The 54,916-nt window shown below is 45.4% G+C and carries 51 protein-coding genes (1 of these 51 only partly in view); 19 read left to right on the top strand and 32 right to left on the bottom strand.

Translation table 11 applies throughout. The annotated features are described in order from the left end of the window. From BM122_RS00975 to BM122_RS00960, 4 genes are all read right to left on the bottom strand, one after another. On the bottom strand, window positions 1-2,243 hold a 2,243-nt coding region (locus tag BM122_RS00975), incomplete at its 3' end, for an IS630 transposase-related protein (protein WP_218151948.1). 12 nt (window positions 2,244-2,255) lie between these two features. Further along, window positions 2,256-2,603: a hypothetical protein gene (locus BM122_RS00970; RefSeq protein ID WP_074902813.1), complete on the bottom strand. Its 348-nt coding sequence runs from the start codon at window positions 2,601-2,603 to the stop codon at window positions 2,256-2,258. Window positions 2,604-3,740: 1,137 nt separating this feature from the next. Beyond that, window positions 3,741-4,940, bottom strand: coding sequence for a di-heme oxidoredictase family protein (locus BM122_RS00965; protein ID WP_143083262.1), 1,200 nt, complete (start codon window positions 4,938-4,940; stop codon window positions 3,741-3,743). Between the two features lie 374 nt (window positions 4,941-5,314). Continuing rightward, entirely contained in the window at window positions 5,315-5,524 is a 210-nt protein-coding gene (locus BM122_RS00960; protein ID WP_074902809.1) for a hypothetical protein, read from the bottom strand. A gap of 614 nt (window positions 5,525-6,138) precedes the next feature. Here BM122_RS00960 and nadC point away from each other — a divergent pair. The 8 genes from nadC (at window position 6,139) to BM122_RS00915 (ending at window position 18,446) form a co-directional block, all read left to right on the top strand. Beyond that, window positions 6,139-6,990 carry a carboxylating nicotinate-nucleotide diphosphorylase gene (nadC, locus tag BM122_RS00955; protein WP_074902807.1) on the top strand — a complete coding sequence of 284 codons (852 nt, stop codon included), beginning with the start codon at window positions 6,139-6,141 and terminating at the stop codon, window positions 6,988-6,990. A 3-nt stretch (window positions 6,991-6,993) separates the two neighbouring features. Continuing rightward, complete coding sequence (locus BM122_RS00950) at window positions 6,994-9,081, top strand: NAD(+) synthase (RefSeq protein WP_074902804.1); 2,088 nt, start codon at window positions 6,994-6,996, stop codon at window positions 9,079-9,081. Window positions 9,082-9,121: 40 nt separating this feature from the next. Next, entirely contained in the window at window positions 9,122-10,309 is a 1,188-nt protein-coding gene (locus BM122_RS00945) for a class I SAM-dependent rRNA methyltransferase (RefSeq protein ID WP_074902803.1), read from the top strand. Window positions 10,310-10,498: 189 nt separating this feature from the next. Next, a complete protein-coding gene (locus tag BM122_RS00940; protein WP_074902802.1) occupies window positions 10,499-11,326 on the top strand; it encodes an ABC transporter permease in 828 nt (275 codons plus the stop codon). Next, the gene (locus tag BM122_RS00935; RefSeq protein WP_074902798.1) at window positions 11,316-12,668 is read left to right on the top strand and encodes an ABC transporter ATP-binding protein; all 1,353 of its coding nucleotides are present in this window, start codon (window positions 11,316-11,318) and stop codon (window positions 12,666-12,668) included. Before BM122_RS00940 ends, BM122_RS00935 begins: the two co-directional genes overlap by 11 nt. Window positions 12,669-12,692: 24 nt before the next feature. Then, window positions 12,693-15,014, top strand: coding sequence for a methyltransferase domain-containing protein (locus BM122_RS21415; protein ID WP_083398263.1), 2,322 nt, complete (start codon window positions 12,693-12,695; stop codon window positions 15,012-15,014). 154 nt (window positions 15,015-15,168) lie between these two features. Beyond that, window positions 15,169-16,392 carry a glycosyltransferase gene (locus BM122_RS00920; protein WP_074902796.1) on the top strand — a complete coding sequence of 408 codons (1,224 nt, stop codon included), beginning with the start codon at window positions 15,169-15,171 and terminating at the stop codon, window positions 16,390-16,392. After that, window positions 16,389-18,446 carry an HAD family hydrolase gene (locus tag BM122_RS00915; protein WP_074902795.1) on the top strand — a complete coding sequence of 686 codons (2,058 nt, stop codon included), beginning with the start codon at window positions 16,389-16,391 and terminating at the stop codon, window positions 18,444-18,446. The genes BM122_RS00920 and BM122_RS00915 overlap by 4 nt, the downstream gene beginning before the upstream one ends. A 21-nt stretch (window positions 18,447-18,467) precedes the next feature. On the opposite strand, the gene BM122_RS23040 is transcribed toward BM122_RS00915, so the two are convergent. From BM122_RS23040 to BM122_RS00900, 4 genes are all read right to left on the bottom strand, one after another. After that, a complete protein-coding gene (locus BM122_RS23040) occupies window positions 18,468-18,605 on the bottom strand; it encodes a hypothetical protein (protein WP_177198009.1) in 138 nt (45 codons plus the stop codon). A 21-nt stretch (window positions 18,606-18,626) separates the two neighbouring features. Continuing rightward, entirely contained in the window at window positions 18,627-19,175 is a 549-nt protein-coding gene (locus tag BM122_RS00910) for a DNA-deoxyinosine glycosylase (protein WP_074902793.1), read from the bottom strand. Next, a complete protein-coding gene (locus BM122_RS00905) occupies window positions 19,159-19,782 on the bottom strand; it encodes a hypothetical protein (protein WP_074902791.1) in 624 nt (207 codons plus the stop codon). The genes BM122_RS00910 and BM122_RS00905 overlap by 17 nt, the downstream gene beginning before the upstream one ends. Window positions 19,783-19,886: 104 nt before the next feature. After that, window positions 19,887-21,635 (bottom strand): hydrogenase maturation protein, encoded by a 1,749-nt coding sequence (locus BM122_RS00900; protein ID WP_074902789.1) that lies wholly within the window; start codon window positions 21,633-21,635, stop codon window positions 19,887-19,889. Between the two features lie 505 nt (window positions 21,636-22,140). Here BM122_RS00900 and BM122_RS00895 point away from each other — a divergent pair. Continuing rightward, window positions 22,141-22,344: a cold-shock protein gene (locus BM122_RS00895; RefSeq protein ID WP_046850114.1), complete on the top strand. Its 204-nt coding sequence runs from the start codon at window positions 22,141-22,143 to the stop codon at window positions 22,342-22,344. Window positions 22,345-22,447: 103 nt separating this feature from the next. Here BM122_RS00895 and BM122_RS23035 read toward each other — a convergent pair whose 3' ends face one another. The 4 genes from BM122_RS23035 to BM122_RS24715 form a co-directional block, all read right to left on the bottom strand. Then, complete coding sequence (locus BM122_RS23035; protein WP_177198008.1) at window positions 22,448-22,615, bottom strand: hypothetical protein; 168 nt, start codon at window positions 22,613-22,615, stop codon at window positions 22,448-22,450. A 255-nt stretch (window positions 22,616-22,870) separates the two neighbouring features. Then, window positions 22,871-23,086: a hypothetical protein gene (locus tag BM122_RS00890; RefSeq protein ID WP_074902787.1), complete on the bottom strand. Its 216-nt coding sequence runs from the start codon at window positions 23,084-23,086 to the stop codon at window positions 22,871-22,873. A gap of 22 nt (window positions 23,087-23,108) precedes the next feature. After that, window positions 23,109-23,480: a calcium-binding protein gene (locus BM122_RS00885; protein WP_074902785.1), complete on the bottom strand. Its 372-nt coding sequence runs from the start codon at window positions 23,478-23,480 to the stop codon at window positions 23,109-23,111. A gap of 48 nt (window positions 23,481-23,528) precedes the next feature. Continuing rightward, window positions 23,529-23,696, bottom strand: coding sequence for a hypothetical protein (locus BM122_RS24715; RefSeq protein ID WP_256211818.1), 168 nt, complete (start codon window positions 23,694-23,696; stop codon window positions 23,529-23,531). Window positions 23,697-23,726: 30 nt separating this feature from the next. Here BM122_RS24715 and BM122_RS24710 point away from each other — a divergent pair, with 30 nt between their 5' ends. Continuing rightward, entirely contained in the window at window positions 23,727-23,891 is a 165-nt protein-coding gene (locus tag BM122_RS24710) for a hypothetical protein (RefSeq protein WP_256211817.1), read from the top strand. 179 nt (window positions 23,892-24,070) lie between these two features. Here the strand turns inward: BM122_RS24710 and BM122_RS23900 are convergent, their stop codons facing one another. Together BM122_RS23900 and BM122_RS23895 are read right to left on the bottom strand one after the other, a co-directional pair. Next, entirely contained in the window at window positions 24,071-24,427 is a 357-nt protein-coding gene (locus tag BM122_RS23900; protein WP_218151947.1) for a hypothetical protein, read from the bottom strand. 41 nt (window positions 24,428-24,468) lie between these two features. Then, complete coding sequence (locus BM122_RS23895) at window positions 24,469-24,765, bottom strand: phospholipase D-like domain-containing protein (RefSeq protein ID WP_218151946.1); 297 nt, start codon at window positions 24,763-24,765, stop codon at window positions 24,469-24,471. A gap of 391 nt (window positions 24,766-25,156) precedes the next feature. Here BM122_RS23895 and BM122_RS00870 point away from each other — a divergent pair, with 391 nt between their 5' ends. Next, window positions 25,157-25,360, top strand: coding sequence for a cold-shock protein (locus BM122_RS00870; protein ID WP_046850109.1), 204 nt, complete (start codon window positions 25,157-25,159; stop codon window positions 25,358-25,360). Window positions 25,361-25,444: 84 nt separating this feature from the next. Here BM122_RS00870 and hypE read toward each other — a convergent pair whose 3' ends face one another. From hypE to BM122_RS00855, 3 genes are all read right to left on the bottom strand, one after another. Then, window positions 25,445-26,434: a hydrogenase expression/formation protein HypE gene (gene hypE / locus BM122_RS00865; RefSeq protein WP_371264872.1), complete on the bottom strand. Its 990-nt coding sequence runs from the start codon at window positions 26,432-26,434 to the stop codon at window positions 25,445-25,447. 77 nt (window positions 26,435-26,511) lie between these two features. Then, window positions 26,512-27,639: a hydrogenase formation protein HypD gene (gene hypD, locus BM122_RS00860; RefSeq protein WP_074902780.1), complete on the bottom strand. Its 1,128-nt coding sequence runs from the start codon at window positions 27,637-27,639 to the stop codon at window positions 26,512-26,514. A gap of 5 nt (window positions 27,640-27,644) precedes the next feature. Continuing rightward, entirely contained in the window at window positions 27,645-27,884 is a 240-nt protein-coding gene (locus BM122_RS00855; RefSeq protein ID WP_074902778.1) for a HypC/HybG/HupF family hydrogenase formation chaperone, read from the bottom strand. A gap of 237 nt (window positions 27,885-28,121) precedes the next feature. Between BM122_RS00855 and BM122_RS00850 the strand changes: the two genes are divergently transcribed. Beyond that, window positions 28,122-28,589: a L,D-transpeptidase gene (locus tag BM122_RS00850; RefSeq protein ID WP_256211816.1), complete on the top strand. Its 468-nt coding sequence runs from the start codon at window positions 28,122-28,124 to the stop codon at window positions 28,587-28,589. 222 nt (window positions 28,590-28,811) lie between these two features. Here the strand turns inward: BM122_RS00850 and BM122_RS00845 are convergent, their stop codons facing one another. After that, window positions 28,812-29,054 (bottom strand): hypothetical protein, encoded by a 243-nt coding sequence (locus BM122_RS00845; RefSeq protein ID WP_074902777.1) that lies wholly within the window; start codon window positions 29,052-29,054, stop codon window positions 28,812-28,814. Window positions 29,055-29,309: 255 nt separating this feature from the next. Here BM122_RS00845 and BM122_RS00840 point away from each other — a divergent pair, with 255 nt between their 5' ends. After that, the gene (locus BM122_RS00840; RefSeq protein WP_074902775.1) at window positions 29,310-30,965 is read left to right on the top strand and encodes an AAA family ATPase; all 1,656 of its coding nucleotides are present in this window, start codon (window positions 29,310-29,312) and stop codon (window positions 30,963-30,965) included. Between the two features lie 202 nt (window positions 30,966-31,167). Here BM122_RS00840 and BM122_RS00835 read toward each other — a convergent pair whose 3' ends face one another. The 8 genes from BM122_RS00835 to miaB all read right to left on the bottom strand — a co-directional run bounded on the left by BM122_RS00835 (window position 31,168) and on the right by miaB (window position 43,323). Next, on the bottom strand, window positions 31,168-32,739 hold the full coding sequence (locus tag BM122_RS00835; protein ID WP_074902773.1) for a lipase family protein: 1,572 nt from the start codon (window positions 32,737-32,739) through the stop codon (window positions 31,168-31,170). A 230-nt stretch (window positions 32,740-32,969) separates the two neighbouring features. Further along, entirely contained in the window at window positions 32,970-36,428 is a 3,459-nt protein-coding gene (gene mfd, locus BM122_RS00830; protein WP_074902771.1) for a transcription-repair coupling factor, read from the bottom strand. Between the two features lie 11 nt (window positions 36,429-36,439). After that, window positions 36,440-37,708 (bottom strand): MgtC/SapB family protein, encoded by a 1,269-nt coding sequence (locus BM122_RS00825; protein WP_074902769.1) that lies wholly within the window; start codon window positions 37,706-37,708, stop codon window positions 36,440-36,442. Beyond that, window positions 37,705-39,444, bottom strand: a complete 1,740-nt coding sequence (gene recJ / locus BM122_RS00820; protein ID WP_074902767.1) for a single-stranded-DNA-specific exonuclease RecJ — start codon at window positions 39,442-39,444, stop codon at window positions 37,705-37,707. The genes BM122_RS00825 and recJ overlap by 4 nt, the downstream gene beginning before the upstream one ends. A gap of 110 nt (window positions 39,445-39,554) precedes the next feature. Continuing rightward, window positions 39,555-40,388, bottom strand: a complete 834-nt coding sequence (locus BM122_RS00815; protein WP_074902765.1) for an HlyC/CorC family transporter — start codon at window positions 40,386-40,388, stop codon at window positions 39,555-39,557. Window positions 40,389-40,456: 68 nt separating this feature from the next. Beyond that, a complete protein-coding gene (gene ybeY, locus BM122_RS00810) occupies window positions 40,457-40,939 on the bottom strand; it encodes an rRNA maturation RNase YbeY (RefSeq protein ID WP_074902763.1) in 483 nt (160 codons plus the stop codon). Further along, the gene (locus BM122_RS00805; protein WP_074902761.1) at window positions 40,923-41,903 is read right to left on the bottom strand and encodes a PhoH family protein; all 981 of its coding nucleotides are present in this window, start codon (window positions 41,901-41,903) and stop codon (window positions 40,923-40,925) included. The genes ybeY and BM122_RS00805 overlap by 17 nt, the downstream gene beginning before the upstream one ends. 91 nt (window positions 41,904-41,994) lie before the next feature. Next, window positions 41,995-43,323 carry a tRNA (N6-isopentenyl adenosine(37)-C2)-methylthiotransferase MiaB gene (gene miaB, locus BM122_RS00800; protein WP_074902759.1) on the bottom strand — a complete coding sequence of 443 codons (1,329 nt, stop codon included), beginning with the start codon at window positions 43,321-43,323 and terminating at the stop codon, window positions 41,995-41,997. Window positions 43,324-43,615: 292 nt separating this feature from the next. Here miaB and BM122_RS00795 point away from each other — a divergent pair, with 292 nt between their 5' ends. Continuing rightward, window positions 43,616-44,779 carry a hypothetical protein gene (locus BM122_RS00795; RefSeq protein WP_074902758.1) on the top strand — a complete coding sequence of 388 codons (1,164 nt, stop codon included), beginning with the start codon at window positions 43,616-43,618 and terminating at the stop codon, window positions 44,777-44,779. 541 nt (window positions 44,780-45,320) lie between these two features. On the opposite strand, the gene BM122_RS23890 is transcribed toward BM122_RS00795, so the two are convergent. Further along, a complete protein-coding gene (locus BM122_RS23890; RefSeq protein ID WP_218151945.1) occupies window positions 45,321-45,707 on the bottom strand; it encodes an HNH endonuclease in 387 nt (128 codons plus the stop codon). Window positions 45,708-46,066: 359 nt separating this feature from the next. On the opposite strand from BM122_RS23890, the gene BM122_RS23885 reads away from it, so the two are divergent. After that, a complete protein-coding gene (locus BM122_RS23885) occupies window positions 46,067-46,279 on the top strand; it encodes a hypothetical protein (protein WP_218151944.1) in 213 nt (70 codons plus the stop codon). A 192-nt stretch (window positions 46,280-46,471) separates the two neighbouring features. Further along, the gene (locus BM122_RS23880) at window positions 46,472-46,957 is read left to right on the top strand and encodes a transposase (RefSeq protein ID WP_218151943.1); all 486 of its coding nucleotides are present in this window, start codon (window positions 46,472-46,474) and stop codon (window positions 46,955-46,957) included. Window positions 46,958-46,971: 14 nt separating this feature from the next. Here BM122_RS23880 and BM122_RS00780 read toward each other — a convergent pair whose 3' ends face one another. From BM122_RS00780 to BM122_RS00770, 4 genes are all read right to left on the bottom strand, one after another. Next, on the bottom strand, window positions 46,972-48,213 hold the full coding sequence (locus BM122_RS00780; protein WP_218151942.1) for an acetyl-CoA hydrolase/transferase C-terminal domain-containing protein: 1,242 nt from the start codon (window positions 48,211-48,213) through the stop codon (window positions 46,972-46,974). Then, window positions 48,210-48,740 carry a hypothetical protein gene (locus BM122_RS23875; protein WP_218151941.1) on the bottom strand — a complete coding sequence of 177 codons (531 nt, stop codon included), beginning with the start codon at window positions 48,738-48,740 and terminating at the stop codon, window positions 48,210-48,212. Before BM122_RS23875 ends, BM122_RS00780 begins: the two co-directional genes overlap by 4 nt. A 729-nt stretch (window positions 48,741-49,469) precedes the next feature. Further along, window positions 49,470-50,600, bottom strand: coding sequence for a carboxylate-amine ligase (locus BM122_RS00775; protein ID WP_074902756.1), 1,131 nt, complete (start codon window positions 50,598-50,600; stop codon window positions 49,470-49,472). A gap of 7 nt (window positions 50,601-50,607) precedes the next feature. After that, on the bottom strand, window positions 50,608-51,780 hold the full coding sequence (locus BM122_RS00770) for a M20 metallopeptidase family protein (protein ID WP_074902754.1): 1,173 nt from the start codon (window positions 51,778-51,780) through the stop codon (window positions 50,608-50,610). A 687-nt stretch (window positions 51,781-52,467) separates the two neighbouring features. Between BM122_RS00770 and BM122_RS24705 the strand changes: the two genes are divergently transcribed. The 3 genes from BM122_RS24705 to BM122_RS24695 all read left to right on the top strand — a co-directional run bounded on the left by BM122_RS24705 (window position 52,468) and on the right by BM122_RS24695 (window position 54,007). After that, window positions 52,468-53,193 (top strand): alginate export family protein, encoded by a 726-nt coding sequence (locus BM122_RS24705; protein WP_256211815.1) that lies wholly within the window; start codon window positions 52,468-52,470, stop codon window positions 53,191-53,193. Beyond that, complete coding sequence (locus BM122_RS24700) at window positions 53,148-53,633, top strand: alginate export family protein (RefSeq protein ID WP_256211814.1); 486 nt, start codon at window positions 53,148-53,150, stop codon at window positions 53,631-53,633. Before BM122_RS24705 ends, BM122_RS24700 begins: the two co-directional genes overlap by 46 nt. A gap of 68 nt (window positions 53,634-53,701) precedes the next feature. Beyond that, window positions 53,702-54,007, top strand: coding sequence for a hypothetical protein (locus BM122_RS24695; RefSeq protein WP_256211813.1), 306 nt, complete (start codon window positions 53,702-53,704; stop codon window positions 54,005-54,007). Window positions 54,008-54,544: 537 nt separating this feature from the next. Here the strand turns inward: BM122_RS24695 and tnpA are convergent. Continuing rightward, window positions 54,545-54,916: the 3' portion of an IS200/IS605 family transposase gene (gene tnpA / locus BM122_RS00760; protein WP_074902752.1), read on the bottom strand. The gene runs 60 nt beyond the window's last position; 372 of the gene's 432 nt are visible here — the last part of the coding sequence; its start codon lies off the right edge, out of view — the gene reads right to left on this strand; the stop codon is at window positions 54,545-54,547.

Raw genomic sequence — 54,916 nt, 5'->3', positions numbered from 1 at the left:
AGATCAATCTTGCGTTGGCGAAACCCTTGAGGTTTACGATGGATGTTCTTAACCCAACGCGTCACGCTCGCCACGCCAACATCAAACCGGGCCGCCACCTCGGCTATCGTAAGTCCTTTTTTCTCTCTAACAGACAGGACTTTACGGCGGAAATCCAGTGAATAGGCCATCTTTAAATTATAATCAAAATTATCTGGTTGTGCTATAGTGGAAGTTTCAGCCCAGGCAATTAACAAGTCATCCAGTAGTGCTTTCTGGTCAGCATAGCTAGTCTGGCTGACGTAATTTTTGACTAAACTGGTTAAATCCGGAGACAAGCTAGCTGCTTCTCGCAAATCACGCACCAAACCAGATCCTTTCGCATTTGGCAGACTGAATGCTTCTTCTGTAAGTGAAATGCTATTAACAAACTCACGGTAAAATGGATTATTGGCAAGGTCCAGGTTACCTGTCTGCCCCTCACCATCCACAGTCAAATGTGCTGCTGAGGCCGTTTGCACATTGCCGTTGCCAAGATTGACATTTTTGCTGGTGGCTTTTAAATCAATACTAACCACACCCAGTTGTGATAATAAAAACAACTCATCGACTGTGGAAATACCATTCTGGTTCAGGTCTCGCCAAACGCGCACCTGCGCGAATTGCGCATCATCCTGGTTAATTAATTCATCTGCATTGGAATCCAGATCCGATAATGCATCAAAACCATCGATAGCCAGTTTTCCGTCAGATTTTACGGTATCGACTCCAAACAGTTCTGCCCCTGTATCAATGGTTCCATTGTCATTACGATCCAGTACCAGAAAACCATCATCTCTGCCCACCCACCCTGTACCGGTTTTAATACCATCACCATCGTGATCAAAGACAATCGAGCCATTTATACCGATGGTTTCGATACCATCATTGTCCAGATCAAGCACCAACGGGTCTGTCCGAGGCGGCACCCAGTTTTTGAATTGGAGGAAGAAATTATTAACGGTGTTTAATATACCCGCAAGATCACCTAGATCTTGCATGATAAATGTACTGAGCCGATTGATTGCCCACGAAAAATCTTCTGCAAGATTCTGAAAAAAGAGCGCCATATCGATACTTGTAATATCTCTATACAAATCTTCGAAAAGCTTCTCCCCAGCCAGCCCACCAAAGTATCCGCCAGCCAATCCAGCTACTCCCGTGATCACCATGCCGGCTCCGACACCAACATTGATACCAGGTGCTAGCAGAAGACCAGCTACAAGCGCAGCAGAGGACGTTCCAGCAGCGATCCCCCCCACTAAACTACCGGCATGCGCTGCTAAAATAGCGCCCGCCTCGTTATGATTTCCACTATTATAGGCATGCTGCGCCTGTGAGATAGCCAAAGCTGTGCCTAGAACATCTCCAACCAAACCTGCCTTGTTGAGTAAATCACCATATTTGACATACCGAGCCATATCGGTATTTGTCAAATGCATATCCTCTAATAATGCCAAACGGGTAACATCAATACCTGCAGGAATTTCCTTGGCTGGCAAGCCAAGCACTCTTCCCAAATAAGTATTCGTATCAACATATAGCTTACCTGAACTATCACGCCCCACATTCATATCCGCAAAATCTACATTGGATGTAGCGCGAATCAGATCAACTAGCTCTGTCTTTGCAGCATTCTCACCATTTAATAACTTCTCCACCTGATACCGGTCTTGCCAATCCTGGAGATCAATACCATTAACTTTCTGCCCGGGCTGGATAGTTTTGCTCAACAGGGCCGGAATTTCCGTTGCCACAGCAACACTGCCGTCGGGTGCATGTGGCATAATCAGACGAAAATCACCTGTATGGCTGTTCACAAGCCGTGCTGAGGCCTCATCCCAAAAACTGGTATTGTTGATGCGAACACCACTCTCATTGAGCCCCAGATATAAAGCATTAAAACTTACTCCTTCGCGAACAGCAGCTTTTCCTAGTGCTGCTATAAACTCATCATTTTTTAAAAATTCACCCAACTGTGTATCCACGATTGTCTTCACAGTGGAGCCATTTGATAGAGATTCTGCAAAGTCTAAAGCTTTAAATTCTCTATAACCAGTAACTGGATCTGTAATTTCTCCTACACCCCCGCTATATAGCAATATTGTTGAATCTCCTGCACTGACATCTACGGTATTTGCCAGCGCTTGGAGTTCGTTAACTGACATTGGATTATTAGCAGCATTTCGGGAAATAATTTCATTAATTGCAGATTGCGCATCCATCTTCCGAAGCTCCTATAAATTAGCGGCAAAAGTAACTGTCAAGCTTTCGACATATTCGCGAGAAGACGCAAAACCATAAGTATCCAAAGCTTCTTCAATCAGCGCATGCAATCGAGATTTGTCTTGTTTTAGATGAAGTGGGGCAATAATTCGTACAACACGCCACTCTATTTGATAGGCATGTTGTAGCTGCTTTATTCTTTGAAAAGCATCAAAATTGACATTCTCTCCGTCAATATTAAGATTAAATTCTATCGGCTCTTGTGGTCTTCCACCCCCAACTTTTTTCAGAACAAGATTCCTTTCCCGATCTATGGTCTGCCATGTACCATCTTCTCTTCTTTCATTCACAAATGCCATTTCACGATCTCCACTGCTATAAACCATCATCACAAATGAGTATTAGGACTAGGAACAAAGCTGCATATCCTTTGCGTTAACAATTTTTCTTGCTTCACTTTTAATTGGCCCTTCTATTGCTGGGCACTAAATAATTTCTACAGATGCGCTTGTATCACAGTCATTTTATTCATGAAAAAATCGGATTACAGCGTATAAAAGCTAAGAAACCAATTCAAATCGACAAACTCACCAGCAGCAAAAAACGCAATGTAATCTTTCTTTATTTCAATTTATCGAAATTATTAACGCCATAAACAATATTTACTTTAGATAATATTTATGACAATGTACTATTTAATTCAATTCAATAAAAATTAAGTTAAACAACAAAAATCTTAAAACGACTATCCTGCGGCAAACCGCAAGGTATCGCGCGTCCTTTCTTTCAGGACGATCGTTTTTATATTGATTTTTAATGCTCCACGAGGCGTGGAATTGAGTCCCAAGAATTAAAATAAAATAGAAGTAGCGCTGGTTATTTAGCCAAACTCACTATTTTGAATGACCAAAGAACCGCCTTTTTTGCTTAAAATAGCAATAAGAATCCGCAGACTAGAGGCAATTCTATTTTTTCGAGTGAAGATTGACCAGGTGAAAAAATTTGGTAGTATCCAGCCGGAAACTGTACAAAAATGTTAAAGTTAGCTTAGCTACTAACTGAAGAATTTGAGAATAAGCGGTCTGGCCGCAGTGGTGGTTCTGCCGAAAATTTTGATTAGCCACATAATCAATCTAATCTAACGGTCATTGTCAGTTTGCTACCACCCCACATAATGCAACATATTTAGTAATGCTTGCTCGCTATCTAATATTAGAGGTGCCAGAGGTGGCGCTTGGCAGAGAGAACTAAATATGGGCATTCAATTAACCAATATTCCGCATCGCAGCATTCGACCACGAGGTTTTTCTGCGGCCAAATTTCATGTTGTTTCACACTAACTTTTAACTTCACCCTGACTTCAATTTTCCAATATCAATTTCCACCGACGCTAGGAGGGCTAGTAAAAACTGTAATTCCTAGCCCTCCCAATGATGACGATAACTTATAGTAAACCGATCAGCATTCGAGAATCACTACTTTAACCTGATGCACTATCAGATCGACTTAAGATATTCAACCAAATCTGCCTTCTCTTCCTCCGTCAAACTCAGCCCAAAGTGCTTGTCATAATGATTGACCACAGCAAGCAGGTCTGCTGCACTCCCATCATGAAAATAAGGCGGATGCTTTTGCAGCCCTCGCAATGGCGTGGTTCGGTATTTCTTCGTGGTTGATTTATTAGCGTAGGTCGGGTCTGCACCCACTTCGGCCGGGTCATGCAGGAATGGTTCTTGCTGATTTGGACTACGTACCACGTCAGTAAAGTGCGGTGGCTGATGACAGGTATCGCAGCTGGCTTTGTTGCGGAACAAATGCTTGCCTCGCTGAGCGGCAGCTCGGTCAAAGCTCCCTTCTTCAGCCTTTGGCGTCTTCAGGCTCAATTGATACTCGTACAGGGCAGGCAGTTTTGGTGTAACCAGATCCGGGGTCTGCTCAATCGTGAGGCCAGTGCGTGGATCGGTGAAGGTTCCTTTACCCCCCATCTGCCCTATACCTACATAGCTGTTCCAATAGGAAATAGGCCCATCCGCGGTGTACGTCTCAAAGCCAACGCCCTTCAATCCGTAAATCGAGGGAATGACGACCGGCTTCGATGGGCTATTGAGCGGAATGATGTTGGCACCATCAAAATAATGGCGGACCGGATCGTATTTACCTGGCCCCCACGCCATGAACTCTGCTTTAGTCGCATCGTCCAGTACCGGCGACAATGCCACGATCGCACCGACATTCAAGTCGATGTTGGCCCACCCATCGAGCCGCTTGCCAATGCCCGGTGCGAGCGAATTGTCGACGGACGAATGGCACAGTGCACAGGTCACACCAATGGTAGCGAGACGACCCAGTTCATCGACGCTGCCTTTTACCCCGACGACTGCATTCAAACGTAACAGCTCAACCGTCACCTCTGGCTTTTTGAGATCAACTTGACCAGCCTGAAGCGCAGCGACAAGCTCTTTCGGTAAGGCATCGACATCAACCTTGAGACCGACCGCTAACGCAGTAGCAGGATCGACTGTCGCAATGGCCTCGTGCATCCGTAACACGTCCGTCCATAATTGCTCATTGCCAAAGGTATCAAAACGAAAAATCGCTTGCCCTTCACGCTGCCTTTGTTCTGCACTGTCAGAGTCGCTCATTTTTTCTCTATCCGCCCAACTAGCCGGAGAAAACCCAAAAATAACGCAGGTCATGAATAAGATAAAAGTAGTTGAAACTGGAGTGATTTTCATTATTTTTTTTCCTCTTCTGCAAGTTAATCAATAATCCTATCTATGCCATGGATGAAGTTCCTCTTTCTCGAGCTTTGTAATGCGCCGAAACAGCGAGACAGAAAAAAACGGTCTATTTTTATGTACACGAGTTACGGTGAAAATAGACTCATTTTTTATCAGAGTAGAATTCATAACGAATAGGCATACTGTCACTTCAGCAATAAACCATCCAAAGGTTGTTTTTGGCTAAAGTCTAGGGAACCATTTCTCGCTCTGCTCGTTTTGCCAGGACGGATCCAGAATTCAAGCAGATGATTGCTGTAGCAAATACGGCTTAAGCTGATTAATGCTCATTAATTTTCTTCTTCTACCGCATACCAATCATTTAATTTATGTTTTGGTTGCAATCCCCTCACTTGTGCTTTGTGATAAGCCGAACCAGCAGAACGGGAAAAAGAATCTTCGTCCCTATATTTGGTTCTAGCGCTACCGTTTCTAGCGCTACTGCCTATCACTGCTTTATTTTTCCTGACATCCTGGTTAAATGGTTTAGCTGGTCTCATGCTGTCTCCTCCGTTTAAGCAAAAATAATTCCAAATAATTAACAAGATGACCGTAGTGATTTATCACTACACTAGGAGTGATATTTGATAGAAAAATAGAAGAGAATTAAATACGTGCAAACACGTAAGGGATAACCCTTATATTCCACGTTATAAAGGCTATATGGGAAAATAAACTTTAAATAAATCAGTAAGTTTCAACAAAAAACCTATGATCAACCCAATCTATTTAAAGTTATTCGAGATGTGCCGAAATATTCTTTTTTTTCATTTCCGCAAATTAAAACGAGAGAAATTGCATTAAAAAGTTACTAAGTGATTGGCTCCATCGTTGTTTGTTTTCTTTCTTTGCTGAAATGAAAACATCTGAGTTCTTATTCCATTTCTAAATCAAAACTGCTTTGTCGGCTTCACCTTGCCGTATGATTGATACTGTCTACGGCTCGCCTTTGCGTCATGTTTGATTTGGAAATGGAATTAGCCATTTCATCTGATTATGGGTGAAATAAATGATGAATTCGAACCGGCTGAATCAAGACCGAATCAAGAGGCAGCCAATTGCTATACAATGAGATAATGACGAGTAGAGTGATATAGTGAAGATAGAGTATTCCATGATCGGGCATGAAGAAATCAAGAAGCATGTGAGTTTGGCACTAGCAGAAGATATTGGCGCAGGTGATCTGACTGCATTATTGGTCCCTGCAGATAAAGCTCTGACGGCTAGCGTGATCAGTAGGGAGCAAGCAGTATTGTGCGGTGCGGCCTGGTTCGAAGAATGTTTCCGGCAGCTATCTCACGCTATCAAAATAAACTGGTTGGCCCAGGAAGGCGAGAAAGTTCAAGTAGATCAAAAACTGTGTGAAATAACAGGAAACGCCAGAGCCCTGTTAACGGCAGAACGCACAGCATTGAATTTCCTGCAAATGCTTTCTGCAGTTGCCACCCAGACGCGGCGCTATGTTGATGTCATTTCAGGCACAGGTGCAGTGATTGTCGATACGCGCAAAACTTTGCCCGGATTAAGATTTGCACAAAAATATGCAGTGAAATGCGGCGGCGGGAGTAATCACCGTTTCGGATTATACGATGGCATTCTCATCAAGGAAAATCACATTCTGGCTACGGGAGGAATTCAGCTGGCTTTACGAAAAGCCAGGGAAATCACGCCCCCTGGCGTATTTATTCAAATTGAGGTTGAAACGCTGGATGAGTTGCAACAAGCACTCCATGCAGGGGCCCCCATGATCCTGCTGGACAATTTCGATCCTGAAAGATTGCGCCAAGCGGTTGCATTGAATCAACAACTCACAGGTAAACGCGCTATTCTTGAAGCCTCGGGCAATATCACTCTGGCAAATGTGCGCACGGTAGCGGAAACAGGAGTAGACAGAATTTCTATCGGCAGTCTGACTAAAGATATCAAGGCATTGGATTTATCGATGCGCTTTCTGCCGACTGTTTAGCCTATGCCAACACATTCAGAATTTTTTAATTTATATCGTCACGGCTTTGTCCGCGTCGCTGTCGGGATACCTGATCTGCGCGTGGCTGATCCAGCATTTAATGCTGCTGCCACCATCACGCTCATGAGACAGGCGGTTGAGCAACATGCCATCCTTGCTCTCTTTCCGGAGTTAGGGCTGACGGCTTACTCATGTGAAGACTTATTCCATCAACAGACCTTGCTTGCAGGCGCGATGGAGGCACTCAGCAGAGTGTTAGAAGCTTCCGAGCAACTTGAACTGATCACAGTGGTCGGCTTACCGCTGCAAGTGAACCATCTACTTTTCAACTGCGCTGCGATAGTGTATCGTGGTCGCATTCTGGGTGTCGTCCCCAAGACTTTCCTTCCCAATTATCGGGAATTCTATGAGATGCGGCAATTTGCGCCGGCTACCGCCGCTTGCTGCGACACTATTTCGCTATGCGGCCAAAGCGCCATCCCCTTTGGCGAAAAACTGGTGTTTCTGGCCAAGAACCAACCTCACTTCCGTTTCTTTACCGAAATTTGCGAGGATCTATGGGTGCCTGTCCCACCTTCATCTCATGCCGCGTTGTCCGGCGCTACCCTGCTGCTCAATCTTTCGGCCTCTAACGTCACGATTGGCAAACAGGAATATCGTCATAACCTGGTAGCCAATCAATCAGCGCACTGCCTTGCAGCATACCTTTATACCGCAGCCGGTACGGGTGAATCGACTACGGATCTTGCCTGGGACGGTCATGCCATGGTTTATGAAAATGGGATTCTCCTGGCTGAATCCAGCCGATTTCATGACGGTTCACAATTAATTTTTGCGGACGTGGATCTGGATCACTTGGTTCAGGAGCGCATGCGGCAAAACAGCTTTGGTCAGAGCGCGCAGTATTATCGAGAAGAAATTCAACAATTCCGTAAAATTTCCTTTGAGATCACCTTACCCACTAACGCCCGGCTACTTTGCCAGCGCCAGTATGATCGCTTTCCTTATGTTCCTGCCGATCCTGCCACACGCGATAGCCATTGTTTTGAAGCTTACCATATTCAAGTGCAGGGTTTAGTCAAACGGCTGAAACACACAGGTATCCACAAGATCGTGATTGGCGTCTCAGGAGGGCTGGATTCCACTCATGCGCTCATTGTGGCAGCCCGCGCGATGGATGTACTGCACTTTCCACGCACGAACATTCTCGCCTATACCATGCCCGGCTTTGCTACCAGCGAACATACCTTGACCAATGCCACAGCCCTCATGCAAGTGCTTGGCTGCGCTGCGCATCAAATCGATATCCGGCCAAGTTGCGAGCAAATGCTGCGGGATCTCGACCATCCATTCATTCATGGTGAACCGGTCTATGATGTCACCTTTGAGAATGTACAGGCAGGTGAACGTACCAATCACCTTTTTCGTCTGGCAAATTATCACCATGGCTTGGTGCTTGGTACGGGAGATTTGAGTGAATTGGCTTTGGGTTGGTGTACTTATGGCGTCGGCGACCACATGTCACACTATGCCATTAATGCGAGTGTACCCAAGACACTGATTCAATTTCTGATTCGCTGGATTGCTGATACTGATCAACTTGGTCATAAAGTCAGTCTCGTCCTGCATGCCATCCTGGACACAGAAATCAGCCCTGAACTCGTTCCAGGAAAAACAGAGAGTAATCAGCCTGCTCAACGCACGGAAGCCATCATTGGTCCTTATGAATTGCAGGATTTCAACTTGTATTACATCACCCGCTTTGGTTACCTGCCGAGCAAAATTGCTTTCCTGGCCTATTGTAGCTGGCGTGACCGTACACAAGGCCGCTGGCCTGGCATACCTGAATACAGGCGGAACCAGTATGATATTGGTGAAATCAAACAATGGCTACATGTTTTTGCCTACCGCTTTTTCCAGATCAGCCAATTCAAGCGCAGTTGCATCCCCAATGCACCCAAGGTGGGTTCAGGTGGTTCACTTTCACCGCGTGGAGATTATCGAGCACCCAGCGATAGTGAAGCAACCCTATGGCTTGATAACATTGCACAGATTCCCGATGCTGCGCCAGAAAACAATTTATCCAAGTAAGCAACCATTTGATTGCCGAGAACTCACTAGCTAAAGCTTTATGAAGAAAATCATCCTCAAGGCAGGGAAAGAAAAATCCCTGTTGCGTCGGCACCCATGGATCTATTCGGGTGCAATTAGTCGTGTAGAAGGTCATCCGAGCGATGGTGACACTGTCCAGATATATACGAGCCAGAATGTTTTCCTTGCCCATGCAGCCTATAATTCCAAAGCACCGATTGCTGCTCGCGTTTGGTCGTGGCAACAAGATGAGCGTATTGATGAAGCCTTCTTTTACCGAAAATTAACTCACGCATTGCGATTTCGCAAAGATCTGGGCTTGTCTCAGTTTAGTACGGGCTGCCGCTTGGTGCACGGTGAATCCGACGGCTTGCCTGGCTTAGTAATCGATCAATACGATCGCATACTGGTTTTCCAGATTGGCAGTGTAGGGGCAGAACGCTGGCGGGAAGTGATCCTGGATATTTTAAAGGATTTATGTCACCCCATTTGTATTTACGAACGCTCCGATACCGATGTACGTGAATTAGAAGGCTTGATTAAACATACTGGTGTGCTGTGGGGTGAATTGCCCCATGATCTGATTATTGAAGAAAATGGTCTACATTTTGCTGTGGATGTCATGGCTGGACAGAAAACAGGGTTCTATCTGGATCAGCGCGATAATCGTGCCAAAATCGGCACCTTGGCAAAAGAAAAAGATGTGCTCAACTGCTTCTGCTACAGCGGCGGTTTTTCTGTCTACGCCAAGCGAGGGGGCGCCAAGTCAGTCCTGTCAGTGGATTCATCAGAGGAGGCATTGAAACTCGCACAACGCAATTTTGCCTTGAACGGACTGGCAACGGATTCCCAAGAATGGCAATGTGCTGATGTATTTCAAATGCTGCGTAAATTGCGTGATCAGAATCGAAAATTTGATCTGATCATTCTTGATCCGCCTAAATTTGCGCCAACGGCTTCGTTTGCGGCTAAAGCAGCGCGTGGATACAAGGATATCAATCTACTCGCTTTCAAATTACTCAGACCTGGCGGCATATTGGCAACCTATTCCTGCTCAAGTGGAATCAGTAGTGATCTGTTTCAGAAAATCATCGCTGGGGCTGCTTTGGACGCCGGTATCAGTGCACATATTATTGAACAGCAGATGGCAGCGCCAGATCATCCCATCTTGCTTAGTTTTCCGGAAGGTGCCTACCTCAAGGGACTTATCTTGAAAGTATCAGATTAAATCTGAGCATGGCTGTCATTACTCGCAAATGAGCGTGCCTGCAATTATTGTCAGGATTATGTAATATAGTATTAAGATATTTCATTCCAATCTTCTATGCCATCAAACTATCCAATCGAATCACCTTTCAGAAGCTTTTTGATACCTTGCAAGCTCACCAAATATATTCATAAGCTGGAGTTTTAAAAATTGAATCCGCACGCAGCCCGATCGATTTCTCCCTTTGTATTACTTAACACGCTCAAGACCAACCGGAGTCTAATTTATAATCTGATCAAACGTGAAGTAATTGGTCGTTATCGCGGATCTATCATGGGGTTATTGTGGTCATTCTTCAATCCCGTACTCATGCTGACTGTTTATACATTTGTATTCAGTGTGGTTTTCAAGGCACGCTGGATGGGTGGTACTGAATCCAAAACAGAATTTGCCTTGGTGCTTTTTGCGGGGCTTATGCTTTTTAATTTATTTGCAGAGTGCTTAAATCGAGCACCCAGTCTGGTTCTGGGGAATGTCAATTATGTTAAAAAAGTCGTCTTTCCGCTCGAAATACTCTCTTTTGTAGCCATGGGTTCTGCTGCTTTTCACCTATTGATTAGCTTATTTGTCTGGTTGGTGTTTTACTTGATTTTTTTCGGTATTCCCCAAGCCACTATTGTACTGCTACCTGTCCTGTTGATCCCTTTCTTTTTGATGACTCTGGGATTGAGTTGGTTTTTGGCTTCGCTAGGCGTCTATCTGCGTGATGTCAGTCAAATTATTGGGGTAATGATGACTGCACTCATGTTTTTATCGCCCATTTTTTACCCTATCGCTGCTTTGCCTGAAGAATATCACTTATTTATGCAAATCAGCCCGTTAACATTCACCGTTGAACAAGCCCGGGACGTGATGATTTGGGGTAAAGGATTGGATTGGGGTGCCTGGGCGATGTACATGTTACTTGCCGCAATCATTGCTTGGTTTGGATTTGCCTGGTTCCAGAAAACACGCAAAGGATTCGCAGATGTCCTCTGAGATTGCCATCAAGGTTGAGAACTTAAGCAAGTGCTATCACATCTATGCAACCCCGCGTGATCGATTGAAGCAGTTTATCTTTCCTCGACTTCGCCGCTTTGTTGGCGAAGCAGGACAACAGTACTTCAAGGAGTTCTGGGCATTGAAAGATGTTTCATTCGAAATCAAAAAAGGTGAGAGCATGGGCATTTTGGGCCGAAATGGTTCAGGGAAATCCACCTTATTGCAGATTATTGCAGGGACATTAACGCCTACTGCCGGGACAGTGGAAACTTTTGGGAGAATAAGTGCCCTGCTTGAACTCGGCTCTGGATTTAATCCGGAATTCAGTGGAAAAGATAATATCTATTTGAGCATTGCCCTGCAGGGATTTGGTTCAGATCAGATTGATAAGAAATACGAAGATATTGCTGCTTTTGCTGATATCGGTGAATTTATTGAGCAACCAGTAAAAATCTACTCTAGCGGGATGTATGCGCGTCTAGCGTTTTCTGCAGCTATTCACGTCGAACCGGATGTGTTGATTGTGGACGAAATATTAGCGGTGGGTGATGTGCCCTTCCAACAGAAGTGCATCAAGAAACTTTATCAAATGATGGATGATGGCGTTTCCATTTTGCTGGTTTCCCATGATGCCTATCAGATTCGCTCAATTTGTCGAAAAGCCCTGTTGTTGCAGGAAGGAAGGCTGCGTATGTTTGAGTCTTCCGAAAAGGTCATGGACGAATATATCGCCTATTGCTCCGCGGCTGGTTCAAAAGCCAGGGCTGAAAAGGCTGAGTCATCAGATCCCGCTCCTCATCCTTCGAATATTGGCGGGAACGCTGCTTCCTCTGGTTTCGCTATCGTTATTAAAAACCCTACGTTGATTGCCGGTAATGTTCGGCATGCCACCGAGATTAACAGCTGTGACCCCGTCTGTATCGAGTTCGATTATGAAATACACGGCACCTATTCCGACACCATTTCGTTCGTGGTAAATTTGTATCGTGAAGACAACACTTATGTTTTTGGCACGACAACCAGAATGCAAGGCCTAGCCGAGTTTTCACCCGAAAGCGAGGCCCACGTCAGCGTATATTTTCCTTCGTTACCACTTGTTTCGGGCAAATATAAATGGCGGGTGGCTGTAAACGATGGTCGAGGTATGAGCATCCTGGCTGAAGCTGTTCCCGTCTGCCATTTTTCAGTGAATGATGACTTTAGAGCAGTGGGCATTGTCGATATCCCCCACACTTGGAGCCGAGAGGTGATTAGTTATGCGAATGTGTCGAGAACACAACGAGCTGGGAGCACGATCACCAAGACTTCGGAACGCCTCCCAGGGCAGTCAATATTGTAGCGCAACAAACTAAACATTAGCCGAATGGAACGCGCCACAATAGATTTATTTGAACGCTCAACCTTAAGAGACGAGCATTTCCATCGATATGCGCTTGCTTCTATGCTGGCTGAAGGTAAGGTGGTTGATTGTGCTTGTGGCATTGGCTATGGAAGTACCCTGCTAGGCAAAGGAAAAGCTGTTATTTCCTATCTTGGCATGGATCCTTCAGAGGAAGCCGTCCAGTATGCAACGGAAAATTATGCCAGGCCAGGTTTCACCTTTACTGTAGGTACGCTTGAGGATAATTCATGTGAAGCAGCCAGCATCGATACTTTTATTACACTTGAAACGCTTGAGCACACGCACGATCCTGAGATTTGCATTCGGAATGTTAGCCACGCCCTCAAAGCAGAGGGTCTACTGATTGGAAGCGTTCCGAGTGCTGACTATGAGGAGCTGTGCGAACGAGTATACGGGCCTAATCCCTTTCATCTGCATCGTTTTACTCACAAAGGGCTCGAGGATTTGCTCGGCCGATATTTTGATTCGGCTCGAATGTTTTCCGCTGAATTTACTGTGGGCACTCTTTTTCGTCCTCTCGATCTAAAGACATCTGACTCTTCTGCGGGGCAGATCATCTTACGTGACAACCATCTGAATAAGATCGCAGGGTCGCTGTTCTTTATTGCCGGCGGAAAGGCTCGGGTTGGGTCGGCCTTGAATAAGCTGGGTCTTATGCAAAAATTCCTCCAGAGCATACCTAAGATTGTGCTCGACCAGGAAGAAGTAGAACCCGTCAGAATATCCTTTCAGCGCGCGGAAAATATGATTCGCCAACGTGACGAAGCGATTGCCGCCCAAGCAAAGTTACTCGAGGAGCGCTGGGCTGTGATGCAATCGATGGAGGAGCAGATTTATCAACGTGACGAAGCGATTGCCGCCCAAGCGCAGATGCTCGAAGCGCGCTGGGCTGTGATGCAGTCGATGGAAGAGCAGATTCGCCGGCGTGATGAAACTGTGGCCCTGCAGGTACGAGGCATCAAAGGGTTCAAAAACGTGCTCAATGCCGTTTCTAAAAAAATAGGCCCTGAAGTTTTTTTAAAGATTCTACAAAATAAACAGCCTCCCTCCACGCCATTCCTCGACATGGCTTTCAGTCTTTACCTTTTTATAGCCAGGCTTTATCACGCGGCACTCAAAGCGAGCGCACAAGATTTATTTTTCTTCTCCCGCGAAGGGCAACCGCTTAAAGAGATGTTTGATCTCTATCAATCCTATAAAGACAATGCAGTCACTATCCGCACTCATTATCTTCAAGTGTCCAGGCGTTCTACTTTCCTGATCTCACTTGGGCCATTATCGCAAGAAAGATTTAATGTTCTTTTCAGGCAGTATCGCCGTATCGCGCTCGTTGATTTTTTGAAAAGTTTGGCACTCGAAGAACATACCCTTTCCCTGGCGAAAGCACTCGGGGTAGATGCCCGCGTTTTTGAGACTGTCAAAGAAGATCTGCCAAGTGACCCGCTCTTTCAAAATCTTCTCAAGCTAAAGATATTCCAGCAAATTTATGAAGAAGAACGCATCGCCAGAAGTACTGCTTTCGAACGCTACCTTGCTAGCCTGGCAGGCGGTTCAATACCTGAAGTGCTGCACGTGGTTGATGTCGGCTGGAAAGGCTCTATTCAGGACAATCTATTTAATTGGCTCAGCCATTTGTATGGCGAGAAAGTCAGAATTGAGGGCTATTATTTGGGGCTGGTGGCAAGCGGCGATCTTACTACCCGGAATGCCAAAACCGGCTTGCTTTTTTCCAATGTTAGTCAATTAACACCAGGCTTTTCTGTCTTTAACGAAAACCGCTCACTTTTTGAGATCATCCTTCATGCTGATCACGGCTCAGCCCAACGCTATGTATTAGATGCCAATGGGAATGCACAAATCGTGCAAGATGAATTTAAAGAAAAAAAAATGATTGAGGAAAAGGTATGGCCAGTTTCCCAACCTATTTTTGATTACTTTGGGCAGATTGCTGCGGCCTTGGCAAATACACCGCCAGCCGATAACGATTTGCTTAATCTGACGCTGAAACGGCATTCGCACATGGTTTTCCATCCATCTCAAGAGGAGATCGATTGGATATTTTCTGTTTATCATGTTGAAAACTTCGGTGTTTTCGAGGAATCCCGGTTCGATAACGCCAACCGTCGCGCTTCTCGATTAAGTCAGGTGATGTTTACTTGGCATTTGTTACATCGCCGTCGACCATCAGAACTGGGATCTTGGCCATGGCTCACTATCAAAACACGGGCGCTGCCAGGGTTAGACATGCTATATAGCTTGTTCCGGCGTTGGCAAAGACGCTGAAGGCGACCTTTGAATGGCGTAGCAATTTTTAATAGCAGGGTGCGATGAGGGTTTGATTGCTAAAATTTGATCAATATCTTCTCGAATTCTCTGTCTAAACATTGGTCTGTTGGTAAATATAATGAGTCTAATTTTTAGAATTTAACAAGAAGAGATGAAATTGTGTTTTCTTGTGGGTTCGATGGCTATCAGTGGTGGCACTTATGTCATCGTTCAGCACGCAGCTTATTTACGTGATCATGGATTCGATGTGACCCTTGCGGTACAAGAACCATTTTCCGCCTTAACGCTTGCCTGGCATGATGAGGCGCCGGCTTTGCGCTGTATTCCCATTGAAGAAGCCAAGAAAGAGTATTTCGATCTGATCATTGCGACCTGGTGGAAGACGGTTTTTGAGCTAGGTCATTTCCAGGCTAAACAATATGCTTATTTTGTTCAGTCGATCGAATCCAATTTTTATCCTGAGGAAGAAGTGCCCTTGCGAGCTTTAGTGGAAACGACATACCGCTTCCCCATCCTGTACGTGACCGAAGCGACCTGGATTCAGCAATACCTGGCGGAAAAGTTTGGTCATGCGGCCGTACTCGTCCGTAACGGTATTCGGAAGGATATCTATACGCCATCAGGAGCGGCAATTGCACCGCGCAACCTGACTCGACCGCCTCGCGTACTGGTAGAGGGACATTTCGGCGTTTCATTCAAAAACACCGCGCTAAGTATTCGCCTAGCGCGAGAATCAGGTGCAAGAGATATTTGGGTGCTAACGGGCTCCCCAGTCAGTTGGCTTCCTGGGGTAAGCAGGGTCTTTTCGCAAGTGCCCATGATAAAGACCCCCCAGATCTATCGTTCCTGCGATATTTTAGTCAAGCTGAGTACAGTGGAAGGGATGTTCGGCCCTCCTCTGGAGATATTTCATTGCGGCGGAACGGCCGTCGTGTTTGATGTTACAGGTCACGACGAGTACATCGTCGATGGCGTAAATGCGTGCGTAGTTTCTCGTGGCGATGCTGATGGAGTCGTCAGCATACTGCGTCGTTTGTTGTCAGATCGCGATACCTTGTCGCAACTGCAACAGGGGGCATTGTTAACGGCTGCTGTCTGGCCTTCTTGGGAAGAATCCTCAGCACAATTTCACCAATGGGTGGAAGACTGCCTGCAAGGATCGGCGCCAGATCGTTCGGTTCTGGTAGCTATGACCGAGAAAGCCTTTGCTGACTATTCGCACGATGAGCAATTACGGTTTGCCCAAAACCCTGCTATTATCCGTCGACACAAATTGAGTGCGCTTGCATCGCGATTTCCGCCCTCAGTGACCCGAAAGGTGAAACAGTTAGAAGCAATCGGTGAGGTGGTGTTGGGAAGGAGAACAGCATATTGAGGTATAAGCTCCGCACCATCGATGTCTGGGATACCTTGTTGAGACGAGATTGTCATCCAGAATGCATCAAGCTGGCTACGGCGCAGCATCTTCTTCTGGGGTGGCCGGATCATCTCAGGCCGGATTTCCAGGATCATTGGACGCTCTATCGAGCGCGCATCGACACTGAGCGCTTTCTCGCAGAGGCTGCCCGCTCTGAAGGGCAGGATGATGAATATGAGATTGGTACAGTCTTGCATCAGTGGTTATTGGCGATTTTTTTCAGACCTTTTGATACGGCGTTACCATTCAGGCTAGCGGAATTCGAATTGCAAGTCGAAATGGCTAGATCATTCAAGGACCCAGATATTGAGGATTTCCTGCAAGCTTATCCAGCAGAGCGTAATTATTTTCTCTCAGACTTTTATATGAATTCAAGCATGCTCGGACGCCTTTTGGAAGAAAAAGGGTTGGACGCTTTAGTTTGTGAAGGCATTGCCTCTTGCGAGATTGGTTTGAATAAGCGTTCAGGACGCCTTTTCCAGCATGTACACTCTCTTCATGGCATTTTTCCCAAGGAGCATGTCCATGTGGGAGACAATCGCTGGTCAGATATCGAAGCTGCTGAAAAGGCTGGCGTGACGGCTGTCCATTACCTGCCTGCCACCTCTCATGCTGAGCGGCTGGCTCGAGAGCAATTGTTCTCTTCTCGCGAAGCACTATTCGAATACATCAGAGGCTTGTGCGCCGACGAAGCGCTACAAATTAGCCAAGGTATGTCAGCTAAACAAGCTGCCGCTTTTCGACTTGGGGCTGATGCTGCTCCGCTTTTTATCGGTTTTGCTTTATGGATTGCTGAGCAAGCAATGGTAAAAATGCTTGATCAGATCCACTTTCTGACGCGGGAAGGTGAGTTTTTCCATCAGGTATATACTGCCCTGTTCCCTCAGCAAATATTTTTTGGGCATACCTTGCCGCCGTCAAAAATATTGGCAGTCAGCCGATTGTCAACTTTCGTCTCATCATTACGGGAAGTAACCATTGGGGAAATGTCCCGTATCTGGGACTTATTTAAGGAACAAAATATTGCAGGAATGTTTGTCACACTCGGCATCAATATTGCTGATTTCAAAGAAATCCTTGATCAGCTTGAACTAAAACCCGAGGATGTGATTGAAATTCCCCAACAAAACTCTGCTTTAAATAAACTCTTTGATGCACCAGAGTTTGTAAATGCGTTGCAAAACTCCATTGCTCGTCAGCAATCACTTTTGCGTGATTACTTGTTACAAAATGGATGGCAGTCCGATGCTAAAATTGGTGTTGTTGATATTGGCTGGCGTGGGACCATACAAGACAATCTTGCACTTGTTATGTCAGAGACAAATTTGCATGGCATGTATTTAGGTCTGCGGCGATTTGTCAATCCCCAACCTGCCAATGTTTCCAAGTCTGCTTATGGCCCCAACGAAAATATCAGCAGCGATGCTAATGATCTCTTTGAGGTTTTTGCCGCACTAGAAATGCTCTGTATGTCTGCCGGAGGAAGTGTGGTAGGTTACCGCCGAACCACTGATCAAATAATCCCCTGCCGCCAAGTCTCGGGGGATGAAAATGCTGCCTATGACCAGTTCACACATTACTTTCAACAAGGGATACTTCTGGCGGCTAATCATTGGCGGTTATACATAGAACGATACGTAGTAAGCGCGAGTGAGCTTCACGACACTGCGCTTAGAGTGTGGGCCACCCTGCGAAGCGCTCCCAGTGTGGACTTGGCGGAATTGTTCATGCAAACCCCGCAACATGATGTATTTGGGTTTGGTGACTTTTTTAACAGGAATCAAGCTCCGTCCTTAACCGCTATTTTACTGGCTCCGCTCGTCAAGGAAAGGCGACGCCAGTTGATTGAATTTATTCGACGCGTTCAATGGTCAGCAGCCATTCAGCATATCAATGGGCTTAGTCGCTTCCACCGATGGACGCTGGTTTTCACGTTTCGCTTCGCTAATCAAGTGAGGCGTCTGCGCATGAAAGTTCAGTGTTTCCGTAAGAGAGATGATGCAAAGATGTGAAGTAGTTATTCCATTTCCAAATCAAACATGACGCGAAGGCGGGCCGCGGACAGTATCAATAATACGGCAAGGTGAAGCCGACAAAGTCAGTTTTGATTTGGAAATGGAATAACCTGCGATGATGACGCTGCTCTTCAGGAATTCATGTTGAAATCTCATGCCAGTAGTCAGGCTCATCCATCATTGAGTGCGCTCCGTACTCCACCCGCAATGGTTAGCTTCCATGCCAATAGGCTTGAGAATCGCTTGCCAAGCCTTAAGTTTACCTTCAAAAGTTATTGAAGCATTAGCCGGACTGGTTGAAGGTAACCGGCTATAGCAGAGCGCATTACTCTTAATTCTTGGCATGACCAACTGCTTGAAACAGATTTCTGCTTTGGTACCATTAAAGAACAGTTGGGTGATATTGCGATGGCTATGGAAAAAATTTTCAAAATCATTGGCTATTTGCGTTTCAATTTCAATTCTTGCGTCCAGGCTACCGTTCCTTTTACAGGAATGGAGCACATCCCATAATGCAATACGCGCCGATTTCAACGCCTGAACTTTGCCAGCATAAGGTATCGCGGGATCAAAAGAGAGCAGTTCAGCCATGATGCGCCAGAAAACATTCTGTTTATGCGCATAATATTGCTCCGCAGCTAACGATGCAATTCCCGGCATGCTGCCAAGAATGAGGATTTTGGCATGCTCATCCGCGATGGGTGCAAAGCTATAAATCCTTGTCATCAACGATCTGTTCATGCTTGAAATACGTAACCCCCAAGATCGTGCTCGCGCCTGATGCATTGACCTGAGCACCTGCATGAGCCGAAATATTCAAAAAGCCACCCTCACAAAAACGGATTTCCTGTTCATGTAAGGGCTGACAGGAACGCGCTTTGTTAATGGTATTCGGCACATTCAAACAGGCCAGTTCATAAATTGCTTTTGCCCAAGCAGCTTCATTATCAGGAATAGGCCTATTTTTTTCTACCGAACTTTTGTTTCTGCCGCCACTCTCTTCGCGCAAATAAGTAATACTGCGATGCTTAGGGGTATCTTCCAGTTCTATTCGGTAAAGCGAATTCCGACCGCCAGGAAGAGGTGTTTCCTTGATGAAAGTCTTGATAAAAATCGAATTTCTTCGCTGAAAATAACCTGCTGCTTCCAGGATGACTGGAACATCTTCTGGCAGAGTACTCAATGAAATACCTTCGATTTCAAGATCAAGAAAATGCTGCAAGGGAAAGGAATCGCTGGATTCAGCACCTGCCGTTGCGAGTACAGTGGATGGTGGGAGCAGCAATAGGGTCATTAAAGAGAGAATGCTGGAACATTGACGAAAAAGAAGCATTTATTAATCCTCCAGTCAATTTTAGGAAAACCAGTGGCTGCTATCAGCCTATCACTTGGATTTTTAAGCTGCAAACATTGCTGAATTTGACTACATTGCCCATTCTAAATTCCCTCACCCGATTCCATTTTAAATCTCTGTCGATGTCGAGCAAGATAGAGTGGGGTCCAGGCGTGTGGGATACGGAAAACAAAATGATAGCGCGCAACATGGTAGCTGGGATCAAAACCGTAGAAATTAAGTTGCATCTGGTGCAATTCTTCCGCCCGATAGCTGTCCAGGGGTTTTTCACGTTCGTCCCGTTCTCGTTGCTGCTGTTTGCTTGCAAGGAGATGAGCATAATCAGTGCTTGCTGCTAGCTGTTGCGCAATCTGTTCGATTTTTTTACGGAAATCAGCATGATTTAACTCAAAATAGCCATCGATCAGACCCATTTGCTGTGCGTCCGCAGCATCGATTGGCAAACGGTTGTCAGTCAGCTCTTTGGCCTTCTTTTTACCGACCCGTTTAGGCAACAGATACGTCCAATATTCTGAACCATACAAATTACCCATACTCTTGTAGTGCGGATTCAGTATCACGCTTTTACGTGCATAAATCCTGTCGGCTGCAAGCGATAAAAATACCCCCCCTGCCCCCGCGTTACCCTGTAAAGCTGCAAGGGTAAGCTGGCGGGTATTGGTGAGGATGGCGCGCACTAGATCATTCATTGCATTGATATTGCGCCAGGATTCATCGGCGGGGCTCGCCGCATGCTCAATCAGATTAAGATGAATACCATTTGACCAGAAATCCGGCCCACCCATCAGCACGATTACGCGCACCTTGCTTTGACTAGCCATCAGATATGCTTCACGTAGCTGCTCGCATTGGCTGCTGCTCATCGCTCCGTTATAAAATACAAAATGAAGATAACCCACCTGATTGCTTTGTTCGAACCAGATATCGCGATAAGCTGCATAGCTACCCTCATTGCTGGTGGGCAACGGCTCAGGCGGTATTACGGGCACATCGATCATATGCTCGCTCAATACTACTGTGGCCGGTAATTTGAGAGTGGGTTCGGTGTCACTTTTGCGCTTCAGATGACCAATCCATACCGCTCCATCAATTGTCGCACGACAAATGGCACCCTGCCGTTGTGCTATCACTGCACCTGGCTTATCTCCATGGAGCGTCGCTTCTGCCCAGGCATCAAATAAATAGAAATGAGCACCATAAAGCGGATCGAGTACGCCTGGGAAACCATCTGCCGCAAATATTTTTTTCAGGACAGTATGCGTGTCATCCTGCTGCCATTCAATGGCACGATCAATCTGACGTATCGGCATATGTTGCTTCCCATGGTTATTGCCAAGCTGCTGACATGCCTTAGCGAGCGGTACTGGCTGATAAGTACCTGACAGAAAACGATCCACGGCAGTTAGCACAGCTTTAATAGCCGCCTCGGTTACTTCGTGCCGGTACAGACTGCTTTTGCTGGCAAAGCGCATCGAAAAGGTCTCATACGCCCAGATATCGCCTGCATCCATTTCGCTATTTGCCTGCAGTACCGTCACGCCCCACTCGCGATAGCCATGCATGATCGCCCAATCCAGCGCAGACGGACCGCGATCACCGACAATACCCGGATGCACCACAAAACAAGGTACGCTGCGCCATACTGTTTCAGGAATCGCCCGCTTGAGAAAGGGTGCAATCACGAGATCAGGGCGGTAAAGCTCGACCGCTTGCTCCGTGATTGAATCGCTGATATCGAATTCAAGCGAGATATCATGCCCGCAACGCGTCAACTCAATAAATAGGCGCTGCGCGAGGCTGTTGAAACTGTGGGTGAGAAAGAGAATGTTCATACAATTCGTTAACCCAGATGTTATTTTTTAGCTAAATATAAATATATTGCTTCATTCATTTTGGGAGCTTAATTCAAGTTATGCTCTGCCAAAGTGCGAATGGATCGCTGAATAGAGTGTAATGAAGGAATAATTCCATTTCTAAATCAAAAATGACACAAAGACGAGCCGCAGACAATCTCAATCAATAATACGACAAGGTCAAGCCGACAAAATAAGTTTTGATTAAGAAATGGAATAGCAAGAGCGCATCGAATGAGCCCCCTTATTTACCTTTGGTAATCAAACTTTCACAGCCATTTTTTGCAAGAACCTACATTCGCTATGCGTATGGAAACATGAAGGTATCTGGAACTTTACAATAAAATATATCTCATACTTTCGTCTATTGAATTCAAGTGATCAAAAAAGTGGTGCCTCTGGTTGACTCTTTTACCCTCGCATTCAATAGTCATAAATAAATCACCCTATGCATAAATTCATTAGATTAGAAAGGAGAAACAATATGGCAACTGGTATTGTAAAATGGTTCAATGACTCTAAAGGCTTTGGTTTTATCACGCCCGATAATGGTGGAGAAGATTTATTTGCACACTTCTCTGCGATCAATAGTAAAGGTTTCAAAACATTACGTGAAGCTCAACGCGTAACTTTTGAAGTAACCATGGGGCCTAAAGGTAAACAGGCAACCAATATTGTGCCTCAATAAGTATGAGCGCAACCAAATAAAAAACCCCGGTTTAGCCTAACCGAGGTTTTTTATCGCGGAAGTTTTTATCAAACTTTATTTTTTATTCTCGAGTGCGCATGCACTAAAGGCCACATACTTTTTTCGCCAATAAAATGGCATCGGCTCGATTTCTTTGTTGCGCAAGCTCACCTTGTGCAAAGCCTGTGATACGGACTGGATTTACCACACTCACGCACCATGCCTCTGCCACAAGGTTGGTTGATAGGCTTACACCGATCAGTAATAGCAAGATATGTAACTTTACTTTTATGCTGCAAGTCGAATTGCCATCCTATTCCTCAGACTTTAATTAATTTTTCTTGCCACCCAACGGCCTGCGCTATTAGCAGTCGGTAAGAAATTAGCAGTCGGTAAGAAATTAGCAGTCGGTAAGAAAAAAGTTTGGAAACGGAAATAGCCAAAGCTCTAGAACAAGCCCTAAAAACGCGCATAGTCCCTGCCATCCCGTGCACTCTGTATTAAGCGCACTTACAGGCTCCAAGATTTACCCATTTTTCCTGAACCAATCCTTCAATGCTTTCTCTAGCTCTTGCAATGCATCGTCAATTGAATCAATATTTGAATCACTTTCCCAGACCATGCCACCTGGATCAAGCGCGCGTACCACCGAATTGCTATATTCATCTCTTCCAATTTCTATCCAGCCTTGTTCTTCGGTCCAGCGGGTAATTGTTGGGTAGGAACCTGCAAACGTAGTCATTTGAAATTACTTTTATTTTGTCTCAACCGAGTTGATAACCGCGTTTTACCCAATAATGCCAATCGGCAATGGCTTCCTCAGTCCGCCCATCAATATCAACTGGCTCTAACTGTGCGAGTGGAACACCAGAACTTCGGCTTTGCCATTCCACGATAACGAACATTTCATGCATACAATCATCTTCAGGAGCCATTTTAATTACCGAAACCTTTTCACCTTTTTTGAGGGGAGAAATAAGCCTTGCTTCGATACAACAGGCTGAAAATGGGAAGGTAATTTTACCTTCCAAGTAGTAATACCACCCTAGCGCCTGCTCTTCTGGTCCATAGGCATCTACGATGACTTCATCCTCTATTCGGCATTCACGCTCTTCATCTCGTTCAATTTCTTTCATTTTAAAAATCTCTACTTTGGTTCAGAAGGGTGCGCTCACCGCCCAAACTCAGCCGCTGACTTGGAACGACGAAGGGGTCGAAGGGACATCGGCTGAAGCGCTTGGTTGGGCGGCGCCGATTCGATAGGATTCAAGATACCACTTCAATGCTGCTGACAGACGTGGAAACGAGTACAAGCCTGCTGTTCTCCACGACTCTGTGTTTATTATATTCATGTTCTGCTGCACCCACGCCAGAAGCTCGTCATGCGGAGCAAGATACCAAACACCACGATCTTGAAAGCAGATATACAAATCTTTGTTCATGTATTTTTTAGCCAGCGTACACCTACCCTTGAGCTGGACTTTCAAGAACTGTTCACCGTCGATGTGTTGCGCGATGAAATCTGCACCCTGCCAATCATCCGTTAGTCGAATGGTTGTGAACCCGTAGTCAGCAAGCACCCCCGACACCTTCTGAAAGTTGTATGACTCTTGCTGCCTCGCATTTAGCTCAGCGTAATGGACAGTTTGAAGCTTCATGACGCCGAACGTTCAAATACCTGGCCCGCGCGTCTTTTCGTGCAGATCGGTGGAATGATGGGTTGCCTTCATGGACGAAAGGCCTCGGGCCAGAGAAAGTACGGTCCATGTTTTGGACTCATCCGAAATTCACCACCTGCATCTTTTCCTTTCGTGGTGATGTAATTCTTCCCATCTCGGGCTTCGAGATAACCTGATTTGACTAGTTGCTCGATAAGTTCATTTGTTTTAACCCCGAGCTTCTGTGCCAGCTTAGAAGAAGTTAATTTGTCGCCGGACGGCTCTTCATTCTCTGAGATGATTTCCGCCTCCTTTTCGACCGTTTCGACAGAGATACGGATTTCGTCGCTGATGCGAATGATGCGCTGAGCTTCCTCATAAGCTTCTTTATATAGATCAGGATCTTCACTACGCCGGATGAGCACACCCATTTCGTTGTTGTTTATTTGGCTGAACTCGTAGAGGTTTAGGCTGGTAATAATGCACAGTTCCTCATTGAGGTAGCACTTGGCGTGGAGGTTCTTACAAAAACTTGTGCGGAGATAGGAAAGTGCAGTAAGCCAACTAATTTCACCGGCTGAAGCTCGCTCTTGCCGTAGACAATACGAACATCAATCTTCAAGCGATTCTTGTCTTCGAGAAGCTCTTTGATTCGATCATTTAGCCGAAGAAAAGGACTGATAAGAATCAGACGATCCCTGGCGCTCTTAATGAGTTCTTCGAGGAAATAATTCGTGGCGCTTGTGTTTAAGAATTTTGCCATCACAGTTACGAGGTTGATAAACGCTAAAGAGGGGGAGAACTAAATTTAGATCTCCTAAATAATACAATGTATTACGCCAAAAATGACATCTACACAACAAACTGCATGCTATCTCCTTATTTTTATAGAATTGTGTTGATTTAGCCTTCATCATCATAACAAACTTTGTCAGATCCATAAATATGATGAATGAATTACTGTTTTCCTGATCCTTTTGCTAGCTTTTGCTCTTGAATAAATACTTGAACTTTCTCTAAAAAAGCGTATCCTACTAACGTCTTTTGGATTCAAGTTGTTAAATGTGGTACTAATAGTTGACCCTTTTTCCTTGATATTCGATGGCTCTATACGGATGACCGTAATCATAAATTTATTATTAAGGAAATAGAACATGGCAACAGGTACTGTAAAATGGTTTAACGATGCTAAAGGGTTTGGTTTTATTACTCCAGACAACGGTGGAGAAGATTTATTTGCACACTTTTCTGCAATCAATGCTAATGGCTTTAAGTCATTACGCGAGGCACAGCGCGTGACCTTCGATGTTACGACCGGCCCCAAAGGTAAACAAGCATCAAATATTGTGCCTCAATAAGTTCGAGCACAAGTAAACCAGATACCCCGGATTAACCGGGGTATTTTTTTACCTGATGAAATCAAGTAATAATCACGAGCGTTTTTAACAAATACGCGGCAACTGTTCTCCACTCAACCAGTCAACCACCCGTTGGCCGCCAAAACTTGTTTCCATCTGCACAAAATGATGGGAATCTTCGATCACTTCGCCAATAATTGCTGCCTTACTACCCAGAGGATGCGCTTGCATCGCTTGCAGTAATGTCTCTGCCGCTGCAGCAGGACAGATGGCAACTAATTTACCTTCGTTGGCAATATAAAGCGGATCAAATCCTAAAAACTCACAGGCAGCTCTGACTTGCTCATGAATGGGAAGTTTATTTTCATACACCATCATGCCCACACCTGATTGGCGTGCAATCTCATTCAAGGTAGTCGCGAGCCCACCGCGTGTTGGATCGCGCAGCACATGAATCGTGGGAACAGCTTCTATCATACAGGCCACTAACTCATGCAAGGCAGCGGTATCAGACTGGATAGTAGTATGAAAAGTAAGATTTTCACGCAGTGATAGAATAGCGATACCATGATCACCGAGCGTGCCAGACACCAGAATCTTGTCGCCGGGCTGCGCGCGCTCGGCTGAAATTTGAAGATGCTCTGGCACGATCCCGACCCCGGTGGTCGTGATGAATATCCCGTCCCCTTTGCCTTGTTCGACTACTTTGGTATCGCCGGTAATAATAGATACCCCCGCATGTTGCGCCGCTTTTGCCATCGATTCAACAATACGCTTGAGATCAGCTAGCGGGAAGCCTTCTTCCAGAATAAAGCTGGCAGATAAATAGAGCGGCCTGGCGCCAGACATCGCTACATCATTGAGTGTGCCATGCACTGACAAGCTGCCGATATCACCACCCGGAAAAAACAGAGGTGACACCACGTGACTATCAGTCGACATCACCATGCGCCCTGCTGGCACTGAAAAACAAGCCTGATCATTCATCTGACGCAGAATGTTGTTATCAAAAGCGGTGAGGAATAAGGTATCGATTAACTGCATCATCATGCGTCCGCCCCCGCCGTGTGCCATCTCCACCCGACCGTTTTTGAAATCGATCGGGCGAATATAAGCCGCTTTGCTCACTTTAACAGGGTTTCCAATTGACATCATGCAATCTGGCGAAAACGGCCATAATTGTAATATGCCGCACATGCCCCTTCCGACGAAACCATGCAGGAGCCAATCGGGTTGTCAGGCGTACAAACAGTACCAAATATTTTGCAATCCTTGGGTTGCTTGATGCCGCGCAGAATGGCGCCACATTCGCATGCTTTATTATCAGCGATGGAGAGTGTGGGTATTTGAAAGCGTTTTTCTGCATCAAAATCACTAAAAGCTGACTTGATGCGAAGTGCGCTGTAAGGTACCCAACCAAGACCGCGCCATTCAAACACCCGTCGCAGCTCAAATACTTCTGCGACCAGATGCTGCGCCTTGAGATTGCCTTGATACGTTACTGCACGGGTAAACTCATTTTCCACCTCCGCCCGCCCTTCGTTGATCTGCCGGATAAGCATGAGAATCGCCTGCATAACATCCAGCGGTTCAAAGCCCGCAATGACTACAGGTTTCTGAAACTCTTCTGCGAAATACTCATAAGGTCGGCTGCCTATGACAGTGGAGACATGAGCCGGTCCGATAAAACCATCCAGCGGCACCCAGCCGAGCTGGCGCACTTCAGGAGACTGAAGGATGTGAGAAATGGCGGAAGGCGTCAGCACATGATTGCAAAATACACTGAAATTGGTCAAACCCAATGCTTGCGCTTGCTTGATCGCAATTGCGCTAGGTGGCGTGGTGGTCTCAAAACCGATGGCAAGAAACACGACCTGCCGCTGGGGATTTTGCTGTGCAATCTTGATCGCATCAGTACTAGAATAGATCATACGCACATCAGCACCTTGTGCCTTGACTTTCAGCAAACTCATACCGCGATGAGTCGGAACGCGCAGCATATCGCCATAACTGCATAAGATCACCTTCGCTTGCTGCGCCAATTGAATGGCATTTTCAATCCGTCCAACGGGCAAAACACAGACCGGACAGCCAGGTCCATGGATCATGTGAACGTTGCTCGGCAGCAGATCGGGTATGCCATAGCGTGAAATGGCATGCGTATGACCACCGCAAAATTCCATCAAATGGTAATGCCGCCGGGGATTTACTTCACGCATAATTCGGGCGGCAATTTTTTTTGCCAGCGCACCGTCACGGTATTCATCTATGTATTTCATATTGCTTACTCAGCAGAAAAGGGATCATTTTGTGCTTGCATTTCAGCAAACAGCGCCAAAGTATGTTCTGCTTCACTCGGGTCTATTTTCTGTAATGCGAAACCTACATGCACGATGACATAGTCGCCAGATTTGACATCTTCAACCAATGCTAACGAAACTTCTCGGCGCACTCCACTTAAATTGACTATTGCGCAACCTTCCGCGACAATTTCTTCTACGCAAGCAGGAATAGCGAGGCACATAATAAACTTAAATGAACTTAAATAATCAGATAATAATACATTTGAACAGGACAACTACTCCGGTTATTGCTAGATCACCTCCCAAAGAACCATAATAGCGTGATTCAGCAGCATTCACCAGACCAGAAAAATTTCTTTACCATTTTTTATATTTTTAAAATGTATAGCCGATTACTTGTATTAATTTTTTGCCTGTTCATTTCCAACCCATCCAGCGCACACAATCATGTCTGGATAATGGTAGATACCAAAACTTCTACCTTATCAGTCATGAAGGGAATGACACTAGAAGCTGTTTTTAACGATATCGCCATCGGACGCTTTGGTGCCAGCAAAGCCAGAATGATGGGTGATAACAGAACACCCCTTGGTAGCTTCAAGATCGATCGGATAAAAGAACCAAGCCGCTACTACCGTTTCTTCGGTCTGGATTTCCCGAATCGAGAAGCCGCTGATCTCGCTCTAGCGGAAAACCGGATTACTAAAGAAACGTGGCAATCGATTATCCATGCCATTGAGGCAGGAAGAACGCCTCCTCAGAATACGCCGCTGGGTGGTCATTTGGGTATTCACGGGCTCGGGCGAGGAGATCAACAGGTCCATGGGCTATACAACTGGACTAATGGTTGTATTGCACTAACCAATGCGCAGATTGATCAACTCAGCAAGTGGCTCAAACCCGGGGTGACTGTCGAAATTTGGTAACCATCTAGCAGTCTTGATTAAAAAAATGTATCGCTGAGTATTGAACTGTTTTTAGGGCGCATCTAAAAATTCAGAAGTCTAGACAAGCCAAGGCGAGAACAAAAAATGTTGACGCAGCATATAACTGATAGGTAAGGAAACATTTTTTGTGAACAACGAAGCATTGTGACGAAACGGGGTAAGCAGGCAATCCGCGAAGCGGATGCTCGCAAATATGAATTTTTAGAGGTGCCCTTTATACATTCTGTGCCCCATAGTTTCACTCCCTTTTAATTTTAAGCGTTCGATCGTAACATGGGACTTCCAGGCTTTTTTATTCCCTCTAGAAATTAAGTTTTCATCAGCCCCAGAAAGGTCACTTAAAGAAGCCAGCTCCTTCTTATTAACGTTCAGTTTGATCCGAGGAATGATAGTAATTTTGCAATGATGAATTTGCCGCCATTTTCCGCATAAAGCGGGTGCCACCTCCGCTGCTCTGTCAGGCCAACAATTGTTAGCCTAGAATTTATCGTCCCTATATCCTCTGACAACGCAAAATTCATTTATCCACATTTCTATAATAGATACTCATTCGTGTCTGGAGAATAAACTGGATAAGTCTCACTTTAATATTGCCTAGTATCAAACCTGATTTTCTTCAGTTTCACCTTCCCATATTATTTATACTGTCTGAATTCACCTTCGCGTCTATTTGATAGAAAAGATAGGAGGAGTATTGTCATGATCTTGCTCAAGCCAGCCCCTTTTTTCTTTTTCGTTCTACTTTCATCGGGTATTTGTGCACAACCAGTACCAGCAACTAAGCCTGCGGCACTGGCCACAACCCAATCTACTGAGTCACCCCCGTCAGATGAATCACTGTATGAACTGCTAGCTACCATCAAGGAAACTGAAAATGAGCGCACTGCTCTCAGCGAACAATTAAAAAACACTTCCAATCCAGCGAACGAACAACAAATCAAAGAACAATTGGAATCGCTCGATCAACGTTTATTCGATTTGAAGAACTCTTTTGAGGAGACGGTAACCGGAGGGCGAGGTCTTGCAACATTAGCCGAGAAACCGGAAGAAAAAACCCCATTCAACTGGAGGAAGGAATTAGAGGAGATTGTACGGCCATTAATGAATGATCTAAAGCAATTGACTGAACGACCGCGCAAGATGGAGCAGCTAAAAAGTGAACAAATACTGCAAGAAGATCACTTGCAGCTCGCTGACACAGCAATTGCCGAACTGGAGAAAACGCTTGCACAAAGCAAGCATTCATCAGTCAGGCACGCGCTTAAAGAACTGCTTAATCAATGGCAGGAGCAACGTAAAAATGCCGAAAGCCGTTTGCAACGAATTAATGCCCAACTGCAACGTTTAACTGCTCCTAGTGAGGGACTGGGTGAGGAATTGGTTACCAAATTGCAAAAGTTTGCTAGCGGACGTGGGCTCAATTTAGTATTGGCACTGGGCGGCTTTGTGTTGATCTATCTAGTGCTAATAGGCCTCGGGCGATTAATCAGCCGGCTGCCAAGTCGAAAGCATGAACCCGGAACACGACGACTGGCTCGGGCCATTGCCTTATTGCTCCGAACGCTGACCGTGACCCTGGCTTTATTTACCGCTATGCTTATTTTGTACGTTCGTGGCGACTGGCTGTTATTTGGACTCATGGTTTTGCTGATGATCACATTAACTTGGGGATTACAAAAGTCGTTGCCACGTTATATCCGAGAAATTCGCCTTCTGCTCAATATGGGTGGCGTCCGAGAAGGTGAACGCATCTTATACAATGGGCTACCTTGGAGAATTGCTTCACTTAACATCTTTTCAACACTGTATAATCCTTTGCTTCACGGTGGGTTACTGCGTCTACCTATCGATCGCTTGGTAGATTTGCAGTCGCGCCCGTACTCCCCGGAAGAACCCTGGTTTCCCAGCCAAGTAGGCGATATCGTCATTCTAGAGGGCGACATTTATGGCAAAGTATTGCTTCAAACCCCAGAAATAGTGCAAATGCAAATAATTGGGGCAACTACCACATTCACCGTAGCTGACTATCTTGGCAAAAAACCTCGTAACCTGTCGCGGGATGGTTTTGCTATACCGATCAACTTCAAGCTAAATTATCAGCATCACGAGATTATTCTGACCGACATTGTACCTACATTGCGCGCCTATCTGGAAGAGCAGTTGGCGCAACAACCCTTTCATCCTCATCTAACGGGCTTGCTGGTAGAATTCAATGAAGCGACAAATTCCTCATTAAATCTGCTGATCATTGGCATGTTTACGGGTGCCGGTGCTGAAGACTATTGGTCGATCCATCGTTTCTTGTACCGTACCATACTCAGTGCCTGCAATCATTACAACTGGGCGATTGCTTAACCATTTGCCATCTACGCAGCCATTACTACCTTTGGGCAATCATCCAACCTAGCACGTGTTGCTAACTATTAGTCATTCCATTTCCAAATAAACATGACGCGAAGGCGAGCCGCAGACAGTCTAAATAATACAGCAAGATGAAGCCGACAAAGTCAGGTTTGATTTGGAAATGGAATCAATCCAGGCTGGTACCCACGCTACGCTAGACAACAAAACCCAGCGGATCAAAAACGATTCCACTTTCCCTCAACTCGGCCAGCGTGATATTCGCTTGATTGAGCGGATGCTCTGCCGCGAATACACCCAATTCTCCAATGGATGTACCTGAATTCAGCAGATCAATGTATGGCTGCGCCTGTTCCGCTGTTGGCGCTGTTCCTATGAGGTTGCTCCAGAGTAACGAGGTCACTTGCGCAGGCGTATTGGCACTGGTTGCGGCGATAGCGAAAGCAGCAAGATCTTCATAACCATTATTTTTTTCTAGTTCAGAAAGGCCAATGGCCACATAATGAGCATTAGAAACACTTCCCGCGCCAAAAACAGCTCCAATCAATTTCGCAACCATCCCGGCCGAACCATCCATATCGAGCGCAAAAGCCATATCAGTAAAAATGATGCGCTCGATACCCCGAAGCGTATCGGTTCCTTCATTATTCGATCCTGCCGATTGATCAATTACGATCAACTCACCAGTTGGCGAAACTTGGTGAGTAAAATGAGAGCGGGCACTGCTGTAGAGGACATAATCGATTCCTCCCCCACCATCAATCATATCATTACCCAAACCTCCTTTAAAAATCTGTATATGTTGCTCTCCCGACATTTCGCCTATCATGCTGTCCGTGCCGCCACCGCCCAGCAGGACCTCAATGTTTTGACCTTCTTTTGCATTGACATTGTCGTTGCCATGAGTACCAGGAAAAATATTCATATCTCGGAACAAAGTGTTTGCATCCAATTGGGAAGTGATAAATTCAATGCTTTTCCGATAGTTGATTTCTGAGTCATCCAGTGGAATGAACAGTGCATGTTCTGATAATCCATCTATCCCGGAATCATCCACCCGTACATTAATAACCGAGCCACTGACTTCATATCCCCTCGCCTCTCCTGCTATCACTGCTTCATCGTCATTATGACGAATATTGACAAAGCGTTCTTCCGGTAATGCTTGAAAACGATTAGTACCGGGCGATCCAAAAGTTATCCCGATATATCTGGCATCAGCAGCACCATAGTCTTGCATGAAGAATTGTGCAGCGGCGCCTCCTAAGCTATGGCCAGTCACGAGCACCTGTTCAATACCTTGGCTATTAATATAATTGACGATCGATTGAAGGAAACTGATTTCATTATCGTTGTGCTCGTCGTTTAAAAGATCATAGTAACCCTTTATGTTGAAAACATTATTATTCCAATCTTTTCTGCCGTTTGTTGTAAAAAGATCATTAGAGCCCTCGAATGAAATGCCTAACATGCGTTTGCCGCCCAGCATAGTTAAACCAACCGTTGCCGAAGCATTGTCATTGTCATACCGCAACAAGCTCCCGCCTATCGTGCTGAATCGAGGGTCGTTTTCTGCAAAACCCAAAGCTGTGGCATCTAAAGGTACCCAGCTTTGAATACGTCCATTCACAGCATTGATGACCGGTTGGTCGTCGAGGTGGTTATCAGAATAAGCTCGTGCAGAAAGATTAAGTGCAGCAAGCATAATGTTGTCGAAATTTGTTTTAAGTTCGGGAATGGAACTGGCACTCCCTGCTGTTACTGCCATCTTTTATCCTCTTTATATCGAATCTCACTAGCGGTTACCTGGAGCCTATAACGCATCTATAAAAAAACATTGAACTCAATCATAGGTCATTCTAAAAAATGCTTTTAGGATCATATCGCCTGGAAATTTAAGAATTGCGAGTATATACCTACACTGGCTTGCGACTAACTTATATGGTAGTTAAGCTCATTCCTCCAAAACGAAGTTATCTAAGATAAGTTGGATATTGACTATCCCAGCATCTCCATCAGCTTCCTGATGCGCTTGACTCGTTCTGATACATCCGGAACTTTTACCTGGACTTTCAGGCGATCTGGACCAGCCAGACTGTATTCCCGGCCACTTTGAATGAGCGTGATAATTTTGCCTGCTTCCACAGGGGGATTGGGCGCAAAATGAATGAGAATACTGTCGGCGCTAGCATCAACCCGCATAATGCCAAGCGGTTTGGCAGCAATACGCAGACGGTGACAGTCAAGTAGCGCTCGGGCTGGGGCAGGCAACAAACCGAAGCGGTCAATCAGTTCCCGGTACATATCATCCAGTTGCCCATCATTGATGCAATTTGCCATGCGTTTATACAGCACCAGGCGTTCATGGATATCATTGCAGTAATCTTCTGGCAGTAAGGTAGGTACATGCAGGTTAATTTCTGTGGCAATGCCAAGCGGGTGCTGCATATCTGGCTCACAGCCTGCTTTGAGTGATTTAATCGCATTCTCCAGCATGGTGCTGTAGAGATTAAAACCGACTTCCTGCATTTCACCACTTTGTGATTCACTCAGCACAGCGCCGGCTCCGCGGATTTCCAGATCATGCATTGCCAAATAAAAGCCTGATCCGAGCTCTTCCATCGATTGAATCGCCTCCAATCTTTTTTTAGCCTGCGCACTGAGTGCTTCATCACCTGGCGTCAGCAGATAGGCATAGGCTTGATGGTGAGAACGCCCTACCCTGCCGCGCAACTGATGTAATTGCGCCAGACCAAATTTATCTGCACGATGGATGAGGATGGTGTTGGCAGTGGGAATATCGATACCCGTCTCAATAATAGTCGTGCAAAGCAGCAGATTGAAGCGTTGCTGGTAGAAATCGCGCATGACATGCTCCAGCTCGCTTTCACGCATCTGTCCGTGGGCGATGTGAATACGCGCTTCCGGCAGAAGTTGCGCGAGCTTGTCATACATGTGCTGAATAGTGCTCACTTCGTTATAGAGAAAATAAATTTGCCCACCGCGTTTCAGTTCCCGCAAACAAGCCTCGCGGATAATACCTTCTGAAAAAGGGTGAACGAAGGTTTTGATGGCGAGTCGTCTTTGCGGGGCAGTAGCAATAATAGAAAAATCGCGCAACCCTTCCAGTGACATGGCGAGCGTACGGGGAATGGGTGTAGCCGTCAGGGTCAACACGTCTACTTCGGCACGCATTCTTTTTAGCTGCTCTTTTTGACGAACGCCAAAGCGGTGTTCTTCATCAATGATCACCAAGCCGAGATTCTTGAATTTAATCTTCTCCTGGATCAGCTTGTGTGTGCCGATGATGATGTCTATTTGCCCGTTGGCGAGCCCTTCCAAAGCTTGCACTTGTTCTTTGGCTGAACGAAAGCGTGATAGTTCAGCGATTTTCACGGGCCATTGCTCAGCAATTAAGCCAAAGCGATCCGAGAAATTCTGAAAATGCTGCTCCGCTAATAAGGTGGTAGGAACCAGCACGGCCACCTGTTGACCATCTGCCACAGCAATAAAAGCCGCGCGCAAGGCGACTTCTGTTTTACCAAAGCCGACATCGCCGCAAATCAGTCGGTCCATCGGTTTGCCCGAGGTCAGATCGTTGATAACCGCTTCAATAGCGGCCGCTTGATCAGCGGTTTCTTCGAAGCCGAACCCTTCTGCAAACGCTTCATAATCATGCTGTTTAAATTTGAAAACATGACCTTGACGCGCTGCGCGCTGCGCATACAGATTTAGCAGTTCAGCTGCGGTATCGCGCACATGCTGCATGGCCTTGCGCTTGGCTTTTTCCCATTGTCCACTGCCAAGTTTATGCAGAGGGGCAGATTCAGGCGAAACCCCACTGTAGCGTCCAATCAAATGCAGTTGAGAAACAGGCACGTAGAGCTTGTCGCCGCCGGCATATTCCAGTGCGAGGAACTCACTGGTTTGGCCGGCTTCCCCCTCGCCTAGATCCATATTGACCAACCCGAGATAACGGCCAATGCCATGCTGCTCATGCACCACCGGATCGCCGGGCTTAATTTCCGATAAATCGCGCAGCATAACGTCAGTCGAGGTAGCCTTGCGCGCCTCGCGCTCACGTCGCCCATGCACATGAGTTGCGTAAAGCTCACTCTCGGTAATCAACGCATAGTGATCGGCATTCAGGATATAGCCGGTATGGAGTGGTGCAACGCTCAGCATGAAAGGCTCGTTGCTCGACTGAAATTCTGCATAATCTTTACAGAGTGTCGGGAACAGACCATATGCATGCAGATATTCAGCCATTAATTCGCGCCGCCCCATACTCTCAGCCAGCAGCAAGACGCGCCCACCTGATAGCGTATATTCGTCAACAAATCCAGTCAATTTCTCAAGTGGATTAGCTGCATGACGATCTACCCGCACGGCTGGCAAAGGTTGCGTAAATGATTCGGCAGCCAAGTCTTTATCAGCCTGAATTTGAATACGCGTATAAGGTTTCAGTTTGCCAAAAAAACCATCAGTGGTCAGAAACAGTTCAGTCGGCGGCAAGAGGGGGCGATCAGTATCCCCCCGCAATAATTGGTAACGCGACTGAGTATCACGCCAAAAATTTTCGACCACTGGGTAAATATCCTGATGCAGGCATAACAAGCTGTTCTGAGGTAAATAATCAAACAAGGTAGCAGTTTGCTCAAAAAAAAGTGGTAGGTAATACTCAATTCCTGCAGGCGTGCTACCTTTGCTGACTTCTTTATACATCCGGCTGCGAGAAGGGTCGCCTTCAAATTTTTCGCGAAAATTGATACGAAAGCGCGTGCGCCCCGCTTCATCCAATGGAAACTCACGCGCAGGCAACAATCTGATCTCTTTGACCGGATAAATGCTGCGTTGGGTATCGACATCGAATGTCCTGATGGTCTCGATTTCATTATCGAGCAAGTCCATACGGTAAGGCAGCGGATTGCCCATCGGGAATAAATCGATCAACCCCCCACGTATGCTATATTCGCCCGGTGACAATACCTGTGTCACATGCGTATAGCCAGCCAAAGTCATCTGACTGCGGAATGCGGCTAAATCAAGAACACTGCCCTGCTTGATAAAGAAAGTATGTGCTGCTAAAAATTCCTTAGGGAGCATGCGATACAAGGCAGTTGTTACAGGCACGACCAATACATCGCAGGTACCGTTCATAACCTGGTAAAGAGTCGCCAATCGCTCAGATATCAGATCAAAGTGTGGCGAAAAAGTATCGTAAGGCAGTGTTTCCCAATCTGGCAGCAGCTGCGCATTTAATTCAGGCGCAAAAAAAGGTAACTCTTCGAGCAATCTCTGTGCATCCAATGCATTGGCGCTAATGATGGTCAGTGGCTTGGCCCATTGCTGCCCCGAACGTGCCAGTTCGGCAAGAGCAAAGGTATCGCTCGAACCGTCAAATCCGAAATAACGCGTCAGCATCCCTGGCACGGGTAAATTAAGTTTAAATGACATGGTCTACAACTTCATTTTCCAAACAATATCAGCGCGACTCCCAAACCGATCGCAGTCATGATCATGCCTAAAGCGCTGCGCTTGGCTAGCAGCGCACTGCCGATAGCTAGTATCAATCCTAGCTTGAAGATAATATTTGAAATGACGGCCAGCGTAATGGCAGTGACTGCTTCTGTCACCTGCAGCTTACCTAGATCGAGCAAGCGCAAGCTGCTGAGCGTGATGGCATCAACATCCGTCAAACCGGAAATAATCGCCACCATATAAAGCCCGCTAGTACCCGCAATGTCCGATAACCAGGCACTTAACAGCAACACGATCGCATAGAAAGCCCCAAAGCTGATCGCAATCGTAAGCTCAACAGGGTTTTTAGTTTCGGGTATAGCGAGTTCTTCTTGCTGGGTTAAATCACGCCACCAAAAAGTAGTGGCGATCAGACCCAAAAAAAGGCCCATACCCAGGATCGGTAATATGTTTGGTAATATCACCGGCGCAACGACTGCGCTGATGACGGTGAGTCTTACCAAAACCATCAAATTAGCGACTAGAATCACCACCACCGCTAATTTGGTCAGCATCGGATTATCTTCGCTACGACGCGTAAATACCATAGTAGTGGCGGTACTGGATACGACCCCACCCAGTATTCCTAACAGGACAGCGCCATAGCGCTGACCAATAAAGCGCAATGCGATATAGCCGGAGAGGCTGATACCGGATATCAATACAATCATCAGCCAGATCTGATAAGGATTGAGCGCATCATAGGGGCCGTAATCCTGATTAGGCAAGACCGGTAAAACAATAAAAGTGAGCACGGCAAATTGCAGCATCGAAATCAGGTCGCGCCGGTCAAGCTTCTGTGTGATGCCATGCAACTCTGTTTTAAAATAGAGCAACATAGTCGTAACAATGGCGAGCATTCCCGCCAGTGTGGATTCGCCGTACCAGACAGTGGCGCCCAAACCATAGCAGACAAGGATAGCCGCAACGGTAGTCGTGCCCGGATCAGGCAATTCATCTTGCTGACGAATATAAGCAGCAATCATCATGATTCCCACCAGCAACAGTCCGCCAAATAGCAACCAGGGTGAATTTGTTTTTTGCGACAGCATGGCGCTAAGCGTACCAAATAGTGAGACCAGGGCAAATGTTCTTAATCCCGCTCTCGCTGCGGGGCTACGCTCACGTTCGAGGCCGATTAAAAGACCAATGGCAAGACTGGTAGCAAAGGGAGCCAAATACTCAAGCTCTACTCCCGGTAGGAAGGTATTATTCATAGCGTCATCGAATCAATCGGAAACCAGTGTTCAAGCAGCAATTGCAGGGTCGTATTACCCTTGTATTCATTAGCTTGTACACGAAAGACTGCATTAATCATGGGCGGCAACAACCCCACCTGAAAAAATAATATGGCATCATAGCTGCGGTGCGAATCAAATTTCTTCAATTTTAATTTTAAATGTTTCTCACCTACCACACGCTGGCTTTCCACGTAGAAATAGGCATTAAAGCTCGGCTCAGGAAAGCCTTGTCCCCAGACACAGCCAGCCAACCAGTACGCCAGATCCAAATTTAATTCAGCCTCATCCAGTTCCCCATCGGTCTCTATGATATGCACTAAATCTGCAGGCGTCAGCAGTGCTTGCGCAGTTTGCTCAAACGCATCCCGGAAACGCTCAAAATTTTGCTCATGCACAGTCAAGCCGGCTGCTGCAGCATGCCCACCAAATTTCAAAATTAATCCTGGATACCTTTTAGAAACAAGATCCAATGCATCACGCAAATGAAAGCCTGGAATGGAACGTCCCGAGCCTTTGATTTCACCTTCATTGCCCGGCGCAAAAGTAATCACCGGACGATGAAATTTTTCCTTGATACGCGAGGCGAGTAAACCAATCACACCTTGATGCCAGCTTGGATCATACAAACATAAGCTATAACCAGATCCGGTTGCGCATTCCTGAGTTTCAATGACAGTTGCCAGCTTGCTCAACGCATCATTTTGCATATCTGCTTCGATTTCACGCCGCTGGCGGTTCAACTCATCCAGTTGCGCAGCAAGCTGACTTGCTCTGGATTCATCCTCTGTGATCAGGCACTCAATCCCCAGGGTCATATCATCGAGCCGGCCGGCTGCATTCAATCTTGGCCCAATGATGAAACCCAGATCATAGTTGGAGACTTGTCGGAAATCACGTTTTACAACCTGCAGCAAGGCATTAATGCCGGCACATGCCCGTCCCTTGCGAATACGCTGCAAACCTTGCTGAACCAGAATGCGGTTATTGCTATCGAGTCTGACGACATCCGCAACTGTCCCCAACGCAACCAGATCAAGCAAACTCGCCAGATTGGGCTCTTTACCAGCAGCGAACGCATTGCGCTTGCGCAGCTCCGCGCGTAACGCAAGCATCACGTAGAAAATGACGCCTACGCCAGCCAGATGCTTGCTGGGAAAATTGCAGCCAGGCTGATTGGGATTGACGATAACTGCCGCTGCGGGTAATTGATCTCCCGGTAGATGATGATCAGTAATGAGCACTTGTATCCCCAGCTGATTAGCCGCCCGCACCCCTTCCACACTCGCAATCCCATTATCGACGGTTATGAGAATATCCGGCTGTCCAGCAGAAGAGGTAGCCGCAAGGTGCACGATTTCCGGCGTCAAGCCATAGCCATATTCAAAACGATTAGGAACGAGATAATCGACGATGGCACCAAATTTTCTGAGGGCGCGCATGGCCACCGCACAGGCAGTCGCGCCATCCGAGTCATAGTCCGCCACAATCAATAAACGTTTCCGCTCGGCAATGGCATCAGCAAGTAGTACCGCTATATGAGAAACATGGGTTAACTGCTCAAATGAAAGTAGCTGGGATAAATCTGTCTCAAGCTGCTGAGGTTGTTGAATGCCACGCGCGGCATAAATGCGTGCCAATACGGCAGGCAAACCATATTGATTAAGCGTGTCAAAAGCGTGTTGAGAAAAACTGCGGGTAGTGATGTTGGGCATTTGCCAGTTATTTTAACATCTGGCATTCTGAAACGTTAGCCCGGATAAGTATTTTGCGCTAAACGAATGAGTGGGTAGTACGCGATATTAAAAATACAGATGGAGAAATTTTAAGCGCTTGGCTCCACTTTTTCTACTTTTAGGAGATGCAAGCGGCGGCTGTCGGCTCGTAGCACGGTAAATCTGAAATTATCGATCACAATGAATTCGCCATTCTTGGGTAGCCGGCCAAATTTGCTGGTAACGAGCCCGCCAATCGTATCAAAATCCTCGTCACTGAAGGCGGCTGCTAGTACCTCATTAAAACTGGCGACTTCCGTGATCGCTTTAACGCGATAATAACCGCTGGCATCCGCTACAATGTTCGCTTCTTCTTCATCAAAGTCATACTCATCTTCAATTTCCCCCACAATCTGCTCCAGTACGTCCTCGATGGTGACCAAACCAGCTACACCGCCATATTCATCTACCACGATGGCGATATGATTGCGACTACGGCGGAAGTCCTTGAGTAAGATATTAAGGCGCTTGGACTCAGGAATAAACACGGCTGGACGGAGCATATCACGCACATCAAACGCTTCTTCTCCTGCATAATAGCGTAGCAAATCTTTTGCCAACAAAATACCAATCACATGATCTTTATTGCCATCGGTGACAGGAAAACGCGAATGTCCCTTTTCAATAACATATGGAATGAATTCATCTGGTTTTTCGCTGATATCAATGGTATCCATTTGTGAGCGCGGCACCATGATATCACGCACCTGCATTTCGGATACATGCAATACCCCTTCAATCATGGCCAGTGCATCGGCATCGAGCAGATTACGTTCATACGCAGAGTGCAATAAAGCCACCAGCTGCTCACGATCTTCCGGTTGGCGAAAAAGGAGTGAACCGAGATGTTCAAACCAACTGACTTTATGGGAGGAATTATTCATGATTAATTTCATCATTGATTGAATAGTGCTATAAAAAAACTGGATTGTGAACGAAAGCTATCGCAACCTTATTGTTCATAATAAGGATCGGCATAGCCTAGCCGGGTGACAATTTCTGTTTCAAGTTGCTCCATGATCGTCGCATCTGCTTCATGCTCGTGATCATAACCTTGCAAGTGCAATACACCATGTACTGTCAAATGAGCATAATGTGCAACCAAATTTTTTTTTTGTTGTTGTGCTTCATTGATGATAACCGGGGCACAAAGCACGATATCGCCTGACAAGGATTGCGGCTCATCGTAGATAAATGTCAAGACATTGGTGGCTTTGTCTTTACCACGAAAATGGCGATTGAGCTCTCTGCCTTCTTCTTCGTCCACAATCCGCAAGACGATCTCCGCACTTTGCATCAATGCCGCATTCACCCATTTACGGAACTGCAACCGTCTGGGTGTTCCGGGAAATTCAGCAGCATATTGCAGCACTAATTTAAACTTTTTATGATTTGTGGCAGAGGAAGGTTCGGGAACCTTACTGACGTTTTTCATGCTTCTCGTAAGCGTCGACAATACGCTGCACCAGCGGATGGCGTACGACGTCTTCAGTTTTGAAATGGGTAAAGGCTATCCCCCGTATTTTTCCCAAGGCATGCTCTGCATCGATCAAACCACTCTTCTGATTCTTGGGTAGATCAATTTGGGTAATATCGCCTGTGATGACGGCTTTGGAACCAAAACCTATTCGTGTCAGGAACATTTTCATCTGTTCTGGCGTTGTGTTCTGGGCTTCATCCAGAATAATGAACGATTGATTTAAGGTACGTCCACGCATGAATGCTAGCGGAGCAATTTCAATGGTATTGCGTTCAAACTGCTTGCCGGTTTTATCAAAGCCCATGAGATCATATAGCGCATCATAAAGTGGGCGTAAATAGGGATCGACTTTTTGCACCATATCCCCTGGCAAAAACCCCAAACGCTCCCCCGCTTCGACTGCGGGCCGCACCAGGATAATGCGTGAAACCGTTTCACGTTCCAATGCGTCGACCGCACTAGCCACCGCCAGATAGGTTTTACCGGTACCTGCCGGGCCAATGCCAAAGGTAATATCATGATCCTGGATTTGCTGCAGGTATTGCACCTGCCGTGGCGTGCGACCATGTAAATTGCTACGTCGCGTGATCAGTTTCGGTACCGCTAACTCAGCATCCGCCAATTCATCCACAGCCGGCTGCGAAGAATGGGATGCGTTAGTTATCTCGATCAAACCGAGTTGCACTTGCTCTACGCTAAGATGATGGTGTGACTGGTTGTATAAATTCTTCAGGGTTTGGGCAGCAAGCTGCGTCTGATTTGCTTGGCCGCGCAGACTAAAATGTTCACCGCGCCGTGCGATTACGACATCCAGCGCATTTTCAATTTGTTTAAGGTTTTCATCTAGCGCGCCACAGAGATTGGCTAGACGCCGGTTATCAACCGGAGAAAAAGTAATCTCGACAGGTTTTGGTTTCAAGACTTTTGTTAAATAAATGCGACGTATTGATTCTCGCAGGGGTTACGATAGATTGCAAGTGATAATAAAGCGTTTATTGGTCGCTCGATCGCTACTCATGGATAATTTCTCCACGTAATGAATGAGACAAGGCAGCTGTAATCCTGATATTGATAAAATGACCCACCAGATCAGGTGCCCCTGAAAAGTTAACTACCCGATTATTATCAGTCCTACCACAAAATTCATCAGGGTTCTTTTTGGAAGGCCCCTCTACCAATATACGTTGACTTGTTCCTACCATTCCCTGACTAATAGCTTGTGCTTGCTGAGCAATTTTTTCCTGAAGACGATACAGCCGCGCCAGTTTGGTTTCATGGGAAGTATCATCGGGCAAGTCAGCAGCAGGGGTGCCTGGTCGTGGGCTATAAATGAAACTGAATGATTCATCAAAATTCACGTCTTCAACCAGCTTCATGGTCGCTTCAAAATCGGCATCGGTCTCACCCGGAAATCCAATAATAAAATCCGAACTGATCGAAATATCAGGACGTACTGCACGTATTTTGCGGATAATCGATTTATATTCGAGCGCGCTGTAGCCACGTTTCATCGCTGCCAGAACTCTGTCTGCACCCGATTGAACAGGCAAGTGCAAATGGCTGACTACTTTCGGCAATTTCGCATAGACCTCAATCAGACGAGTAGTAAATTCCCGAGGATGCGAGGTCGTATAGCGAATACGTTCAATGCCAGGAATCTCATGGATATACTCAAGCAATAGGGCAAAATCAGCGATTTCACCCTCATCCATTTCGCCACGATAGGCATTGACATTCTGTCCAAGCAAGGTGATTTCCTTGATACCCTGCACTGCCAGTCCGACAACCTCAACCAGCACATCATTGAGCGGACGCGATACCTCTTCACCACGCGTATACGGCACCACACAAAAACTACAGTACTTGCTGCAGCCTTCCATGATGGAAACAAAAGCCGTCACTCCTTCTGTGCGAGCTGGCGGCAAATGATCGAATTTTTCAATTTCAGGAAAAGAAATATCCACTTGTGGTCGACCGGTCGCTTCACGTTCCTTGATCAATTCCGGCAAACGATGTAGTGTTTGTGGTCCAAACACCAGATCCACAAAAGGAGCACGTTTGACAATTTCTGCCCCTTCCTGACTGGCCACACAGCCTCCTACACCAATCAACAGATTCGGCTTAATTTTTTTTAGATGCCGCACCCGCCCGAGATCATGAAAAACTTTTTCTTGCGCTTTCTCACGCACAGAGCAAGTATTGAACAAAATCACATCGGCTTCATCGGGATTATCGGTTAACTCCATACCCTTTGCAGCATGAAGTACATCCGCCATTTTATCCGAGTCATACTCGTTCATCTGGCAACCAAAAGTTTTAATATATAGTTTATTACTCACGGAATATTACAAGTAGCTTAGCTGGAAATTGAATGCATTATTTTGAACAGCCTGGTAAGTATATAACGGAAGGACGGGTCATTCCATCATCGCTACTACAATAGACGGCTTGAAAATACTTCATTTTTCTCAAAACTACGAATCTATCGACCCCAGCAGAAGGAAAAAGTTCTATGATTTTCTATCATTTAGAGAGATATAATCTTTTCTCCACTACCCAGGCACTTTGTAAAATTATTCGGACTCTAAAAATACTTTCATTATCCAACCCAACTGACTAGACAGGATGATTATGTCTCACCAATTCGATTTATTCAGCAATGAAACACCTGCCACCTCTGAGCAAACTGTAAACAATTCCGCGACTGCACTGAAACTGACTACACAAGATTCCCAGTTAACGCCCAGTCAGCAACGCTTCAACCGTTTACTCGAGCGTATCGAAAAACTCAAAAAACAGCTTCTTGAATTACAAGTCATCAGCGATGCGCATCGCCCGCTATATCACCAGACGATTGCCCCCCTGCGCGAGCGTGAGCGACTGCTCACGCGGGAAATGGTGTTATGGCTGGATGAACGATTGCAGCGCAAGGGCTTAACTCCCACACAAAAACGTATCGCCACCACGATTTTATGCGGTCTCTCTGAACAGCTCGCGGCTCAGGGTGATGAAGAAATGCAAGTCCTGCATGATAAACACAGCACGGAAAGTCTCGAGCAGAAAGAGCAGGCCAGCATTAAGGAAATGCGCACGATGATGGAAGACATGCTAGGCGAATCTCTGACTGACGAAGACTCGCTAGAGACCATGCAGGATGTATTTAACGCCGGCATGGCGCGGTTACGCGAGGCTGAAGCTGAAGAAAAAGCACGCCGACATGCTCACGCGCATAAAAGAAAACCCACTGCCGCCCAGCTCAAGGCCAAGGCGGAGCAAGAGGAAGCAGAAACCACTTTACGCAAGGTATTCCGCCAGCTCGCCAGTGCCCTACACCCTGATCGCGAAAATGACCCTGATGAATGTGCCCGAAAAACGGCTTTGATGAGCGAAGCCAATGCTGCTTATGATCGCCGTGATTTAATAGCACTGCTGCAGATCCAGCTACGTACTGAACTCACTGACCCAGCCTCCATCGCTAAAATGGCAGAAGAAAAAATTACTTCGCTCACGCGGTTACTCAAGGAGCAAGCCCAAGAACTCGAAGCCGAATTGCATCATCGCCGCCACGCTGCACGTCATGAATTCGGCCTCGGTTCTTATGAAATCCCGAGTTCAACTAGTCTACGACGCAGTCTAAGGAGAGAAGAAGTATCGCTCAAAGCGGATATAGACGCTATGCAGCAGGATTTACAACTGGTACAAGATGACAAATTTTTCAAACGCTGGCTGAAAGATCAAAATCAACCATCGCATACGGTCTTACTCGATGATTGGATAATTAGTACGTTTAGGTAATAAATACATAAACGCATCAAATGATCATTTTCTCCTCGCAATGACAGGGAAAGACCTGTAAAGGCTTCCGCACAACTTCCTCCGTTAGCCAGATAAACAATTAAAATGGCTGTAAGTAAAAGACGGTTGGTGCAGAAGAAGCAGATGGGTTTTGGATCAATAGAACTGGCATAACGTCTGAAGGAAGCAAGACAGGGTACTGATGAAGATGGATGTACTGATATGCACTCCATGCACTATGTAATGGCTGACATCTTTTTAAAACTTTTTTCTTGATTCTCGACCTGTCCCTGAGGTAATCTTATGGCCATTTCTGCATCACCCAAACCCACGCAACAGTAGCATCATTGCATAGCAATGATGCTATTCTGATAATATTGAAGGTACGGATAATGTTTAGGTGCCAGCCAGCGCATCCTCATTTGCGCATTCAGTCCAAGCTGTTTTTGCACTATTTCGCTAAGCAGGGATGAAATCAATAAATTTCCTTCGTTGCTGAATGTAATCATAAACTGATCAAACAAAGCATCCAAATTAGCGCTCAGCAAAAAGCATTGAATACTTCCAATCGTTCGGCATCACTCAAACACTCTAACCAGGGTTTGGCATGACTAGCACGCAGCACCTCGGGTAAAGCAATGCCTGTAAATGCACAGGCATTGCCCCAATACTCCAGCATTGCCTGACGAAAAATCTGTTGACCTCCCCGCTGACGCACCATACGTTCTATCTCAGTGTCTTTGATTAAATTCGTAGAAAATTTATCGAGCTCATCTTTGCATTGTGACTCAAAATCAATACTCGTTTGATCCGGCAGCGCCTGTGCCAGTGCAGCGGCACGGCACAGCAAATGCGCTAGCTCGTCCAGGTTGGCAACAATAAAGGCCTCACCTACACGCAGAATCGCAGGAAACTTCGCGCAGCTCAACGGATAGTCGCTTGGTCGCATCAGAGTAAACAACAAGAGCGTAGTAACTGCCCTGAATAGTAAGCGTGGTTTCAGCCCAATGACGGACTGAGCTGAGATGAACTACGTCGTTCTCACTGGATAGCACATGCTCAAAACCCTGCTCGTACCCACTTTCTCGATCAACGCACGCTGCAGCAGATTTATTCACTTACCCAATAAAATTTAACTGATCATAATCAATCATTAATGCATGAATAATATTTGTGAAGATATATTCAGTTTTAATGCGAATTAAGAGCTGAAATAGAAGCCAGCCCATCAATAACATTAAACTATTGAGGAAGATATCACCCAACCTCAATCAATCAAAGTAAACAATGAACTGGCAAAACCGATTAATAACGATTTATCTCTATGTTTGCAAGCATTATCAGCAAAATCTTTGGGTTCATAGCCAAAGAATGAGCCATTACGCGGATTTAAGTTTTAGCGACGAAGAAGTCATTACCCTCTTCCTGTTCGGTGTAATGGACAAGCATAGAGAGATCAAAGGTATTTATGAGTATGCGGATCGTCATTTACGTGATTGATTTCCACGACTCCCGAGTTATGTAGCTTATATTCAGCGCCTGAATCAGGTGACTGATGTATTTGTGCCCTTATTGGCACTGATTCAGCAGGGACAGGAAGCCAATAACCCGGGGCAAGCTTGGCTGATAGTTCATTTCCGGTGGTAAAGGCCCAAGCAAGGCCATCGGTTTAAGGCGTGTGTAGCGAAATAGTTGGCGGATTCAGGCTACTGCTCAACCAAGAAGTTGTACTATCATGGTGTGCGGGTTCATATCATAAGACGCCGCCAACCAGGCTCATTGCCGGTCCCTGAGTATATTGGTGTGACTGGCGCGAGTGATCATGACGGCAAGATATTTGATCAGATTCGGCTACAATTGCACCACAACGAACTGTATGGTCATAAAGCTTATCAACGGCCTGACGCCGAAGAGGTAAGACAAGCTCAGAATCTGACCGTCTTGACACCCGTTAAAAAACAAAAAGGGCAACACCATCTGGAACTCCAGGATCAATGGTTGTCTACAGTGGTGTCTCGCGTTCGGCAACCGATTGAAGCATTATTTGCCTGGATTGAAGAAAAAACAGGCATTGAATGTGCCAGCAAAGTTCGTTCTTATAAGGGACTTATGGTGCATGTATTCGGAAAGCTGGCTGCGGCTCTATTTTTCTGGAATTTTTTACGAGTTAGCTCTTAATTCGCATATAAACATTACCTTGGCCGAGCATGAGCCTCCTTGAGCGCAGCTAGAAGTAATTTTTGATAGCCATATTCTTTAAGGGTGGTCGGATTTTTTAATTTCATTCTTTCTAAACTTACCTCTTCGACCAGAGATAGACTTGCTGATAATAATCCTTTGATAAATAGATTAGCTAGTGCCTTTTTTGAATGTGATTTTTGCTTCAGGATTTCCAATGCTGGCATAAGATATTGTTCGGTTTCTGTGAAATCTGTACCAAACGGAAACTTTGGTAATAAGCCTGCATCCCTGGCTGGTTGCAACACTTCCCGGATGCGATCCGGTGTATTATTGCGTTGTTCTGGTGGTATGGTCCAACATTTTTTAATTTTTCCTGCTGCTTTGGCTTGTGCCAGCAAGTCACCCTGAAATCGAGAGTCCGTTATGGCCAGCATGGCGGCAATTGCTTCCGAATCGGATTTGCCACGTAAATTCGCCACGCCATATTCTGTTATAAAAATATCTCTTAGATGCCAAGGTATCGTTTCATGGCCGTAGGACCAAGTAATATTTGATACTATTTTTCCTTTTGATTGGCGTGTAGCATTGAGGGTGATAACAGACCTCGCATTATCCAGCGCAAAAGCCTGGGCAACAAAATTATATTGTCCACCGACACCGCTTACTACTGCTCCGTTTTCCAGGGCATCAGAAATGACAGACCCACGTAACGTTGCAAGCATAGCGTTATTTATAAAACAGGCTTTAGTTCGTGCCAGCCTTTTATGCTGCTCTTCGTCATAAATTTCATTCGTAAAACTAACCGCTTTCATTTGAAAGCGAACACGTTCTTTAGCAGACATTTGGCGTAATTTTTTATAAAATTCCCTGCATTCAACAAAAAAAACGCTATGCAGTATTGCACCATCAACCTCACGTTTGAGTATGCCTCTTTCGGCTAATTTTAAGAAACTACCCACAAATATTTCGCTCATGCCATAGAGCCCTTCTTCAAATGGCATGTCATAGTAATGATCTGAGAATTGAGGGCTATTTAAACGATGAATTAATTTCTTAAACAAAGGATTTTCTTGATGACGCAAAATCAGGGCATTCGTAACAGCATCTCCGATTGATCCAATGCCGATCTGCAATGTGCCACCATCACAAACCAATCGTGCAGCATGTAGCCCGATAGCTTGATCTGCAAGGCTGACTGGTCTTTTAGGGATGCTATAAAGTTCAAAATCTGTTTCCGGACTTTCGAGAATCAAATCGATTTCCTGTTCTGCAACTTGAGAATCACCATACATAAAAGGAAGATTGTGATTGGTTTGGGTAGGGAAAATAAAATTTGCCTGGCCTTTTGTTTTCGTGCTTTTAAAAGATCTGCCGTAATATCCGGGTTACAACTTAAGCTATAGCCTTGGTCTTCACATGCAACCAGTTGCGCTACTACATTAATGCGGTTTTCCAATAGATAAATCAAGACATGTGAATAATTTGCAGGAATATAGCGTTGTTGTGCTTTTGGAAAACCCAACCACCGGCCTGCCAAAAAGAAAAATTCATTAACTACGATGTTCTGCGGTAATTTATTCTCCCGCATCAATTTCGCATATTCTAAATCTGGATAATCACCAAAAAGACGTTCTAATGCAGGTTCAAGAAATCGGCGTTTAAGTTCATTATCCAGTTCTGGGCGCTCCAGTGTCAGCGCGGTAAAAATGCGTAAATTGATGGTACTGTCTTTTACCGCACATTGCACCAGAGCATTAGCAATATGGTTGGCTTTACCCAAGCCAAGCGGCAAAGCTAAATAGATTTGTTTACCAACTTTTTCGATTATGCTGTCAGCAATTGTCTCCGGTTGTGTATAGAAAATAGGTTTTTTGATTGCCGAAAGATTATAAATTCTTCCATCCTTTATCAGGTATAAATTGATCGCTTACGCTTATTGGATTAGCAAGCTTATAAGTATATTTAGAGAAAATATCAGTCATGAAAAGGTGTCATTCATTGTATCTTGCAAAATAAATAAATTGACTAATTAGCAGTACTGTAATGAACATTAAAATATGCTGCAATTTCGAACATTTTATAATGTCCTGTCTTGTATATCGCATTCATTGCCTCTCCTTTATCAGTAATGCTAGCAACAATTTCGTCCATTGATTTCTTGGGCAATTTCTTCGATTGCTTAGTAATATGAATACGATCACTTTGTTTCAAACTAATATAATGGAATGGTATGGGCGTCCACTACCCTACATAGCATCAAAGAGCCAAAGTAATGACGCAATAACCACTAAACCACATAGGAGCGTCTAATTCCATTTCTAAATCAAAACTGACTTTGTCGGCTTCACCTTTCCGTATTATTGAAACTGTCTGCGGCTCGCCTTCGCGTCATTTTTGATTTAGAAATGGAATAACATGAAGAGTACAACAATAGGAGTTGATTTAGCAAAGGCGAATAATAAGAGACAGACCACGATTGTTTTCAGATTAATTCGCACATGAGCAAGTGTTACTCAAGTTTAGTCACAGTTAGATCATCTGCCAGCTCCTTGATAAGCGCTGAAACAACTTTCTCGCATGAGTGGATTTTTTGATAAACCGTGCGTTGACGCTGATAACTTATATTCCGTTCTGCTACGCGCTTAACAAGTTCTTCAAAATATTCAGATTCTCCTATCTCGCTGGCATAAGGCTGGATTTCAGTTTGCACTATCTGCCAAATTTCATAGATGGATTTGAATGAGCCATTTTTATCGACCACACAGTTTGCTTTCAGCCCCAAGCGCGAGGCCATATAGTAATTATCTTTTTCAATCCACCAGGGCAGTGCATGGGGCAGGTTTTCAATGTGGGTATCCTGGTGTGCTAACAAATAGGCTGACAATACTCTAATAAAACTAGCGAGTTGCATCGACTCGGTAAGAGTGGGTTGCGCGTCCATGACTCTGACCTCGACTGTCCCCCAATGCGGTCGCACTCTGATATCCCAATGGATATCATTGATGGTTTGTATCATGCCAGCATGTTGCGAGGCGTTATAAAAATCCATGAATTGCTGCCAATCATTAAAACTGGGCGGGATGCCATAACTACGGCTGGCTGCCAGAATGCGCAGGCGATAGGAGGCAAAGCCAGTGTCATAGCCACGCCATAAGGGAGAGCTGGCAGAAAGCGTAATTAAGAGCGGCAGATAAGGCTTTAATGCACGCATCAGATAAATCGCTTCAGCTGCATCCTGCACACCAATGTGTACCTGAGTCGAGAAAGTGATTTGGGTATGACCTAAATAGCCTGTCTCCTTTTCCATTTTCAGATAGCGGGGCAACGGGGTAAACAAGGCTAATTCCTTGCTAAAGGGATGGGTTCCGGCGGCACATAGCTCCATTCCCAGCATGAGACAGATCTGTTTCACTTCTTTGACAAGTTGTGCAAGGTGTTCATGGATCTCTGCAGTATTTTCCCCCACTTTAGAAATCACCTCGACAGTATTTTGGATAAACTCCGGTTTAATATAGGGTGACTCCGGGTAATGCTCGAGCAAAGGCCCAATACCATTTATCAAGTTGAGATTTTCCTTATCGAGCAATTGCAGCTCGAGTTCTACCCCGACGGTTAATGGTTTTGAGGGAACGAATTCCAAAGTGAAATCAACTCAAATAGTCTTGTACCGTCTCTCTGACGACTTCATCGAAAAAGGCAGCTCCCACTTTCAATACCTCCTCATTGATGTCAAATTCTGGACTATGTAGCGGAATATATTCATGCTCATGCCGTCTTGCGCCAAAGCGTACATAGCAGCCCGGTATCTTTTGCAGATAATAAGAAAAATCTTCTGATCCCATGCTCGGATGATCAAGGGTCATTAAGCCTGTACGCCCGACCACTTTTTCAGCCGCACGATGGGCAATCTGGCTTTCCCGCGTTGTATTGACCACCGGGGGATAACCTTGGGTGATATCAATATCAATTTTGGCATTATGCAGTTCACCGATGGCTTTAGCCATACGCCTTAATCCAGCATGAATGTGCTCACGCACTTCGGGCAAGGTACTACGAATCGATCCCTCCAGGATTGCCTCCTCTGCAATTACATTAGGTGCACTGCCTGCGTGCACTGTGCCAATTGTCACCACGGCAGGATAAACCGGGTTAATTTCCCGCGAAACCAGGGTTTGCAGAGCCGTGATTAACAAGCCCGTAATCACGATGGCGTCGGTCGCTTCATGCGGGCGCGCGCCATGCCCGCCTTTACCTTTAACATGAATTTTAAAACGGTCGGACTGGGCTGTAATTACCCCATCAGCCACCATGATTTCTCCCACACCATAGTGGTGGGTCACATGCCCGCCAAATATTGCACTGACGCTTTGCAATGCACCTGATTCCAGCACAACGCGCGCACCGCCCCCCTTTTCTTCAGCAGGTTGGAAGATAAACAATACGTGGCAAGGAGGAGGTGATGTTTTCAGCAGGGCAGCCGCACCCAATACCATAGTCATATGCGCATCATGGCCGCAGGCATGCATTTTACCTTGAATGAAGGAAGCAAAAGGCAAATTGGTGTTTTCGGTACCAGGCAGCGCATCCATATCAGCACGCAAAGCAACGACTGGCGCAGCAGCATTTTTCCCGGAAAGCTTACCAATCACTGCATGGCCCGGTCCAGCATAGTCATAAGGAATACCCAATTTGGTTAATTGCCCCATTAATACTTTGGCTGTCTCGATTTCTTCAAAAGCGAGTTCGGGGTGGCGATGCAGCTTTCGTCTAATCTCTATCATCCACTCATAAAGATGCTCGGATTTATATTTATCTATCATCAGTACAACTCCTTATGAATTGATTCTTTTTTGCTAACTGATTATCGCTCTGGCTTTGCAGGCAAAAATGCCATAGTAAGAACTATATCCAGCTTGATTTATTGGCTTAATTACATATTCCCCTTTCCTTACTAATGTTTAATTGCATTGATTTATTGCAAGCTTTCCGAGATCTATATTTATAAATAATAGTTGATGAGACAAGATAATAAAATCCAATTAAACATCGGTAGCGAGCCAATCATTATGTACAGGCTTCTTGTTCTATATCACTTTTGTCACTTTATCAAATTCGTCTTCTTCTCTTCCGCAATGCAATTCATTGTTTTTTGATTTTTCTAGAGGAGGAAAAAACAGGTTAAAAAACAAATCTAAACAAATTCTAAATAAATTTACAAGATCATCATTAATAAATAAATTCTAAATAAAGCTACAAAGTTTTCATAATACAAAAGCTACACTATTTCAAACTGAGCATACAGACATGCAAGAGCAGGCTTATTATTCATAGTTCTAGATAAGCGCTTGCCATATTTATATTGCTGAGTTTTTATTGTTCAGATTTCATAAGGTTTTATGCACTAGTTGTTAATTGCAATTTTCTTAGAATCACCCAAGTATCTAGATTACAAATACTTTTTGGATACTTGACCTTAAAGGAGGCTATAAAACAATGATGAGAAAGTGATGAGAAAGAATAGAAAAATAACCAGCATGATGATCTGTTTGGTTATTGGATTTCACGTAGGGGGAAGCATCTCTTTCGCTGCGGAAGAGCAAAAGGCAGAAGAAAAAGAAGCTAAAAACTCATTATTTTTCAATAAGAATATTATTCTTGCACAAGCACGAAATACAGAAACACAGAAAGATAAGAAATCATCAGTTATTTTCAAAAATGGTAGTGCACCCAATGGATTCGATGTAGAAGAACCGGTAGGGAGTACTCGGTTTGATTTTGATAGGCTGACCGATCTCATGGAAAACCATAAAACTCCGCTTGCTGCCATGGCGCCAGATTGGCTCAATTTGGCTATTGAGCATCGGACACGCTATGATGTGTATGATCATGGTTTTACGAGAGCTATTCCGGATGGTAATGAACAGATTCATCAACGGACCAGGTTCTTGTTCGAAGTCAAAAATATTATCGATCCTTTAAAATTTACGCTCGAGCTCAGCGATCTCCGCACACCGTTAGCAGAGCATGGACAAGAGCATAACCCGATTTTTGCTAATCATTTTGATTTTACCCAACTTCGCCTTGATCTATTGTCCAAGAATTTTTTTGGTACAGGTTATGGTGCAACATTCGAAGTCGGTCGTATAATCCTGGAATATGGGGAATCATGCCTGGTCGGTGGACACCGGTGGGAAGCTTTACGCCTACTTTTGATGGGATACGGTTTACATTAAGGAACGACAAGGAGAAATGGGGTCTCCAGGTATTTGGCACACGACCTGTGCAACGTGAAGTGTCAGAGTTAGATTGGAATACCCCAGAAAGCTATTTTTCAGGTGCACACGTTACTAACCGTGATTTACGCTGGGCTAATTTTGATGCCTATTGGTTTCAATTAAATGAAGGTAATAATCTGAGGCAACGTAATTTATCCACGCCAGGTTTCAGGTTGTTTGCCAAACCTACCAGAGGTTCAATAGACTATGAAATTGAGTCGATGTATCAATTTGGGGATACCTTTGATGAAAATATTTTTGCGCATCGACATCATGGAGAAGTAGGGTACAGCTTCGAAACACCATGGCCTCTCAGGCTTATCTACCTATTTGATTATGCATCGGGTGATCGAGATCCAAACAAGAATTTTGACATTCTGTTACAAAACGTCGGGTAGAATTTGGCCCTACTGGTATGTTTGGACCTTTTTTCCTTCCAACCTTTTTTTCACCTGCAGGTTTCCGTATGAATCTTACACCGGTTCCCAATGTCAGGCTCATGATGTCTCATCGTGCGTATTGGCTGGCTGATAAGCGTGGCGCCTTTGTAGGCTCCGGCCTGCAAGACCCAACCGGAAGAGCAGGAAGTTTCCTAGGGCATATGCTGGATGTCAGCATAGGATGGGATCCTCAGTGGAGTTTCTTAAAACGTGTCAGCTTTGATATAGGGTTTAGCCATATATTCAAAGGTAATTACTTTGATAAAGTTCCGAATAGTCCAGGAGGCAAAGATACCAATTATGGATATACGATGGCAACCATTAAGTTCTAAAATCCAGGCTCTTTAATTACAAATAATTTCCAAGCTACCTATTATCGAGAAGCAAGCATAATCTAATGCTCTGAGGGGGGATTAGATCATGAAGGGATTATGGTTTACGGATGACAATGGTCAAGGAGAGAGCCGCTAATACTCCAGAGTACGAGGAGGATACCCGTAGCGTTGTTAACAATCGGCGAGGCAAGTTTTGAGTGGGATCGTGCATGTTTTTAAAAATGATGGCAGATGGGTAGATGCTTCGGCGGTGAAAAAGAGGCCTTCTTACATGCTATTAGTCGCAGCAAAGGTGAACGGACAACTAGAATCCACCTCGTAACCGAAGGCGAGGGGTGTCCTTGCGTCATATGCTCACCCCGATCAAGTCAGCGACCACAAGGCCACCCAAGCCTATCTTATTCCATTTCTAAATCAAAGCTGACTTTGTCGGCTTCACCTTGCCGTATTAGTTAAATTACCTCCGGCAAAGCCGGAGGCTTATTTTTGTTAGCCCCTCAAAGGGGCAAGAATTGGCGCCACCTAAAGGTGGGATCACATCCCAAGCTTGAGCTGATCATAGTGTTCATCCTCCTTCTCTTGATGCCTGATATATTCTCTGACCATCTCTTCATCTAACCCTACCGTGGATACAAAATAACCGCGTGCCCAAAAACTTTCACCTGTGAAATTTCTAGATCTCCCCATAAACTTCCGCGCTATCGATATTGCACTTTTCCCTTTAATATATCCTACTACGTAAGATACCGAGTATTTCGGAGGAATACTGATGCACATGTGTACATGATCAGGCATCAGGTGCCCTTCTACTATTTGGCAGTTTTTCTGCTCCGCTAATTCGCGCAATATCTTTCCAAGGTGTTTTCGTATCATTCCGAATATCACTTTCTTCCTTCTTTTCGGAAT

This window comes from Nitrosomonas communis (assembly GCF_900114745.1).
Classification (GTDB): Bacteria; Pseudomonadota; Gammaproteobacteria; order Burkholderiales; family Nitrosomonadaceae; genus Nitrosomonas; species Nitrosomonas communis_A.
The sequence above is the reverse complement of the archived record's forward strand: the minus strand, read 5'-3'. Positions and strand labels throughout refer to the sequence as shown.

Excerpts from the sequence above, each read along its gene's own strand:
- BM122_RS00970 (WP_074902813.1), bottom strand. The coding sequence starts at position 2,603 with ATGGCATTTGTGAATGAAAGAAGAGAAGATGGTACATGGCAGACCATA.
- BM122_RS00965 (WP_143083262.1), bottom strand. The coding sequence starts at position 4,940 with ATGACCTGCGTTATTTTTGGGTTTTCTCCGGCTAGTTGGGCGGATAGA.
- BM122_RS00960 (WP_074902809.1), bottom strand. The coding sequence starts at position 5,524 with ATGAGACCAGCTAAACCATTTAACCAGGATGTCAGGAAAAATAAAGCA.
- nadC (WP_074902807.1), top strand. The coding sequence starts at position 6,139 with ATGATCGGGCATGAAGAAATCAAGAAGCATGTGAGTTTGGCACTAGCA.
- BM122_RS00950 (WP_074902804.1), top strand. The coding sequence starts at position 6,994 with ATGCCAACACATTCAGAATTTTTTAATTTATATCGTCACGGCTTTGTC.
- BM122_RS00945 (WP_074902803.1), top strand. The coding sequence starts at position 9,122 with ATGAAGAAAATCATCCTCAAGGCAGGGAAAGAAAAATCCCTGTTGCGT.
- BM122_RS00935 (WP_074902798.1), top strand. The coding sequence starts at position 11,316 with ATGTCCTCTGAGATTGCCATCAAGGTTGAGAACTTAAGCAAGTGCTAT.
- BM122_RS21415 (WP_083398263.1), top strand. The coding sequence starts at position 12,693 with ATGGAACGCGCCACAATAGATTTATTTGAACGCTCAACCTTAAGAGAC.
- BM122_RS00920 (WP_074902796.1), top strand. The coding sequence starts at position 15,169 with ATGAAATTGTGTTTTCTTGTGGGTTCGATGGCTATCAGTGGTGGCACT.
- BM122_RS23040 (WP_177198009.1), bottom strand. The coding sequence starts at position 18,605 with ATGAGATTTCAACATGAATTCCTGAAGAGCAGCGTCATCATCGCAGGT.
- BM122_RS00910 (WP_074902793.1), bottom strand. The coding sequence starts at position 19,175 with ATGACAAGGATTTATAGCTTTGCACCCATCGCGGATGAGCATGCCAAA.
- BM122_RS00905 (WP_074902791.1), bottom strand. The coding sequence starts at position 19,782 with ATGCTTCTTTTTCGTCAATGTTCCAGCATTCTCTCTTTAATGACCCTA.
- BM122_RS00900 (WP_074902789.1), bottom strand. The coding sequence starts at position 21,635 with ATGAACATTCTCTTTCTCACCCACAGTTTCAACAGCCTCGCGCAGCGC.
- BM122_RS00895 (WP_046850114.1), top strand. The coding sequence starts at position 22,141 with ATGGCAACTGGTATTGTAAAATGGTTCAATGACTCTAAAGGCTTTGGT.
- BM122_RS00890 (WP_074902787.1), bottom strand. The coding sequence starts at position 23,086 with ATGACTACGTTTGCAGGTTCCTACCCAACAATTACCCGCTGGACCGAA.
- BM122_RS00885 (WP_074902785.1), bottom strand. The coding sequence starts at position 23,480 with ATGAAAGAAATTGAACGAGATGAAGAGCGTGAATGCCGAATAGAGGAT.
- BM122_RS24715 (WP_256211818.1), bottom strand. The coding sequence starts at position 23,696 with ATGAATATAATAAACACAGAGTCGTGGAGAACAGCAGGCTTGTACTCG.
- BM122_RS24710 (WP_256211817.1), top strand. The coding sequence starts at position 23,727 with ATGCGGAGCAAGATACCAAACACCACGATCTTGAAAGCAGATATACAA.
- BM122_RS23895 (WP_218151946.1), bottom strand. The coding sequence starts at position 24,765 with ATGGCAAAATTCTTAAACACAAGCGCCACGAATTATTTCCTCGAAGAA.
- BM122_RS00870 (WP_046850109.1), top strand. The coding sequence starts at position 25,157 with ATGGCAACAGGTACTGTAAAATGGTTTAACGATGCTAAAGGGTTTGGT.
- hypE (WP_371264872.1), bottom strand. The coding sequence starts at position 26,434 with ATGGCACACGGCGGGGGCGGACGCATGATGATGCAGTTAATCGATACC.
- hypD (WP_074902780.1), bottom strand. The coding sequence starts at position 27,639 with ATGAAATACATAGATGAATACCGTGACGGTGCGCTGGCAAAAAAAATT.
- BM122_RS00855 (WP_074902778.1), bottom strand. The coding sequence starts at position 27,884 with ATGTGCCTCGCTATTCCTGCTTGCGTAGAAGAAATTGTCGCGGAAGGT.
- BM122_RS00850 (WP_256211816.1), top strand. The coding sequence starts at position 28,122 with ATGGTAGATACCAAAACTTCTACCTTATCAGTCATGAAGGGAATGACA.
- BM122_RS00840 (WP_074902775.1), top strand. The coding sequence starts at position 29,310 with ATGATCTTGCTCAAGCCAGCCCCTTTTTTCTTTTTCGTTCTACTTTCA.
- BM122_RS00835 (WP_074902773.1), bottom strand. The coding sequence starts at position 32,739 with ATGGCAGTAACAGCAGGGAGTGCCAGTTCCATTCCCGAACTTAAAACA.
- mfd (WP_074902771.1), bottom strand. The coding sequence starts at position 36,428 with ATGTCATTTAAACTTAATTTACCCGTGCCAGGGATGCTGACGCGTTAT.
- BM122_RS00825 (WP_074902769.1), bottom strand. The coding sequence starts at position 37,708 with ATGAATAATACCTTCCTACCGGGAGTAGAGCTTGAGTATTTGGCTCCC.
- recJ (WP_074902767.1), bottom strand. The coding sequence starts at position 39,444 with ATGCCCAACATCACTACCCGCAGTTTTTCTCAACACGCTTTTGACACG.
- BM122_RS00815 (WP_074902765.1), bottom strand. The coding sequence starts at position 40,388 with ATGAATAATTCCTCCCATAAAGTCAGTTGGTTTGAACATCTCGGTTCA.
- ybeY (WP_074902763.1), bottom strand. The coding sequence starts at position 40,939 with ATGAAAAACGTCAGTAAGGTTCCCGAACCTTCCTCTGCCACAAATCAT.
- BM122_RS00795 (WP_074902758.1), top strand. The coding sequence starts at position 43,616 with ATGTCTCACCAATTCGATTTATTCAGCAATGAAACACCTGCCACCTCT.
- BM122_RS23885 (WP_218151944.1), top strand. The coding sequence starts at position 46,067 with ATGAACTGGCAAAACCGATTAATAACGATTTATCTCTATGTTTGCAAG.
- BM122_RS00770 (WP_074902754.1), bottom strand. The coding sequence starts at position 51,780 with ATGATAGATAAATATAAATCCGAGCATCTTTATGAGTGGATGATAGAG.
- BM122_RS24705 (WP_256211815.1), top strand. The coding sequence starts at position 52,468 with ATGAGAAAGAATAGAAAAATAACCAGCATGATGATCTGTTTGGTTATT.
- BM122_RS24695 (WP_256211813.1), top strand. The coding sequence starts at position 53,702 with ATGAATCTTACACCGGTTCCCAATGTCAGGCTCATGATGTCTCATCGT.